This is a genomic window from Rhodoferax sp. LB1P47 (assembly GCF_056521445.1).
The window spans coordinates 57,672-113,612 of the sequence record NZ_JBWMAU010000009.1 but is presented as its reverse complement, the minus strand read 5'-3'; the positions used below and the strand labels follow the sequence as shown (position 1 = coordinate 113,612).

Annotated in this window: 54 protein-coding genes (2 of these 54 running past the window's edge); 33 read left to right on the top strand and 21 right to left on the bottom strand. The window is 62.2% G+C overall.

Annotation, left to right across the window (positions count from 1 at the left end; all coding sequences use genetic code 11):
* Positions 1-1,475 carry the 5' portion of a transketolase gene (gene tkt, locus AC0969_RS12065; protein WP_479624435.1) on the bottom strand. The gene continues 532 nt to the left of window position 1, outside the view, so the window shows 1,475 of its 2,007 coding nt (coding positions 1-1,475); the start codon lies at positions 1,473-1,475; the stop codon falls past the left edge of the window.
* Between the two features lie 240 nt (positions 1,476-1,715).
* On the opposite strand from tkt, the gene AC0969_RS12060 reads away from it, so the two are divergent.
* From AC0969_RS12060 to AC0969_RS12020, 9 genes are all read left to right on the top strand, one after another.
* Entirely contained in the window at positions 1,716-2,102 is a 387-nt protein-coding gene (locus AC0969_RS12060; RefSeq protein ID WP_479624384.1) for a tautomerase family protein, read from the top strand.
* 95 nt (positions 2,103-2,197) lie between these two features.
* A complete protein-coding gene (gene murU / locus AC0969_RS12055; protein WP_479624383.1) occupies positions 2,198-2,908 on the top strand; it encodes an N-acetylmuramate alpha-1-phosphate uridylyltransferase MurU in 711 nt (236 codons plus the stop codon).
* Positions 2,905-4,290, top strand: a complete 1,386-nt coding sequence (locus AC0969_RS12050) for an aminopeptidase P N-terminal domain-containing protein (protein WP_479624382.1) — start codon at positions 2,905-2,907, stop codon at positions 4,288-4,290. Before murU ends, AC0969_RS12050 begins: the two co-directional genes overlap by 4 nt.
* 302 nt (positions 4,291-4,592) lie before the next feature.
* Complete coding sequence (locus AC0969_RS12045; RefSeq protein WP_479624381.1) at positions 4,593-4,829, top strand: hypothetical protein; 237 nt, start codon at positions 4,593-4,595, stop codon at positions 4,827-4,829.
* Between the two features lie 43 nt (positions 4,830-4,872).
* The gene (infA, locus tag AC0969_RS12040; protein ID WP_479624380.1) at positions 4,873-5,124 is read left to right on the top strand and encodes a translation initiation factor IF-1; all 252 of its coding nucleotides are present in this window, start codon (positions 4,873-4,875) and stop codon (positions 5,122-5,124) included.
* 122 nt (positions 5,125-5,246) lie between these two features.
* A complete protein-coding gene (locus AC0969_RS12035) occupies positions 5,247-7,580 on the top strand; it encodes an NADP-dependent malic enzyme (RefSeq protein ID WP_479624379.1) in 2,334 nt (777 codons plus the stop codon).
* Positions 7,581-7,788: 208 nt separating this feature from the next.
* Positions 7,789-8,142, top strand: coding sequence for a guanyl-specific ribonuclease (locus tag AC0969_RS12030; RefSeq protein ID WP_479624434.1), 354 nt, complete (start codon positions 7,789-7,791; stop codon positions 8,140-8,142).
* A 48-nt stretch (positions 8,143-8,190) separates the two neighbouring features.
* The gene (locus AC0969_RS12025; protein ID WP_479587595.1) at positions 8,191-8,613 is read left to right on the top strand and encodes a barstar family protein; all 423 of its coding nucleotides are present in this window, start codon (positions 8,191-8,193) and stop codon (positions 8,611-8,613) included.
* Positions 8,592-8,795 (top strand): hypothetical protein, encoded by a 204-nt coding sequence (locus AC0969_RS12020; RefSeq protein WP_315190412.1) that lies wholly within the window; start codon positions 8,592-8,594, stop codon positions 8,793-8,795. The genes AC0969_RS12025 and AC0969_RS12020 overlap by 22 nt, the downstream gene beginning before the upstream one ends.
* 159 nt (positions 8,796-8,954) lie before the next feature.
* On the opposite strand, the gene rsmA is transcribed toward AC0969_RS12020, so the two are convergent.
* From rsmA to AC0969_RS12005, 3 genes are read right to left on the bottom strand one after another with little or no spacing between them, the layout of a single operon-like run.
* Positions 8,955-9,749 carry a 16S rRNA (adenine(1518)-N(6)/adenine(1519)-N(6))-dimethyltransferase RsmA gene (rsmA, locus tag AC0969_RS12015; RefSeq protein WP_479624378.1) on the bottom strand — a complete coding sequence of 265 codons (795 nt, stop codon included), beginning with the start codon at positions 9,747-9,749 and terminating at the stop codon, positions 8,955-8,957.
* Positions 9,746-11,116 carry a peptidylprolyl isomerase gene (locus tag AC0969_RS12010; RefSeq protein WP_479624377.1) on the bottom strand — a complete coding sequence of 457 codons (1,371 nt, stop codon included), beginning with the start codon at positions 11,114-11,116 and terminating at the stop codon, positions 9,746-9,748. Before AC0969_RS12010 ends, rsmA begins: the two co-directional genes overlap by 4 nt.
* A gap of 32 nt (positions 11,117-11,148) precedes the next feature.
* Positions 11,149-13,536, bottom strand: a complete 2,388-nt coding sequence (locus AC0969_RS12005; RefSeq protein WP_479624376.1) for an LPS-assembly protein LptD — start codon at positions 13,534-13,536, stop codon at positions 11,149-11,151.
* Positions 13,537-13,600: 64 nt separating this feature from the next.
* Between AC0969_RS12005 and AC0969_RS12000 the strand changes: the two genes are divergently transcribed.
* The 9 genes from AC0969_RS12000 (at position 13,601) to AC0969_RS11960 (ending at position 22,485) form a co-directional block, all read left to right on the top strand.
* Positions 13,601-14,701, top strand: a complete 1,101-nt coding sequence (locus tag AC0969_RS12000; RefSeq protein ID WP_479624375.1) for an aminoglycoside phosphotransferase family protein — start codon at positions 13,601-13,603, stop codon at positions 14,699-14,701.
* A 57-nt stretch (positions 14,702-14,758) separates the two neighbouring features.
* Complete coding sequence (locus AC0969_RS11995; protein ID WP_479624374.1) at positions 14,759-15,460, top strand: 16S rRNA (uracil(1498)-N(3))-methyltransferase; 702 nt, start codon at positions 14,759-14,761, stop codon at positions 15,458-15,460.
* A 2-nt stretch (positions 15,461-15,462) separates the two neighbouring features.
* Positions 15,463-16,779 (top strand): hypothetical protein, encoded by a 1,317-nt coding sequence (locus AC0969_RS11990; RefSeq protein ID WP_479624373.1) that lies wholly within the window; start codon positions 15,463-15,465, stop codon positions 16,777-16,779.
* Positions 16,780-17,475: a hypothetical protein gene (locus AC0969_RS11985; RefSeq protein WP_479624372.1), complete on the top strand. Its 696-nt coding sequence runs from the start codon at positions 16,780-16,782 to the stop codon at positions 17,473-17,475. It abuts the gene before it with no gap.
* Positions 17,476-17,551: 76 nt separating this feature from the next.
* Positions 17,552-20,359, top strand: coding sequence for an ATP-binding protein (locus tag AC0969_RS11980; protein WP_479624371.1), 2,808 nt, complete (start codon positions 17,552-17,554; stop codon positions 20,357-20,359).
* Between the two features lie 11 nt (positions 20,360-20,370).
* The gene (locus tag AC0969_RS11975; protein WP_479624370.1) at positions 20,371-20,934 is read left to right on the top strand and encodes a sigma-70 family RNA polymerase sigma factor; all 564 of its coding nucleotides are present in this window, start codon (positions 20,371-20,373) and stop codon (positions 20,932-20,934) included.
* An 8-nt stretch (positions 20,935-20,942) separates the two neighbouring features.
* Positions 20,943-21,134, top strand: coding sequence for an anti-sigma factor family protein (locus AC0969_RS11970; protein WP_479624369.1), 192 nt, complete (start codon positions 20,943-20,945; stop codon positions 21,132-21,134).
* A gap of 187 nt (positions 21,135-21,321) precedes the next feature.
* Positions 21,322-21,690 carry an RNA recognition motif domain-containing protein gene (locus tag AC0969_RS11965; RefSeq protein ID WP_479624368.1) on the top strand — a complete coding sequence of 123 codons (369 nt, stop codon included), beginning with the start codon at positions 21,322-21,324 and terminating at the stop codon, positions 21,688-21,690.
* Between the two features lie 258 nt (positions 21,691-21,948).
* Positions 21,949-22,485: an RNA recognition motif domain-containing protein gene (locus AC0969_RS11960; protein WP_479624367.1), complete on the top strand. Its 537-nt coding sequence runs from the start codon at positions 21,949-21,951 to the stop codon at positions 22,483-22,485.
* Positions 22,486-22,566: 81 nt separating this feature from the next.
* Here AC0969_RS11960 and AC0969_RS11955 read toward each other — a convergent pair whose 3' ends face one another.
* Genes AC0969_RS11955 through AC0969_RS11940 form a run of 4 tightly spaced genes read right to left on the bottom strand, consistent with a single transcriptional unit; the run spans position 22,567 to position 25,508 of the window.
* Complete coding sequence (locus tag AC0969_RS11955) at positions 22,567-23,340, bottom strand: SDR family oxidoreductase (RefSeq protein ID WP_479624366.1); 774 nt, start codon at positions 23,338-23,340, stop codon at positions 22,567-22,569.
* A 19-nt stretch (positions 23,341-23,359) separates the two neighbouring features.
* Positions 23,360-23,977 carry an LPS export ABC transporter periplasmic protein LptC gene (gene lptC / locus AC0969_RS11950; RefSeq protein ID WP_479624365.1) on the bottom strand — a complete coding sequence of 206 codons (618 nt, stop codon included), beginning with the start codon at positions 23,975-23,977 and terminating at the stop codon, positions 23,360-23,362.
* Positions 23,974-24,522: a KdsC family phosphatase gene (locus AC0969_RS11945; RefSeq protein ID WP_479624364.1), complete on the bottom strand. Its 549-nt coding sequence runs from the start codon at positions 24,520-24,522 to the stop codon at positions 23,974-23,976. The genes lptC and AC0969_RS11945 overlap by 4 nt, the downstream gene beginning before the upstream one ends.
* Positions 24,522-25,508 (bottom strand): KpsF/GutQ family sugar-phosphate isomerase, encoded by a 987-nt coding sequence (locus AC0969_RS11940; RefSeq protein ID WP_479624363.1) that lies wholly within the window; start codon positions 25,506-25,508, stop codon positions 24,522-24,524. Before AC0969_RS11940 ends, AC0969_RS11945 begins: the two co-directional genes overlap by 1 nt.
* A gap of 39 nt (positions 25,509-25,547) precedes the next feature.
* Here AC0969_RS11940 and AC0969_RS11935 point away from each other — a divergent pair, with 39 nt between their 5' ends.
* Both AC0969_RS11935 and AC0969_RS11930 read left to right on the top strand, forming a co-directional pair.
* Complete coding sequence (locus AC0969_RS11935; RefSeq protein ID WP_479624362.1) at positions 25,548-27,533, top strand: monovalent cation:proton antiporter-2 (CPA2) family protein; 1,986 nt, start codon at positions 25,548-25,550, stop codon at positions 27,531-27,533.
* Positions 27,534-27,586: 53 nt separating this feature from the next.
* Positions 27,587-28,141, top strand: a complete 555-nt coding sequence (locus AC0969_RS11930; protein ID WP_479624361.1) for an adenine phosphoribosyltransferase — start codon at positions 27,587-27,589, stop codon at positions 28,139-28,141.
* Here AC0969_RS11930 and AC0969_RS11925 read toward each other — a convergent pair.
* From AC0969_RS11925 to rpmH, 7 genes are all read right to left on the bottom strand, one after another.
* Complete coding sequence (locus AC0969_RS11925; protein ID WP_479624360.1) at positions 28,118-28,654, bottom strand: hypothetical protein; 537 nt, start codon at positions 28,652-28,654, stop codon at positions 28,118-28,120. The genes AC0969_RS11930 and AC0969_RS11925 overlap by 24 nt on opposite strands.
* A 43-nt stretch (positions 28,655-28,697) precedes the next feature.
* Positions 28,698-29,174, bottom strand: a complete 477-nt coding sequence (locus tag AC0969_RS11920; protein WP_479624359.1) for a Crp/Fnr family transcriptional regulator — start codon at positions 29,172-29,174, stop codon at positions 28,698-28,700.
* An 18-nt stretch (positions 29,175-29,192) separates the two neighbouring features.
* A complete protein-coding gene (gene mnmE, locus AC0969_RS11915; protein ID WP_479624358.1) occupies positions 29,193-30,563 on the bottom strand; it encodes a tRNA uridine-5-carboxymethylaminomethyl(34) synthesis GTPase MnmE in 1,371 nt (456 codons plus the stop codon).
* A 73-nt stretch (positions 30,564-30,636) separates the two neighbouring features.
* Positions 30,637-32,334, bottom strand: coding sequence for a membrane protein insertase YidC (gene yidC, locus AC0969_RS11910; RefSeq protein WP_479624357.1), 1,698 nt, complete (start codon positions 32,332-32,334; stop codon positions 30,637-30,639).
* A complete protein-coding gene (yidD, locus tag AC0969_RS11905; RefSeq protein WP_479624356.1) occupies positions 32,331-32,603 on the bottom strand; it encodes a membrane protein insertion efficiency factor YidD in 273 nt (90 codons plus the stop codon). Before yidD ends, yidC begins: the two co-directional genes overlap by 4 nt.
* Positions 32,600-33,049 (bottom strand): ribonuclease P protein component, encoded by a 450-nt coding sequence (locus AC0969_RS11900; protein ID WP_479624355.1) that lies wholly within the window; start codon positions 33,047-33,049, stop codon positions 32,600-32,602. Before AC0969_RS11900 ends, yidD begins: the two co-directional genes overlap by 4 nt.
* Before the next feature lie 32 nt (positions 33,050-33,081).
* A complete protein-coding gene (gene rpmH, locus AC0969_RS11895; protein ID WP_092757190.1) occupies positions 33,082-33,216 on the bottom strand; it encodes a 50S ribosomal protein L34 in 135 nt (44 codons plus the stop codon).
* 383 nt (positions 33,217-33,599) lie between these two features.
* Between rpmH and dnaA the strand changes: the two genes are divergently transcribed.
* From dnaA to gyrB, 3 genes are all read left to right on the top strand, one after another.
* A complete protein-coding gene (dnaA, locus tag AC0969_RS11890; protein WP_479624354.1) occupies positions 33,600-34,997 on the top strand; it encodes a chromosomal replication initiator protein DnaA in 1,398 nt (465 codons plus the stop codon).
* Positions 34,998-35,133: 136 nt separating this feature from the next.
* Entirely contained in the window at positions 35,134-36,240 is a 1,107-nt protein-coding gene (gene dnaN / locus AC0969_RS11885) for a DNA polymerase III subunit beta (RefSeq protein WP_479624353.1), read from the top strand.
* Positions 36,241-36,348: 108 nt separating this feature from the next.
* A complete protein-coding gene (gyrB, locus tag AC0969_RS11880) occupies positions 36,349-38,967 on the top strand; it encodes a DNA topoisomerase (ATP-hydrolyzing) subunit B (RefSeq protein ID WP_479624352.1) in 2,619 nt (872 codons plus the stop codon).
* Positions 38,968-38,997: 30 nt separating this feature from the next.
* Here gyrB and AC0969_RS11875 read toward each other — a convergent pair whose 3' ends face one another.
* The 3 genes from AC0969_RS11875 to AC0969_RS11865 form a co-directional block, all read right to left on the bottom strand.
* Positions 38,998-41,451, bottom strand: a complete 2,454-nt coding sequence (locus tag AC0969_RS11875) for a glycoside hydrolase family 3 C-terminal domain-containing protein (protein ID WP_479624351.1) — start codon at positions 41,449-41,451, stop codon at positions 38,998-39,000.
* Between the two features lie 21 nt (positions 41,452-41,472).
* Positions 41,473-42,495, bottom strand: coding sequence for a LacI family DNA-binding transcriptional regulator (locus tag AC0969_RS11870; protein WP_479624350.1), 1,023 nt, complete (start codon positions 42,493-42,495; stop codon positions 41,473-41,475).
* Positions 42,496-42,734: 239 nt separating this feature from the next.
* Positions 42,735-43,625 carry an AraC family transcriptional regulator gene (locus AC0969_RS11865; protein ID WP_479624349.1) on the bottom strand — a complete coding sequence of 297 codons (891 nt, stop codon included), beginning with the start codon at positions 43,623-43,625 and terminating at the stop codon, positions 42,735-42,737.
* Positions 43,626-43,757: 132 nt separating this feature from the next.
* Between AC0969_RS11865 and AC0969_RS11860 the strand changes: the two genes are divergently transcribed.
* The 5 genes from AC0969_RS11860 (at position 43,758) to AC0969_RS11840 (ending at position 46,994) form a co-directional block, all read left to right on the top strand.
* Positions 43,758-44,513: an SDR family oxidoreductase gene (locus AC0969_RS11860; RefSeq protein ID WP_479624348.1), complete on the top strand. Its 756-nt coding sequence runs from the start codon at positions 43,758-43,760 to the stop codon at positions 44,511-44,513.
* A 268-nt stretch (positions 44,514-44,781) separates the two neighbouring features.
* Entirely contained in the window at positions 44,782-45,144 is a 363-nt protein-coding gene (locus AC0969_RS11855) for an HPF/RaiA family ribosome-associated protein (RefSeq protein ID WP_479624347.1), read from the top strand.
* A gap of 34 nt (positions 45,145-45,178) precedes the next feature.
* Positions 45,179-46,141: a TerC family protein gene (locus AC0969_RS11850; RefSeq protein WP_479624346.1), complete on the top strand. Its 963-nt coding sequence runs from the start codon at positions 45,179-45,181 to the stop codon at positions 46,139-46,141.
* Positions 46,141-46,695, top strand: coding sequence for a DUF2062 domain-containing protein (locus AC0969_RS11845; protein WP_479624345.1), 555 nt, complete (start codon positions 46,141-46,143; stop codon positions 46,693-46,695). Before AC0969_RS11850 ends, AC0969_RS11845 begins: the two co-directional genes overlap by 1 nt.
* Positions 46,696-46,787: 92 nt before the next feature.
* Positions 46,788-46,994 carry a hypothetical protein gene (locus AC0969_RS11840; protein WP_479624344.1) on the top strand — a complete coding sequence of 69 codons (207 nt, stop codon included), beginning with the start codon at positions 46,788-46,790 and terminating at the stop codon, positions 46,992-46,994.
* Between the two features lie 110 nt (positions 46,995-47,104).
* Here AC0969_RS11840 and recQ read toward each other — a convergent pair whose 3' ends face one another.
* Positions 47,105-48,982 carry a DNA helicase RecQ gene (gene recQ / locus AC0969_RS11835; RefSeq protein WP_479624343.1) on the bottom strand — a complete coding sequence of 626 codons (1,878 nt, stop codon included), beginning with the start codon at positions 48,980-48,982 and terminating at the stop codon, positions 47,105-47,107.
* A 336-nt stretch (positions 48,983-49,318) separates the two neighbouring features.
* Here recQ and AC0969_RS11830 point away from each other — a divergent pair, with 336 nt between their 5' ends.
* The 3 genes from AC0969_RS11830 to AC0969_RS11820 all read left to right on the top strand — a co-directional run bounded on the left by AC0969_RS11830 (position 49,319) and on the right by AC0969_RS11820 (position 51,470).
* Complete coding sequence (locus AC0969_RS11830) at positions 49,319-49,483, top strand: hypothetical protein (protein ID WP_479624342.1); 165 nt, start codon at positions 49,319-49,321, stop codon at positions 49,481-49,483.
* Between the two features lie 192 nt (positions 49,484-49,675).
* Complete coding sequence (locus AC0969_RS11825) at positions 49,676-50,524, top strand: hypothetical protein (RefSeq protein WP_479624341.1); 849 nt, start codon at positions 49,676-49,678, stop codon at positions 50,522-50,524.
* Positions 50,525-50,573: 49 nt separating this feature from the next.
* Complete coding sequence (locus AC0969_RS11820; RefSeq protein WP_479624340.1) at positions 50,574-51,470, top strand: helix-turn-helix transcriptional regulator; 897 nt, start codon at positions 50,574-50,576, stop codon at positions 51,468-51,470.
* Between the two features lie 252 nt (positions 51,471-51,722).
* On the opposite strand, the gene AC0969_RS11815 is transcribed toward AC0969_RS11820, so the two are convergent.
* Together AC0969_RS11815 and AC0969_RS11810 are read right to left on the bottom strand one after the other, a co-directional pair.
* The gene (locus AC0969_RS11815) at positions 51,723-53,117 is read right to left on the bottom strand and encodes a Fic family protein (protein ID WP_479624339.1); all 1,395 of its coding nucleotides are present in this window, start codon (positions 53,115-53,117) and stop codon (positions 51,723-51,725) included.
* A gap of 248 nt (positions 53,118-53,365) precedes the next feature.
* On the bottom strand, positions 53,366-54,199 hold the full coding sequence (locus AC0969_RS11810; protein WP_479624338.1) for an SDR family NAD(P)-dependent oxidoreductase: 834 nt from the start codon (positions 54,197-54,199) through the stop codon (positions 53,366-53,368).
* Positions 54,200-54,290: 91 nt separating this feature from the next.
* Here AC0969_RS11810 and AC0969_RS11805 point away from each other — a divergent pair, with 91 nt between their 5' ends.
* On the top strand, positions 54,291-55,199 hold the full coding sequence (locus AC0969_RS11805; protein WP_479624337.1) for an AraC family transcriptional regulator: 909 nt from the start codon (positions 54,291-54,293) through the stop codon (positions 55,197-55,199).
* Between the two features lie 35 nt (positions 55,200-55,234).
* Positions 55,235-55,941 carry the 5' portion of a homocysteine S-methyltransferase family protein gene (locus AC0969_RS11800; protein ID WP_479624336.1) on the top strand. It continues 355 nt past the right edge of the window, so the window shows 707 of its 1,062 coding nt (coding positions 1-707); its start codon is at positions 55,235-55,237; its stop codon lies beyond the right edge, outside the window.

The following is a 55,941-nucleotide window of genomic DNA, read 5'->3' as shown; positions in this document are numbered from 1 at the left end:
CGCCACACGTCCAGGTTCGGGATCAAACGCAGGCTGGCGGCGTGCTCGACCGATTGGTGGGTCGGGCCGTCTTCGCCCAGGCCGATGGAGTCGTGGGTAAACACATGCACCACGCGCAGCTTCATCAGCGCGGCCATGCGGATGGCGTTGCGGCTGTAGTCGCTAAAGGTCAGGAACGTGCCACCGTAAGGGATGAAACCACCGTGCAGGGCCACGCCGTTCATGATGGCGGCCATGCCGAACTCGCGCACGCCGTAGTTGATGTGGCGGCCACCGTTGCCCACGCCGGTCACGCCGTCAAAGCGCAGGTTGGGGGTGCATTTGGTGTTGGTCAGGTTGGAGCCGGTCAGGTCGGCCGAGCCACCCAGCATTTCGGGCAGGGCGGCGGTGAAGGCTTCCAGCGCCAGCTGCGAGGCTTTGCGCGAGGCCACGGTTTCGCCCTTGGTGTGGGCGGCAATCACGGTGTCCACGGCGGTCTGGGCGAAGTTCTTTGGCAGCTCGCCCTTCATGCGGCGCAACAGCTCTTTGGCCTCGGCCGGGTAGGCGGCCTTGTAGGCGGCGAACTGGGTGTTCCAGGCGGCTTCGCGGGCGGCACCGGCGGACTTGGCATCCCAGGCGGCAGCGATGTCCTTGGGAATAGTGAACGGGGCGTAAGGCCAGTTCAGGGCTTCGCGGGTCAGCGCGATTTCGGCATCGCCCAGGGGTTCGCCGTGGGCCTTGGAGGTGTTGGCGCGGTTGGGCGAGCCCTTGCCGATGTGGGTTTTGCAGATGATCAGCGTGGGCTTTTCGGTCTGGGCTTTGGCTAGCGCAATGGCTTCCGATACGGCGGCGGTATCGTGGCCGTCGATCGGGCCGATGACGTTCCAACCGTAGGCCACAAAGCGCAGGGCGGTGTTGTCGATAAACCAGGGCGCCACCTGGCCGTCGATGGAAATGCCGTTGTCGTCGTACAGGCCGATCAGCTTGTTCAGCTTCCAGGCACCGGCCAGGGCTGCGGCTTCGTGGCTGATGCCTTCCATCAGGCAACCGTCGCCCATGAAGGTGTAAGTGTGGTGGTCCACGATGTCATGGCCGTCGCGGTTGAACTCTTGCGCCAGCAGCTTTTCAGCCAGTGCAAAGCCAACGGCGTTGGTCAGGCCTTGGCCCAAGGGGCCGGTGGTGGTTTCCACGCCGGGGGTGTAGCCGAATTCGGGGTGGCCGGGGGTTTTGCTGTGCAGTTGGCGGAAGTTCTTCAACTCGGCCATTGGCAGTTTGTAGCCGGTGAGGTGCAACAGCGCGTACAGCAGCATGGAGCCGTGGCCGTTGGACAGGATGAAGCGGTCGCGGTTCATCCAGTTCGGGTTCTTGGGGTTGTGCTGCAGGTGCTGGTCCCACAGGGCCACAGCCATGTCGGCCATGCCCATGGGCGCGCCGGGGTGGCCGGAGTTGGCGGCTTGCACCGCATCCATGGCGAGCGCGCGGATGGCGTTGGCCATCGCGGTGGTGGGTTTGCCGGTGGCCGAGGCCGCATCGGAAAGAACTGCGGTGTCTGGGGTGTTTGCGTTCAAAGGGGTGTCGGCCATCGAGGTCAGCTCCGGGGAAAGTTCGGGGTGGATATTCTGGTAAGCCCATTATTTTACGGGGCTGGCATTTTGCGAGGTGTACCCGCCCGGTAACGCCGAGGGAGAGTCAAGCCATCACAATCGGTGGCATCTCCTTTGCACACCTCTCATTCCATGCCGCTTGCCAAAATTGAAGTCCGCCGCAGCCGCTCTGCCGCCGAAGTCTCCGCGCTGATGGAGGCCGTGTACCTGTCCCTGCGCGAAGCCCTGAAAGTACCCGAAGACGACCGCCAGATCCGCTACATCGAACACCGCCCCGAGCATTTCTGGGTGACCCCCGGCAAGTCTGAAAACTACACGCTGGTCGAGGTGCTGATGTTCCCCGGCCGCCCCCTGGATGCCAAGCGCGCGCTGTACCGGGGCATCGTGCAGCGCCTGGGCGCTTTGGGCATTGCGCCTGTGGACGTGATGGTGGTGCTGACCGAGCCGCCGATGGAAAGCTGGGGGCTGCGCGGTGTACCCGCCAACGAGCTGGATGTGGGCGTCCACCCCAAGGTTTAAGCCTTTTAGGCCTCTAGCGCATATAAAACCTGCGCAAGAAGCTATTTATTTGATAGCAAATGCGCGACGCACATTCCCATTCAATAATCTCGTCCATGCCCGCTGTAACGCCTATTGACCACGCCCTGATCCTCGCCGCCGGACGCGGCGAACGCATGCGCCCGCTGACCGACCACACGCCCAAACCGTTGCTGCCCGTGCACGGCAAACCGATGATCGTGTGGCATCTGGAGGCGCTGGCCGCTGCCGGGGTACGCCACGTCGTCATCAACACCGCCTGGCTGGAGGAAAAAATCCCCGCTGCCCTGGGCGACGGCTCCCGCTGGGGTCTGCACATCACCTATTCCATGGAAGGCCGCGACCACGGCGGCGCACTGGAAACGGCGGGGGGCATCAAAAAGGCCCTGCCACTGCTGGGCGACTGTTTTTGGCTGGTGGCGGGCGACATTTACGCGCCCACTTTCCGCTTCGATGCCAGTGCGGCCCGCGACTTTGCCCGCAGCGATGCGCTGGCCCACCTGTGGATGGTGCCGAATCCACCCTACCACCCGCAAGGCGACTTCGGAATTGCTGCCAACGGCCTAGGACTGGAGGGCACCAGCCCCGACGGCCAGCGCTGGACTTACAGCAGCCTAGCCCTGGTACGCGCCGATCTGTGCCGCAGCCTGCCCGTGGGCCAGAAGGCGGCGCTGGGCCCGTTATTGTTGGATGGCATCCGACAGCAACGCATCACCGCATCCCGTTTTGACGGCCCTTGGCACAACGTCGGTACCCCCGCACAACTCGCTGAACTGAATACACAATGACTACTTCTATCTACGCCCAACGCCGCGCCCAACTCGCCCAAAAGATCGGCCCCGGTGGCATCGCCATCATCCCCACCGCGCCCGAGCAGCAGCGCAACCGCGACAGCGACTTTCTGTTTCGCGCCGACAGCTATTTTTACTACCTGACCGGCTTCACCGAGCCGAACGCATGGCTGGTGGTGACCGGAGAAGGCCAATCCACCCTGTTTTGTGCACCCAAAGATCTGGAGCGCGAAATCTGGGACGGTTTTAGGCTAGGGCCCGACGCAGCGCCCGCCGCACTTGCACTGGATGCTGCGTATTCTGTAGCAGACCTGGACACCCAACTGCCCCGCCTGCTGGAAAACCGCAGCGCCGTCTGGACCCCGTTCGCCACCCACAAAGGGCTGGAAGGGCGGGTAGACAGCTGGTTGAACAAGGTGCGTGCCCGCGTGCGCTTCGGCGCGCAGTGCCCCGACACCCAGCGCGACCTGTGCAGCGTGCTGGACGAAATGCGCTTGTTTAAAGATGCCGGCGAGCAAGCCACCATGCGCCGCGCCGCGCAAATCAGCGCCGGGGCCCACATCCGCGCCATGCAGCTCTCCGCCCGCATGCTGCGCAACGGTGAAGAGGTGCGTGAATACCACCTGGATGCCGAACTGCTGCACGAATTCCGCCGCCACGGCTCCCAATACCCGGCCTACAGCAGCATCGTCGCCGCCGGGGCCAACGCCTGCGTGCTGCACTACCGCGCCGACGCCGCCCCGGTGCGCGATGGCGAGCTGGTGCTGATCGACGCGGGCTGTGAGCTGGACGGTTATGCCAGCGACATCACCCGCACCTTCCCCGCCAACGGCACATTCACCGGCCCGCAGCGCACCCTGTATGAGCTGGTGCTGGCCAGCCAGGTGGCTGCCATCGCTGCCACCAAGCCGGGCGCGCGCTTCACCGACCCGCACGAGGCCACGGTCAAGGTGCTGGCGCAGGGCATGCTGGACGTGGGCCTGCTGGACAAAAACAAGGTCGGCACGGTGGACGACGTGATCGCCAGCCGCGCCTACTTTGCCTACTACATGCACCGCACCGGCCACTGGCTGGGCATGGACGTGCACGACTGCGGTAGCTACGTGGAGGCCAGTGAAATGGGCAACAGCAGCCAGCGCAAAGACCCGCTTTCAGGCGAGGTCATCACCAACCGCCCCAGCCGCATCCTGCAAGCTGGCATGGTGTTGACCATCGAGCCCGGCATCTACGTGCGCCCCGGCCCGGACGTGCCCGAAGCCTTCCACAACATCGGCATCCGCATCGAAGACGATGCCATCGTGACCGCCAGCGGCTGCGAACTGATCAGCCGGGGCGTGCCCGTCGATCCCGATGAAATCGAGGCGCTGATGCGGGCCTGAGCGGGTTTTTTGGGCTTGGGCTATAATCGATGGCTTGCTCAGATCAGTTTCGCCATGAAGCTTGTGCGGTGTATCCCAACACACCGCAATACTGACCACACCAAGTACCCCGAGTTTGCCCGCACTTTTGTCACGCTGTGCGGGCCAGAGATTCAAAGTACTTGCCCCGCAGTCCCCACTCCACCGGAGTGCTGCGCAAGACCTGCCTCCTGTGCAATTTCATCGGAAGTGCGTCATTAAAAACGCAGTGTGACAACACGCATTTCTGGCACCCTATAAGTAAGGGAGCCTAGTTTCCCATCATGAACAAAAACAACAATTCGATTGCCGCTGGCAAATATCTCCTGTCTCCGCTCACCCGTGAATGTGCCGATGGCCGCTTTGGTGCCTCTGTTTCTATCCAAAATGGCTCGCATGACCGCGTGATGCGTTTCATCGGTCTGTTCGACGATGCCGCAACCGCGACACAATACGCGGTTGAGCAAGGTTTGCAGTGGGTGCGTGCACGCGACTCCAACCCTAGCGCCGCACACGCTTAAAAGTTATTTAGTTTCATACCGTCTACCCTCAAGGAATTTACGAATGGCAAAAGAAGAACTGATCGAAATGAAGGGCCTTGTGTCCGAAGTGTTGCCCGACTCGCGCTTTCGCGTGACGTTGGAAAATGGCCACGTCCTGATCGCTTACACCGCAGGCAAGATGCGCAAGAACCACATCCGCATTTTGGCGGGTGACCATGTGTCGCTGGAACTGTCGCCCTACGACCTGACCAAGGGACGCATCACCTTCCGCCACATCGCCGGTCGCGCGCCCACATCGACCCGCTTCGCGTAATCCACCCGTAAGCAATACCCCGTACGGGAACCGCTTTGTAACGGCCCGTACAATCGCAGTCCCTTTGACACAGTGACTGCCCGGCGCATTTTGGTCGGCGGCCATGGCAGGAGACACGCCAGATGAGCAACCCCACGGCTAACGCCGAAGAAAAACGCGCCGAGCTGCGCCGCGCTGCCCTCGAATACCACGAGTTCCCGACGCCCGGCAAAGTAGCCATTGCGGCGACCAAGCAGTTGGTCAACCAGCACGACCTGGCCCTGGCGTATTCGCCCGGTGTCGCTGCGCCGTGCGAGGAAATCGTCAAAGACCCGAACAACGCCTTCAAATACACCAGCCGGGGCAACCTGGTTGCAGTGATCACCAACGGCACCGCCGTGCTGGGCCTGGGTGACATCGGTCCGCTGGCCTCCAAGCCGGTGATGGAGGGCAAGGGTGTGCTGTTCAAGAAGTTCGCTGGTATTGATGTGTTCGATCTGGAAATCGACGAAAAGCACGATCTCGACAAGCTGGTGGACATCATCGCCTCGCTAGAGCCCACCTTTGGTGGTATCAACTTGGAAGACATCAAAGCTCCGGATTGCTTCTATGTCGAGCGCAAGCTGCGCGAACGCATGAAGATCCCGGTCTTCCACGACGACCAGCACGGTACGGCAATTTGCGTCGGGGCGGCGATTCTCAACGCGCTCAAGGTCGCAGACAAAGACCCAAAAACCATCAAGCTCGTCACCTCAGGCGCGGGCGCAGCGGCCCTGGCCTGCCTGGGTCTGCTGGTTAAGCTGGGCATCCCGCGCGAAAACATTTATGTTACCGACTTGGCCGGTGTGGTCTATGAAGGTCGTACCGAGCTGATGGACGAAGACAAGATCGTCTACGCCCAGAAAACGTCGGCCCGCACTCTGGGTGAAATCATCGAAGGTGCGGACGTGTTTTTGGGCTTGTCGGCAGGCGGTGTGTTGAAGAAAGACATGGTAGCCAAGATGGCCGCCAAGCCCGTGATTTTTGCCCTGGCAAACCCCAATCCAGAAATCAACCCCGAGGATGTCAAGTCCGTGCGCAGCGATGCCATCATCGCCACCGGCCGTACCGACTACCCGAACCAGGTCAACAACGTCCTGTGCTTCCCCTACATCTTCCGGGGTGCGCTGGATGCAGGTGCCTCCACCATCACATTGGAGATGGAGATTGCAGCGGTCCACGCGATTGCCGAGTTGGCCCAGGCCGAGCAAAGCGAAGTGGTGGCCGCCGCCTATGCGGGTGAGCAATTGGCGTTTGGCCCGGAATACATCATCCCCAAGCCGTTTGACCCCCGCCTGATGATGAAAATCGCCCCGGCGGTCGCCCAGGCTGCCGCCGACAGCGGTGTGGCCCTGCGTCCAATCCAGGATATGGATGCCTATCGCACCCGCCTGCAAAACTTCGTCTACGCCTCTGGCACAACGATGAAGCCGATTTACGATGCAGCCAAAAAAGCCACGAAGAAACGTGTCTGCTACGCTGAAGGCGAAGAAGAGCGCGTGCTGCGCGCCATCCAAATCGTGGTGGACGAAGGCCTGGCACGCCCCACTCTGATCGGCCGTCCGACCATCATTGCCGAGCGCATTAAAAAGTTTGGCCTGCGCCTGCGCGAAGAACTGGACTACGACGTGGTGAACGTCGAGCAAGACCACCGCTACCGCGATTTCTGGCAAACCTACCACCGCATGACCGAGCGCAAGGGGGTCACCGCCCAGATGGCCAAGATCGAAATGCGCCGCCGCTTGACCCTGATTGGTAGCATGTTGCTGCACAAAGGCGAAGTGGACGGCATGATCTGCGGCACCTGGGGCCATACGGCCATCCACCTGCACTACATCGATCAGGTCATTGGCAAGCGCGCAGGCGGCTGTCCCAGCACCCCGCAAGACGTGCCAATTTACGCCTGCATGAATGGCCTGATGCTGCCGGGCCGCCAGGTCTTCCTGGTAGATACCCATGTTAATTACGACCCAACGGCCGAAGAGTTGACCGAGATCACCGTGATGGCGGCGGAAGAAATGATGCGTTTTGGCATTAAACCTAAGGCGGCGCTGCTATCGCACAGCAACTACGGCCAAAGCAACCAACCTAGCGCCGTCAAGATGCGCCGCGTGCTGGAATTGCTGCAAACCGAAGCCCCGTGGCTTGAAGTCGATGGTGAAATGCATGGTGATATGGCGCTGGACGGCGCAGCCCGTGCGGCCACCATGCCCAATAGCCCGTTGATCGGTGATGCCAACTTGCTGGTGTTCCCCAACATCGATGCCGCCAACATTGCCTACAACCTGTTGAAGACCGCTGCGGGCGGCAATATTGCGATTGGCCCCGTGCTCTTGGGTGCTGCAAAACCTGTACACATACTGACGGCCAGCGCAACCGTACGAAGAATTGTAAACATGACAGCTTTGACGGTAGCCGACGCCAACGTGGTGCGATAAAGCCTAATTCGTGAGCAAGTGCCCACATAGGATGGGCCAATTCCCCAAGAGGCTGCCCAAATTTTGTGCAGCCTCTTGCTTTTTTGGGGCACATACGGCACACTAGCGCCTTGAAATTTCCGGGTTAACCCGAGGTTCTCCAAAGGCGTACTTCTCCATGTTCCAAGCAATAAAAAACCAGGCCAGCAAGCATATATGCCTGTTGGCCATGTTGGTTGGGATAGTTGTATGCACTCCATTGGGGTATGCAAGGGCACCTCATACACCAAGTGGCTTGGAGACTATCCAGCTCACCCAGCTTCCCCCGCAAGGCCGTGCCACCTACCAGCTGATCCAGCAAGGTGGGCCATTTCCTTTTGACAAGGATGGCTCGGTGTTTGGGAACCGTGAACGAATTTTGCCATCACAACAGCGCGGCTATTACCGCGAATACACCGTGAAAACGGCGGGTGCTGGCAACCGAGGGGCCAAGCGCATTGTGTGCGGTGGCCCGCCTAGAGCACCAGATGCTTGTTTTTATACCAGTGACCACTACGCCAGTTTTCGCTATATCGCGGAATAACAGTGTTGGGTCGGGTTCCACAGAATTTTGAAGTCGGGGTAAATGAAGATGAATGAAAAGAAAGCGGAGATGGATATGCCTCTTCGCAACGTTAGAACCAATATCGTGCAGTCGATACGCGCCTTCCGGGTGCAAGACTTGCAAGACGCGGCAGTCGGCCTAGGCCAGCACTTTCTGTATGCCAATCTGGCAAATGCACAGAGCAAGCAGGACGTACTGGACATGATTGCCCAGCAGTTCACCTTCCCGACCCATTTCGGTAAGAACTTTGACGCGCTGTACGATTGCATGACCGATCCGTTGCATAAATCAGGCCCGCAGCCTGGTTTTGTGGTGGTGCTGGAGCAAATCCCCGCGCACGCCAAGTTCGACAAAGAAGCCCGTGAGCAGCTGCTGGACATCTTCCGGGAAGCCGCCGATTACTGGGGAGACCGGAAGATTCCGTTCCGATGCTTCTATTCTTTTCTGTAGCCCGTTCTGCACACACCAGCCAAGCAGAACGGGCGAATGAGGCAGGCAGCGATGCCGTCTCAGGCATCGAATTGACCGAATCCGGCGAAAAAATGCCCACCGACAAATTGGTGGACGTTTCTCCCTTCGCGCTGCGTATGAGCAGCCCGTTTAACGCCGGTTACTGGCTCGCAGCTGCGTAACTGGACACACCCCCAGGCTACAGCGCAAGCGCTTTTCGCCAACCCCTCTCGTATTAATTTGAAAAATTAATACGACATGCAGGGGGCAACACCAGTAGTCCGGCGGAGCCGGTTCTACGGTGTTCTGGAACAAAAAAGCCCGTCCTTAGACGGGCTTTTTTACGTCTGAGCGGCGACCGCCAAGGCCAGCGCCACGTACTCGGCTACCGGCACCTCCTCGGCACGGCGCTGGGTATCGAATACGCCGGCATAGGCTTTCTCGGTCAGCCATTTGCCCAGCGTGTGGCGCATGATTTTGCGGCGCTGGCTGAAGGCCACCTGGACAATTTCGCTCAGTAACTGCACTGGCACAGCCGCCGGATCGGCGTGGGGCACCATGCGCACCACGGCACTGTCTACGCGCGGCGGTGGGTCAAATGACTCGGGTGGTACGAAGAGCACATTTTCCATGGCGTAGCGCCATTGCAGCATGACGCTCAGGCGGCCATAGGCGGCGGTGGAGGGGCGTGCCACCATGCGGTCGATGACTTCTTTTTGCAGCATGAAGTGCTGGTCTTGCACCACCGCCACGGCATCTAGCAGGTGGAACAGGATGGGTGTGGATATGTTGTACGGCAGGTTGCCGACAACGCGCAATTTTGGGGGAGTAGCCACTCCTGAATCCATAGCTGCTTGCGCAGAGGGGAACTGCGTGAAGTCCACTTTTAATACATCAGACTCCACCACCGTGAGCTGTGGATGCTGGCGCAAGCGCACGGCCAAATCGCGGTCCAGCTCAATCACGGTGAGGTGGCCTAGGCGCTCGACCAGCGGCTGCGTCAATGCGGCCAGGCCGGGGCCGATTTCGACCATGTGGTCGCCGGGCTGGGGGTTGATGGCATCGACGATGGCTTCGATGATGCTGCGGTCGGCCAGAAAGTGCTGGCCAAAGCGTTTACGGGGGATGTGCTTCACTGGGGGGCTTCGCGTAATTCAACATAGGCCCGCGAGCGCACCTGCTCTAACCAGCGGCTATAGGCTTCGTCGAGTTTTTTCTCGCGCACGATGCCACGGGCGATTTCGCGCTGTTCTTTGGGGGTGACGGCGGCCTCGCGGCGCTCCAGCAACTGCACCAGGTGCACGCCAAAGCGCGATACCAGCGGGTCTGCCATCTGGCCGGGTGCCAGTTTGTCTAGCGTTTCTTCAAATTCGGGCACGAACTGGCCGGGGCTGGACCAGCCCAGATCACCGCCTTGGGCTGCGCTGCCATCGACCGAGCTTTCTTTGGCCAATTGGGCAAAGTCGGCCTGGCCGCTCTGGATGCGGCGCTTGAAGTCGTTCAGGCGTTCGACGGCGGCGGCCTCGGTGAGGCGCGGGCCTGTGCGCAGCAGGATGTGGCGCGCGTGCTGCTGGGTGACGGTGGTGGCTACGCCGCCCTGGCGCTTGTCCAGTACTTTCAAAATGTGGAAACCGGCGCCAGAGCGGACCACGGCGCTGATGCCGCCAGTATCCAGGCTGCGGGTGGCATCCACAAACAGGTCCGGATAGCGGTCGGCAGAGCGCATGCCCAAGGCACCGCCGCCGCTTTTGTCGGGTGCATCCGACGCGGTACGGGCCAGCGAGGCAAAGTCTGCACCGGTGGCGGCTTGGGCGCGCAGGCTGTCGGCCTTGGCTTGCAGGGTGGCAACTTGCGCCGGGCTGGCGTTTTCTGGCACGGCTACCAGCAACATGGCCAGGTTGAGTTCCAGTGCGCTGGGGTCGGTGTTGGCGCGCTGGTCACGCAGGTACTGGTCTACCTCGGCATCGCTGATGCGCTGGCGGGCATCGATTTCGCGGTCGCGCAGGCGGTTCAGGGTGAGCTGGTTGCGCAGTTCTTCGCGGAACTGGGTGGGCACCATGCCATCTTGCAGCATGCGGCGGCGTAGCTCGGGGACATCTAGCTGGTTTTGTCGGGCCACATTCAGCTCGGCGGCATCGACGGCGGAGTCGTCTACTTTTAAGCCGCTTTCCGCCGCGAGCTGCAACTGGGCTTTTTCCAGGATCAGGCGTTCGAGCACTTGGCGGGCGACCAGGGTTGGGTCGGCGTCGGCGGTGGACCCGCCCTGCTGGGCCATTTGCTGCAAAGTACGGATGACGCGGGTACGGACTTCGTTATTGGTGATGGGTTCGGAATTGACCACGGCGACGATGAAGTCGGCTTGGCGCTGGGTGTCGGTGGTGCGGGTGGGCGTGTTGGCTCCCAGCCCGGCACCAGACGAGGGGCGCAAGCCTTGGGCGGATGCGGTTACGGCCGTGAGTGCCGCCAAGCCCAGCAGCGTCATGCGAAAGAAGCGATTGCTCATGGTTCAGATAGAAGAAAGAGGGGTCGGGTGGGCTAGTCGTATTGGCTGAAACGGCTAGGGGTGGTGGTCTGCTCCCGCAGGTACTGGTAGCGGGGGATATTTTCTTTCAGCACCGACAAGGGGTTGTTGCCCACACCCAGGCGGGTGAAGCCGACAAACTCTAGCTGGAACGATATTTTTTGGTTCGTGGTGGCGGTGGCGAGGGTGGTGCCGGTTTGCGTGCGGTCCAGCACGACGCGGCCCAGCCAGCAGCCCGCATCGTATTCAAAGCCCACCACGCCATCGACCAGCTTGCCGTCGGACATGCTGTAGTTCAGGCGGCCCACGCTGTACCAGCGGCCAGCACTCTGGTTCTGGCCGCTGTCGCCCCACAAGGCGCTCAGGGGCCATTGCCAGCCGATGTCGATGGTCTCGCTGCCGTCGGTGGCGGTGGCGCTGGAGTTGCGCTGGTAGCGGTAGGCGGCGTTGATGACGCGGTAGTTGCCGGGGTTCCAGCGGCCCCCCACGCTGGCACGCTGGGAGCGGCCGGTGTCGGGGTTGTATTGCACCGTGGTGTCAAAGGCCCAGCGCGGGTCCCAGTTGAGTTGGGCACCTACCAAGAAGTCGCTCAGCCGGTCGGTGGCGACGGTGCCGCCGGGCAAGACAACCTGTTGGTCCTTGAAGCGCAGGCGCTGGGCCACGCCAAACTGGGCCAACTGGGCTCCGGTGGCGGGCTCCAGAAAGCGGGTCGTCAGCCCCAGGGTCAAGAGGTTGTTGTCGGCGATGCGGTCATTGCCGCTGAAGGCGTTTTCGGTGAAAACGGTGGCAAAGTTGAAGTCGTTCAGCGCCGAATCGTAGTTCGGCAGCAGGCTTTGGTTGCGGTACGGCGTATTGACGTAGAAGGCACGCGGCTCCAGGGTTTGGCGCAGGGCTTTGCCCCAGAAGCTGGCATCGCGCTCAAAGACCAGCCCGGTGTCCAGGCTGAAGGTCGGCACGGTGCGGTCGGCGGTGGTGGCGCCGTTGCCCAAGGCTGCGTCAAATTCGTAGCGGGTGGCATGCAGCTGCATCTTGGGCGTGATGAACCAACCCGGCGCAATCCACGGGCGGCTGACCTGGCCCAGCACAAAGCTGCGCTTGGCGTTGGGCTGCTTGGTCAAGGTCCGGTCGGCCGAGAACTGGGTGGTGTCACCGTCCAGCGACGCATCCAAACCGCCGGGCAGGTCGTAGCGGGCATAGCGTGCGGTGAGCTGCGGCAGGCGGTCGTACGGCGGCACGATGGGCGCGGTGGTGTTTTGCAGCGTTTGCCACTTCAGGGTGCGCAGGCTGGTGGAGAAGTTGCCCCGGGCCCACGACAGCGTCGCGTCGTTGGCCAGCAGCCGCTGGGTCAGCGAGGTGGTGGCGCGGCCAAAATCGCTCCAGTAGTTGTCGTCGCTGACGCGGTTCAGATTCAGGTTCAGGCCCAGCCCGCCCACGCCCGACAGGCCGGTCTGGATGGTGCCGGTATGCAGCAGCGCATAGCCCCAGCGCGAGCGCTCGCGCAGCGAGTCGTTGGGCATGTAGTTGGTGCGTAACGTGCCCTTGTACCCGGGCTCCAGGTAGCGGAATTCGCCCCCTAAGTCCACGCCACGCTTGCTCATGGCGGTGGGGTAGAAGGTGGCATCGCGGTTGGGGGCGATGTTCCAGTAATACGGTACGGTCAGCTCCGCACCGTTGGTGCTGTCCAGCCCGATGGTAGGCGGCAGGTAGCCCGATTTGCGCTTGTCGGAGAGCGGAAAGTCCATCGTCGGGAAAGCCAGGATCGGCACATCCTGGAAGCGCAGCACCGCGCCCTCGGCGGTGCCGATTTCTTCTTCGGTGTCGATGCTGATGGTGCTGGCGCGCAGCATCCAGGCGGGCAGCCAGCTGGGGCCGCCTTCACGGCGGCAGGTGCTATAGGTGGCGTTGTGCAGCACCACGCGGCTATCGTCAATAAAGTCGGCCCGGTCGGCCTGGCCGAAGGCGCCGTTTTTCAAAAACTGGTAGCGGGGTTCGTTGAAGAAGCCTTCAAACGCGTCCACCTTCAGCTCCAGTGCCGGGCCTTCGTAGATGTTGCCTGCGCGGTTGATGTGGACATTGCCACGGGCCTTGACCAGGTCGTCTGGCTGGTAGTACTCCACCCGGTCGGCCTGCAACACCATGTCGCCCTTGCGCATCATGGCGTTGCCGTCGATCACGGTGTCCAGATCGGGGCGGCCCAGGGTGTGGTCGCCGGAGAAAAAGGTCGGCATCTGCGCACGCATGACCGGCGGAATTTGCTCTTGCAGCATGGCGCTGGGTTTCAGGACCAGTGGCGCGTCGGCTTCCTCGGCGTGCAAAGCCAGCGGCAGCAGGGCCATAGCGACAAAAGCCACGGGCGTGAGAGTGAAGCGGCGGCTGCGGGTACGGCGCTGGATTTCAGGCATCAAAGGGGGCTCGGTCAGGCGAAGGGCTTATCCAGACAACCCGGATTTGTAGAATGGATTATCCATGAGCCCCACCCCTACCTCCTCCACGCCCTCCCCCATCCCCGTGTCTTTACCCGATTCCCCTGCCATCGTGTGGGCCGATGCCCCGCGCGCTGCCACCTTCCAGCGCTGGCTGGAACAGACCGCCCCCACCCACCAACTGCGCGTAGACAGCCTGCAACTGGCCGCCGCCGATGCCGGTTTTCGCCGCTACTTCCGGCTGGAATCCGAGCGCGGCAGCCGCATCGTGATGGATGCCCCGCCCGACAAAGAAAACTGCGAAGCCTTCGCCCGCATTGCCGCGCTGATGGCCCAAGCCGGTCTGCGCGTGCCCGAAGTGCTGGCCTGGGACACCGCCAACGGCTTCATGCTGCTGAGCGACCTGGGCACGCAAACGATGCTGGACGTGCTGCAAGCCGAACCCTCGCAGGCCGACACCGCCCTGTTCCACCAGGCGGTGGACACGCTGATCACCCTGCAAAAGGCCTCTCAGCCCGGTGTGCTGCCCGCTTATGACGCCGCCGTGCTGCACCGCGAACTGGCCCTGTTCCCCGACTGGTACATCGCCCAGCACCGGGGCATCACGCTGGACGACAAGCAGCGCGCCACACTGGACAGCGTGTTTGGCCAGATCGTGGCCAACAATTTGGAAGCCGCCAGCGTCTACGTACACCGCGACTTCATGCCGCGCAACCTGATGGTCGGCTCTGAACAATTAGGTGTGCTCGACTTCCAGGATGCGTTGTACGGCCCCATCACCTACGACATCGCCAGCCTGCTGCGCGACGCGTTCCACAGCTGGGAAGAAGACTTTGTGCTCGACATCACCATCCGCTACTGGGAGCGCGCCCGCAAAGCCGGGCTGCCGGTGGGCGACGACTTTGGCGCGTTCTACCGCAGCGTGGAATGGATGGGCCTGCAACGCCACCTGAAAGTGGCCGGCATCTTCGCCCGCCTGACCCTGCGCGACGGCAAACCCAAATACCTGGCCGACACGCCGCGCTTCATCCGCTACATCCGCGCCACGGCGGGCCGCTACCGCGAGCTGAAGCCGCTGCTGCGCCTGATCGACCAGATCGAAGGCACCACCGCTGCCACCGGTTTTGCCTACGGAAGAATGTAAACAAAATAAGCCTCTGGCGCACATTCCATATGCGCCGGTAGCTATCAAAATAATAGTATGCCCCGTTTCTACTGCCCCGCCCCCTTGACCACTGGGGCCTCGCTGGACCTGCCCGCCGGGCCCGCCCGCCACGTACAGGTGCTGCGCATGCAGCCCGGCCAAACGATCACCTTGTTCAACGGCCAAGGCGGCGAGTTTGAAGCCACCATCGAGCGCATGGGCCGCAGCGACGTGGCCGTGGTGGTGGCCGCACACGACCCGGTAGAGCGCGAAGCCGCCCGCGCCGTGCATTTGGTGCTGGGCATGCCCGCCAACGACCGCATGGACTGGCTGGTCGAAAAAGCCGCCGAGCTGGGCGTAGCCAGTATCCAGCCCCTGGTCACCGAGCGCAGCGTGCTGCGCCTGAACGGCGAACGGGCCGACAAAAAACGTGCCCACTGGCATGCCGTGGGCGTGGCCGCCTGCGAGCAATCGGGGCGCAACCGCGTACCCGAGGTGCATGCGGTGCGCAGCTTTGCCGACTGGGTCGCCAGCGCCGAAGCGGGGTTTTTGTTGTCGCTCAGAACCGGCAGCCAGCCGATGCTGAACGCCGTGCCCGCCAGCGGTGCGATCCACTTCCTCAGTGGCCCCGAAGGCGGCCTGAGCCCATCCGAAGAAGACGCGGCCATCGCACGGGGTTACCGCCCGGTGACCCTGGCCAACCGCGTGCTGCGGTCTGAGACAGCGCCCCTTGCCGCACTGGCCCAACTCCAGTTTTAAGCATGGAAGAAATCATTCAACCTGACGGCGACACCACGCTGTCGGATTACTTCCGCGAGGCTGACTTTTTCAGCGAATCCCCCCTGGCCTGGCGCATCGACCAGCACGGCGGCCTGGTGGATGCCCTGCGTGGCCTGTTCGTTGGCCCGGCCGGGCTGGTGCGGTTGCGGCTGTTCGTCTTCATGGGCCTGCTGGGCCAGAGCGAAGCCAACCTGAACCGCGACCAGATCAACGAACTCTTCCACGCCGTGCGCCCCGAAGCGCTGGACACGGTGTTCAAACGCTTTCGCGACACCGGCCTGCTGCTGTGGGACGAAACCCAGCGCCGCACCAGCCTCACGCCGCTGGCGCAGCAACTCGCGGGCGTGCTGGGCGTGTTCAACACCGCGCCGCAAACAGGGGAGGGGGATGATTTGGCCAGCCTGCTCAGCCAGGTGGTGGGTGCCGAGCAGCTGGGTACGCTGGATGCCGCCCAGGTCGAAATGCTGCAAGCCCAGCTGGGCCGCCTGCATGCCGAATTTGAAGATGCCATCGCCAGCGGCTCCGAATTCCGCCTGCGCGAGGCCCGCACCCGCTACGACCGGGCGGCCCGCCTGATCGACAAGGCCAGCAGCGCCATCGCCACCCTCATCGGCAACGCCCACGGCCACGCCACGATGGAGCGCGCCGCCCGTGCCTTGGGCCAGGCCCAGGGCCGCCTGCTGGCGATGGCCAGCCAGTTCAACCGCGCCCTGCAACAGGTGGACCGCCAGCGCGTGACGTTGGGCACCACCGGCATCACCAGCACCGACGTAAAACGCTGGCTGCAAACCCTGGCCGCACCCGAACATTTGCTGGACAACGCCCTGGCCCACCCCGTCGCCCCGGTAATGCTCTCTCCCCATGAATTGCTCGATGTGACCGAAGCCGAATTTGAACGCGACCGCCCCACGCTGGGCCTGCCCGATGCACTGCCCGCATCCCAAGCCGCCCCGGTGGGCGAACTCAGCGCCGTGGCCCTGCCGCAGGCGCTGGCCGATTTGTCGGATTTGCTGGCCAGTTGGGATGCCAACCCGCGCCGCGCCGTCGATGGGCTGCTGGGCGACATCCCGCTGGATGCCGCTTGTGTCACTTATGCCGAGGTGGCCTACAAAGCCCAGCTCCTGCCCCTGCTGGGCGATGCCCAGGCCTGCCAGCTCCCCGGCGCGACCGGCGATTTGGCCCGCCAGCCCTGGCGCGTCGAATGGAGCACCGACTTTTTGACGCTCGACCACCCCACGCTGGCCGGGGTCAGCGCAGGCCAACTTATCCCTGTCGAAACAACCGAAAAGAGCACCTGAATGGACGAAGCCGCCCTGTTGGTCGCCGAGCTGCTGGCCCGCCGCAGCCTGCCGCGCACCCACCCGCGCATCAAACGCGCCCTCATCCATGCCGAGTTGTTCGCCCAGGTGGAGCAGCGCTTGGCCGCCATCGGCCTGCGCTGGATGGACAACATCTACGCCGACCACGTCAGCCTGGCCCTGCTACCCGCTGCCCAGGCCCAGGTGATGGGCGAGGCCGGTGTCAACGCCAACAACAACCTGGACTTACCGCGTGACGGTGTGGCCCTGCTGGTGGTGCTGTGGGCGCTGATCATCCTGCCCAAGCGCGAGCGCCAGACCAGCCGCGCCCCGGTGGCCGAGCCGCAAAACGAGATGTTCGCCAGCAGCAAACCCCTGCCCGCCGTGCGCGACGTGAGCCCGGTGCTGTCGTACAAAGCCCTGCTGGAAGACTACGGCCCGCAGCTCGGCAAAAAGACCCGTCTTGACGGCAACCTGAAGCTGCTGGAACGCCACGGCTTCATCCTGCGCCGCCAAGACGATATCGCCGAAGGCCCGCTGCTCGACGTACTGCTGGACTACGACATCTTGGCCCCGCGCATCCTCGACGGAGCCTTAGCCGACGTGCTGGCCCGTGAACAAGCAACCCGCTTGGCAGAGCAAGCCGATGCCCCTGACTTGCCCCCTCTCCCGCTAGGCGGGAGAGGGCTGGGGTGAGGGTGGTTTCTATGCAAAATAAGCCTCTAGCGCATATTCCACCTGCGCAAGCAGCTATCATTTTTAAAGTAAACCCATGTTCCACCTGCAAAGCCTAGAGCTGGTCCACTGGGACTACTGCCAACGCGTCAGCCTGCCGCTGGACGCATCCATCATCACCATCGCTGGCCCCAACGGCTCGGGCAAAACCACCCTGCTGGACGCACTGCGCACCCTGCTGGGGCTGAAATGCGCCCAGCCGCGCGACTTCAAAACCTACGCCCGCCACGCCGGGGCCAATATCGCCTGGCTGCGCGCCGTGGTGGACAACAAAGCCCAAACCCGCCAAACCAGCAGCCGCCCCTTCGCCAAGCGCCTGCTCTACAGCGACCAGGTCACGCTGGCCTGCCGCATCGAGCGCAACGGCGGCGACTGGCAGCGCCGCTACCTGGTGCTAGAGGGCGATGTCAGCATCGAACAACTGACCGACATGCCCGACAAAGACCTGGGCCTGATGGGCATCGAAGCCTGGGGCCGCGTGCTGTCTGCCGCCGGGCTGTCTCCGGCCATCGCCAAAGTGCTGTCGCTGGAGCAAGGCCAAACCGACCGCCTGTGCGAATTCAGCCCGCGCGAGCTGCTGCGCCTGGTGTTCGACGTGTTTGGCGACCAGGAAGTGCTGGGCCACTACGACACCGCCCGCGAGCACCAGCAGCAACTGACCCGCGAAATGGAGCAGGCCAGCCACGAACTGGACCACAGCAAATCCCAGCTGGCCGAGCTGCAAAACCGCGTCAGCAACTACCAGACCTGGCAGCACAAGGTGCAAGAGCAAGAGCGCCTGGCGACAGAAGTGCTGCCCGTCCTCGAATGGCACGGCCTGCGCCACAAACTCACCGAGCGCAGCCGCGACCAGCGCCGCCAGCGCCAGCACAGCCACCAGGCCGTGGCCGAGCGTGCCCGGCAAAACGCCCAGTTGCTCGATCTGCTGGAAGCCCGCGCCCAGGCCGACACCCAGGCCACCCAGCTGCTGCAAGAGCGCGATGCCGCCGCCGTCCAGCGCGACAGCACCCGCGATCTGGAGCGCCCGCTGGAAGCCCTGGCCAAGCGCGAAGCCGAGCTGCTGGCCCTGGTCGATAAAGAAAGCGATGTCGAGGCCCTGACCACCCACCTGGAGGGCCTGCGCACGTCTGAGGCCGCACTGCAAAGCAAGCACAGCGCCCTACTACAAAAAAGAGAGCTGGCTGCGCAGGTGCAATCTGCGCTAGAGGGCCAAAACACCCCACCTTTCCCCGACGATGCCCGGCGCCTGCGCCAGCGCTTGCAAGCGCAAAAAATCGGCCACCGCTTCCTGGCCGAAGTGGTCGAGGTGCGCGATGAACACTGGCGTGCCGCCATCGAGGGCGTGCTGCGGGCCTCGCGCTGGGTGGTGCTGCTGGACAAAGCCGAAGACGTGGATGCCGCAGATGCCATCGCCAGCGCCGACCGCTACCGCCACTACCTCACCACGCCCGGCGACACGGCGCCCGCAGGCGATGCCGACACCCTGCTGGCCCACATCCGCCTGGATGCCAAAGTACCCCGCTGGCTCATCCAGCAGCTGCAACACCTGCGCTGCGTGGACAGCCCCGCTGCGGGCCGCAAAACTGCGGGTAGCTGGATCACACCCCAGGCCTACAGCTTCGACGGGCGCGGAGCCCGCTCCCTGTGGGTCGAGCCGCGCGACCACCAGTTTGGCGCGGCGGCACTCACCGCACGGCGCGACGCGGTAGAGCGCGACCTGCGCAGCCTGGATGCCGCCCTGGGCCCGCTGGGGCAAGAGCTGCGCGACATCCGCCTGCAAATCAAAGACTGCCAAAAATCTCTGGCCGGCCACAGTGCAGCCCAAGAGCTGGGCCAGCGCAACGACGAGTTTTCTGCCGCCAAGCAGGCCCTGCCCGCCGCCAAACAGGCCCGCATTGCCGCCAGCCTGCACTGGCAAACGCTGGACAAGGGCTATGCCGAGGCCCACACCCGGCATTTGCAAACCGACACCCAGTACCGCCAGCTGGAACACAGCCTGCGGCAAAAAAACCAGGAGGCCGACCGCCTGGCCGCCGAGCTGCTGACCAGCCGCAAACAGCACACCGCGAACATCGACACCTCGAACCACCGCCGCCGCCAGATCCCCGCCGCCTGGCGTGCCCCGCACGTGGTGCAGGCCCTGGTGCGCACCTACCAAAACGACACCCAGGCCCGGCTGCGGCTGCAATCGGTACACGAGGAATTGCAGCTCGACACCTGGGAAAAAGATGCCACCGTGGAAGAGCGCTTTCGCCGCATGGAGGTGCTGGTGCGCGAGCAGGGCTACAGCCTGGGCGACCACCAGGCCAAGAATGCGCAGGCAGGCATCGCCGTGCACAACGCCCGCGAGAGCTACATCGAGGTGCTGCGCAGCACCGTGCGCCGCTACCGCAAAAACATCCAGGAGCTGGGCGAACTGGCCGGGGTGGTGGTCCACGCCGACCTGCCGGTGCTGGAAAACAGCGACACCGTGCTGGCCCAGGCCGGGCTCAAGGTGCACTTTAACTTCGACGGCAAGGGCAGCATCGGCCTGAACGACGGCGAGGCCTCGGGCGGCCAGCAGGTCATCAAGTCGCTGATCTTGCTGGTGGGCCTGCTGAAGGACGAGGAAAGTGCCTCCGGCGGCTTCGTCTTTATCGACGAACCCTTCGCCCATCTGGATGTGCGCAACATCCAGCTGGTGGGCCACTTTTTGCGCTCCACCCAGGCCCAGTACGTGCTGACCACGCCCATCACCCACAACTTGGAAGTCTTCGAACCCGCCGAGATCACCCTGATCACCAGCAAGAAACCGAAGAACGCCCGTTGGGCCCCGCCGATTGCGGTGGCCAAGCGGCGCGGGTGATACTTGCCAGCATGGACTTCACCGATGAATTGGCCGGACACCGCACGTATCTGCTGCGCTTCGCACGCCTGCAATTGCGCAACGATGCCTGGGCGGAGGACGCGGTGTCCGAAACCTTGCTCGCCGCATTGAGCAAACCGCAGTCGTTCGGCAGCCGCTCGCAGCTCAAAACCTGGCTGGTCGGCATCCTCAAGCACAAGGTATTGGATATGTTTCGGCACAACGCCCGCGAGGTGTGTTTGGACACCGATAGCGAATCGACCGACGAGTTGGACAACCTGGTCTTCAAAACCGACGGCCACTTTGCACAGACCCCAGCGGACTGGGGCAACCCCGAGCAAGATTTGAACTCCCGCCAGTTCTTCCAGATCATGGAAGCCTGCACCGAAAAACTCCCCGCCATGCTGGGCCGGGTGTTCCTGATGCGCGAATGGCTAGAGCTGTCCAGCGACGACATTTGTAAGGAACTGGGCCTTACGCCGACCAACCTGTATGTCCAACTGCACCGTGCCCGCCTGAGGCTGCGTGAATGCCTGGAACTCAACTGGTTTGGCAACGCAAAGGAGGCTGTGTGATCCCGCTAATGCGTACCTGCAAACAAGCTGCGGCCCTGCTGCTGGCCCGCGAAGACCGCCGTATCGGGCTCGCTGACACGGTCGCCCTGCGTTTGCATCTGCTGGCCTGCAAAGCCTGCCCGAAGTTCGAACGCCAGCTACTCACCATGCGCAACGCCATGCGGCAATGGCGCAATTACGACGCAGGCGACGGGCTGTAAAGCAACAAGATCACAATTTTTTGTGGCTTCTTGGCAAGATGCAGGCATAATCACGAAGTTCTGTCACCCAGTGGCAGTACGAGTTTGCGGTGATTGGTCAGTTTCGCGTCTGCTTTAGTCTTCAATGGTTTGTTGATTGCGGTTATCGGACTCCATCGCGTTTTGCGTTTTTTAGAGGAGTCCTTTCATGGGCAACAAACTTTACGTAGGCAACCTGCCTTATTCTTTCCGCGATGAAGACATGCAACAGGCTTTCAGCCAGTTCGGCTCCATCTCCAGCGCCAAGGTCATGATGGAACGTGACACCGGCCGCTCTAAGGGTTTCGGCTTCGTCGAAATGGGTAGCGATGCCGAAGCACAAGCTGCTATCAAGGGCATGAACGGTCAAGCTATGGGCGGCCGTAACCTGGTTGTCAACGAAGCACGTCCAATGGAGGCACGTCCTCCCCGCTCCGGTGGCGGCGGCGGTGGCTACGGTGGTGGCAATGGCGGCGGCGGCGGCTACGGCGGCGGCAATGGTGGCGGCGGTTACGGCGGTGGCCGCAACAGCTACTAAAATTTGTTCGCTTGGGACTCGCGTCCCAGCCACAAAATATAAAAGGGCCCTCGCGGCCCTTTTTTGTTGCCCAAAATTTATAGCCAAGAAAGTGGCCTCATTTTTTGTTTGAATTCCATCGAAGTCGCCGCATAATATAAAAGTGTGGATTGCTTTTCCATGCAAGTTTGCGGTGTCGATCGGTTTCGCGTCCTAAATTTTCAGATTGCGTTTTCGGGATTCCATCGCTTTATTAATGTGTTTTTGAGGAGTCCCTTGATGGGCAACAAACTGTACGTCGGCAATCTGCCTTACTCCGTGCGCGACAGCGATCTGGAACAGTCTTTCGGCCAGTTCGGTAGCGTCACTAGTGCCAAAGTCATGATGGAGCGCGATACCGGTCGCTCTAAAGGCTTCGGTTTTGTCGAAATGGGTAGCGATGCCGAAGCACAAGCTGCTATCAACGGCATGAACGGCCAGCCTTTGGGTGGCCGCGCTTGCGTTGTCAACGAAGCACGCCCCATGGAAGCACGCCCCCCTCGCACAGGTGGCGGTGGATACGGCGGTGGTGGCGGTGGCCGTAGCGGTGGTGGCGAAGGTGGCGGCGGTTACGGCGGCGGCGGTGGTGGTCGCAGTGGCGGCGGTGGATACGGCGGTGGTGGCGGCGGCCGTGGTGAAGGCGGCGGCGGCTATGGCGGCGGCGGTGGTCGCAGTGGCGGCGGTGGTGGCGACGGTGGTTTCCGTAGCCCCTACGGTTCCGGCCCCCGTGGTGGTGGCGGTGGTAATGGCGGCGGCGGTGGCCGTGGCGGTTACTAATTCGCTAACTGTTGCACTCCACTAAAAAAGGCTCCTCGGAGCCTTTTTTGTTTTCATCCATCCTATTTAATAGAACTCAGATTACATAGATTGCCGGGGTTTGCGGGCACGTCCAACCAATAACTTGTCGAACACCGCATTGGGTAATAAACGCATTAACTTGGCCACTACGCCCATCTGCCACGGAATCACGCGGTAGCTGGCGCCTGCCTCAATGGTTGTGAAGGCTTTCTCGGCAAAAGCTTCGGGTTGCATCAAAAATGGCATGCCATAACGGTTCTTCTGCGTCAGTGGCGTGTCGATATAGCCGGGGCAAATGGTGACCACTTGGATGCCACTGGCGCGCAACTCGCCACGCAAGCTTTCGCAATACGCAATGACCGCGGCTTTGCTGGCGCAGTACGCGCCATGGCCGGGGAGGCCACGGATACCGGCTACGCTGCCAATGCCGACCAAGGTGCCACTGCCCCGCTGCGCCATCGCCTGGATGAAGGGGTGAAAAGTCGCCGCTGTGCCGATGTTGTTGGTGGCAAAGGTTTGCGCCATTACGGCGATGTCTTCCACCATAGCGGTGTCCATGCCGATGCTGATGCCTGCGCTGGCGACGACCACGTCGGGGGTGCCTTGGCTGGCAATGCAGGCCAGTCCCGCCGCCACGATGCTCTCGGGAATGGCGACATCTGCACTATATATTTGATAGCTACTCGTGCTTATTCCATTTGCACTAGCCCATGATTCGACTGCTGAAATACGGCGGGCTACCAAAGCCAGTTGGTATCCGGCCTGAAAAAACCGCAAGGCCAGGGCCTGGCCAATACCGCTGGAGGCGCCTGTGATGAAAACCAGTTTGGACATACCGTTTTTGGTGTCAGGCTTAGGGGGTAGGCTGGGGGATCAAAATACCTTTGACGCGCCCTTCGAGCTGCATCAGTCGGTCCAGGTTGTTGTATTCCATAGCGTCGGCGGTGAAGATGTCCGCACCCCGGAGCAGGGTGACGGGTTTGTTCGAGCGCACTTGTTCGGTCTCTAGGTAGGCGTGCAAAAAGTCGCTGCGGAATTCCATTTTGGGCTGCACGACCACACCCTTGATGGTCACCGCCTGGCGCACCACCACGGCGTTGCCAAACAGTTGCACCTCGGAGCCATCGCCGTTGCTCAGGCCCCGGTCGGCGGTGGATACGGTGACCAGGCCTTGTGGGTTTACCGAGCGGATGCGCACTTGCGTAATTTCTACTGTATCGGTGTCGGGAAAGTGCCGGGCCTCGGAGCCAAAGACTTCGCTTTTCAGGTGGCCCAGGGCATCAAAATTTTTGACCGAGAAGCTGCGCATGAAGTAGTCGGCCTCGTGCGTGGCTGGGGTGACTGCGCCGGGTGCTGTAAACATCGGCGTGTTGCGCACCAGCCAGTAGCTGCCCAAGGCCAGTACGCCCATGAGTAGGATTGGTAGGTAGATCGAGAGGCGGTTCCACACCGATTGCAGCATGGCTTTCACGCTAGATAGGTTTGCAGTAGCGCGGCGTAGCGGCCACTGGCGACCAGCAACAGGTCACAGAACTCGCGCGCCGCGCCGTGGCCGCCTGTGCGCTGGGTGATATGGTGGGCGGCTGCCAACACTTCAGTCTGGGCGTTGGCAGGGGCGCAGGCCAGGGCGCAGCGGCGCATCACCGGCAGGTCGGGCCAGTCGTCGCCCATCGCCGCCGCCTGGGACCAGTCGAGGCCGAGTTCGGCCAGGATTTTTTCGGCAGCCGGGCGCTTGTCTTCGGTGCCGAACACGGCATGGGTGATACCCAGGGCTTGCAGCCGTACGCGCAGGGGTTGGGAGTCGCGGCCGGTGATGACGGCGGGGGTGATGCCGGCTTTTTGCAGCAACTTGAGGCCGTGGCCGTCCAGGGTGTTGAAGCGCTTGAGGGTTTCGCCGGACTCAGAGAAGTACAGGCCGCCGTCGGTCAGCACGCCATCCACATCGAAAAAAGCGACGCGTACATCCTGGGCTTGCAGCAGCAGCTCAGGAGGAAAATGGAGCGTGGGTGTGGACATCAAATGACTTTCGCCCGCATCAGGTCGCCAATGTGCACCACCCCGACCAGGGTGCCGCCGGGCTCCACCACCAGCACACTGGTGATGCGGTGGCGCTCCATCAGCTCGGCGGCATCGACTGCCAGTGCTTGGGGCTGGATGCTGCGCGGGTGTAGGTGCATGACATCACGCGCCCGTGTGGCCCGCAGATCGGTACCGTTTTCAATCAAGCGGCGCAAGTCGCCGTCGGTAAACACGCCCAGCACCTGCTGCTGCGCGTCCACGATGGCGGCCAGGCCGCCCTTGGCGCTCATTTCGCGCATCATGTCGCCGAACAGGGCGTCCGGGCTGACGCGCGGCACCTCGTCGCCGGAGCGCATGACGTCGCTGACGTGGGTCAGTAGTTTGCGGCCCAACGCGCCACCGGGGTGCGAGCGGGCAAAGTCTTCGGGCTGGAAGCCGCGTGCGTCCAGCAGGGCAACGGCCAGTGCGTCGCCCAGCGCCAATTGGGCGGTGGTGCTGGCAGTGGGAGCCAGGTTCAGCGGGCAGGCTTCTTTGTCTACCCCGCCGTCCAGCACTTCGGTGGCATGGCGGGCTAGGGTGGATTGCAGGCCGCCGGTGATGGCAATCAAGGGCACGCCCTGGCGCTTGAGCACCGGCAGCAGGAGGGTGATTTCGGAGGATTCGCCGCTGTTGGAAATGGCCAGCACGATGTCGCGGGGCTCGATCATGCCCAGGTCGCCATGGCTGGCTTCGCCGGGGTGGACAAACATGGCGGGGGTGCCGGTGGAGGCCAGGGTGGCGGCGATTTTGCGGCCAATGTGGCCGCTTTTGCCCATGCCCATGACCACCACGCGGCCCTGCACGGTCAACATCATGTGCACGGAGCGGGCGAAGGCGTCGGTCAGGCGGTTTTTCAGGCCGGTAACGGCGGCGGCTTCGAGATCAAAGGTGTCGGACGCTTGGCGCAGGGCGCGCGCTGCGTCAAAGGGAGGAGCAGATGTCATGGCTGCGATTCTATCGGCGGCCCTTGTTAGCATCGGAGCATGACTGGACTTGAATTAACGCTGATGTACCTGCTGGCCGCTGTGCTGGGGGTGGTCACGTTCCGCTCGCTGAAGCTGCCGCCGATGCTGGGTTATCTGGTGGTGGGGGTGGTGATTGGGCCGAATGCCTTAGCGCTTGCGCAGAACTCCGAGGGCATCAAGCATCTGGGGGAGTTTGGTGTGGTGTTCCTGATGTTTGTGATCGGGCTGGAATTCAATCTGCCCAAGCTGCGGGCCATGCGGCAGCATGTGTTCGGGCTGGGTTTGTTTCAGGTGACGGTGACGATGCTGTTGGCGACGTTTGCGTCCCTGGCTTTGGCCGCAGCGGCTCCCAAGCTATGGCATATGGAATGGCAGACGGCGCTGGCGCTGTCGGGGGCTTTGGCGATGAGCAGTACGGCCATCGTCGTCAAACTGATGTCTGAGCGCCTGGAGATGGAATCCGAGCATGGCAAGCGCGTCATGGGGGTGCTGCTGTTCCAGGATTTGGCAGTAGTGCCGCTGCTGGTCTTGATACCCGCGCTGGGCTCATCACCCGAGGATCTACTGACCGCGCTGGCGCTGGCATCGTTCAAGGCCACGGTGCTGATCACCGTGTTGCTGGTGGGTGGGCAGCGGGTGATGCGCTGGTGGCTGACGATTGTGGCGCGGCGCAAGAGCGAAGAGCTGTTTGTGTTGAACCTGCTGTTGATCACCCTGGGCCTGGCCTGGTTGACCGAGCTGGCGGGCCTGAGTCTGGCGCTGGGGGCCTTCATTGCGGGCATGCTCATATCTGAGACCGAATACAAGCACCAGGTGGAAACCGATATTCGCCCGTTCCACGATGTGCTACTGGGCTTGTTTTTCATCACTATCGGCATGCTGCTGGACTGGCGCTTGGTGCTGGAGAGTTGGCCGTTGGTGCTGCTGCTGGTGAGCTTGCCGGTGCTGTTCAAGTTGGTGATGGTGACGGCGCTGGCCAAGCTGCTGGGCGGCACGGCGGGGGTGTCGTTGCGCACCGGGCTGTATCTGGCGCAGGCGGGCGAATTCGGTTTTGTGCTTCTGACGCTGGCGCAGACTAACCGGCTGGTGCCTGCGTCGTTGCTGAACCCGATTCTGGCCAGCATGGTGCTGTCGATGCTGGCCACGCCCTTCATCATTATGTTCAGCAACAAGATCGTGATGAAGCTGGTCAGCAGCGAATGGCTTCAGCAATCCCTGCAAATGACCACCATTGCACGCAAGTCGATCAACGCCAACAAGCACGTGATCATCTGCGGCTACGGGCGCTGCGGGCAGAATCTGGCCCGCATGCTGGAGCGCGAGGGCATACCGTACATGGCGCTGGACCTGGACCCTGACCGCGTCCGCCAGGCGGCTGCCGCTGGCGACTCGGTGGTGTTTGGCGATGCCGCCCGCTTGCAGGCGCTGATGGCGGCAGGCTTGGCAAGGGCCAGCGCGGTAGTGATTACTTACCTGGACGTGGCGGGCGCACTCAAAGTGCTGGCCAACACCCGTGCCCACGCGCCGCAGGTGCCGGTGATTGTGCGCACCCAGGACGACCACGATTTGGAAAAACTGCGCCAGGCCGGTGCCACCGAAGTCGTGCCCGAGGCGATTGAGGGGTCGCTGATGCTGGCCAGCCACGCACTGGCGCTGGTGGGCGTACCGATGCGCCGGGTGATCCGGGTAGTGCAGGATCAGCGGGATGCGCGCTACAACCTGCTGCGCGGCTATTTCCACGGTGCCGACGATGACGGCGTGGACGAGCTGCACCACGAGCGCCTGACCACCCTGACTCTGACGCTGGCCGCCAAATGCCTGGGCAAGCCCTTGGGCCGACTGGCCTTGCACGCCGTGGGCGTGCGGGTGATCAGCCTGCGGCGCAAAAATGGCAAAACCGAGCTGCCCAGCGACAGCGTGTTGCTAGAAGACGGCGACACGTTGGTGCTGTCGGGCCAAGTCGCCACCCTGGCCCTGGCCGAAGAGAAGTTTTTAAAAGGCTGAGCGGATGGGGCAGGGCACAATAGCCCCCCCTCTCTCCTTTGATGACACCTCCCATGACAAGCTTCAACGTCAACGCGTACCTCAAGGCCCATATGCGCACGGTGCCCGACTGGCCCGCACCCGGCGTGCAGTTTCGGGACATCACCCCGCTGTTGCAAAACCCCCGCGTGTTCCGCGTCATGATCGATGCCTTTGTGCACCGCTATATGGACCCGGCCCTGCGCCCGGACGTGGTGGCCGGACTGGATGCACGCGGCTTCATTTTGGGCGCGGTGGTGGCGTATGAGTTGAACATTGGCTTTGTGCCGATCCGCAAAAAAGGCAAGCTGCCGTTCACTACGGTCGAAGAAACCTACGAGCTGGAATACGGCAGTGCCACCGTAGAGCTGCACACCGATGCCGTCAAGGCCGGAGACCGGGTGCTGCTGATCGACGACCTGATTGCTACTGGCGGCACCATGATGGCGGGTAAAAAACTACTCGAAAAATTGGGTGCTACGGTGGTGGAAGGCGCTGCGATTGTCGATTTGCCCGAGCTGGGGGGCTCCCACAAGCTGCGTGAAAGCGGCTTGTCGCTGTTTACGCTAGTGGATTTTTCTGGACACTGAAGGTAGGCGCGAGGCCGCTTCCAACGCCTGTTGGAAAGCGGCTACCTCGTCGTCTTGCAGCGGTTCATAACGGCCAACACCCCCTGTCAAGCTGACCCGGTCCGAAGGGCCTGCATCCGGGCTCGACAATGTCGCCGGAACGCTGGTCGCAGCGGCAGCCAATGCCTCGTTGGTACGCCAATACACCGACGTAATCACCAGCCCATGCTGGGTTTGTGCGGTCTGCACTATTTGCAGCTCGATGCGCGTTCGCCACCCGGCATCTCCACCCCATGGCGGGGCGGCATCCACCATCACCAAAAACTGCTCACCCTGGTCGTCCAGTGCCAACACTTTGAATTTGAAGCTGGCGGTTTGCACACCGGCCTGCACCAGCGCGGTACGGACAACCGCGTACAGGCGCTCGCGGCGGTCGATCCGGGCATCCCGCAGCGCGGTGGAGTCGGGCAGGTGGGAGGGGGCCGCATCTGCATCGGCTTGGGGTTTGCGTAAAAACCAATTTAAAAAGGACATGTTTTTGCCTTCTTTCATGTGAAAGTTGGGGGGATGTGCGGGCTCATGTCACGGCGACACGGTAGCGGCTGTGCTGTAAGCGCTTGGCGACCACGGCGCCTGCACCCATGGCCAGCGCCAGGGCCAGCTCGGGTTTGCGGTGGGTCATTTCGGTAAACCGCATGGGAGACAGGCTCCACAAGACACAGGTGCTGCCCGCCTGCACCGTGGCGCTGCGGGGTGTGCCCGTGAAAAAACTGCCTTCCCCGACCACACTGCCTGCGCCCACAATCGCCAGCCGAATGCGGCTTTCGGCATCTTCAAAATGCACGCTCAGGCTGCCACTGGCAATAAAGTAGAGCGTGCGGTCCATCGCCCCTTGCTTGAACAAAATATCACCTTGCACGACGGTCAAGGGTTGCAGATAGTGCGCCAAGGCCTCCCACTGGGCGGGCAGCAGGTTCAGGTTTAGGCCGTCCTGGGCTTTGTTCAGCACCAATGCGTCGATGAGGCCTTGGAGATCGGGCGCGGCATTAGTCATCGCGACAGTTTATGGCATTCACTTGCCAATGCAAAAGCTGGAAAAAATCACCCCCAGCAAATCGTCTGCGCTGAATGCGCCGGTAATCTCGTTCAAGGCGTTTTGGGCCAGCCGCAGCTCCTCCGCCAGCACGTCCAGCAGTTGCGCCTGCGCGGCCAAGTGGCTTTGCGCCGCGTTGACATGCACTTCCACCCGTTGCAAGGCCTGCACGTGGCGGGCACGGGCGATAAACACGCCCTCGGGCGAAGCCTGCCAACCGGCCACGTCCAGCAGTTTGCGGCGCAGGGTGTCCAGCCCGGCACCGGTTTTGGCCGAGAGGGCCAGCACACCGTGGGCTGCGGCGTGGGAATCCAGCTTGTTCCACACGTCGATCACCGGCACGCGGGGCGGTAGTTTCTGGGCCAGTTCGGCTGTGATGGCTGCATCGGCGGCCTGGTAGTCGGCCTGGTCGGCACGGGTCAGGTCGTGCAAAAACAGCACGGCATCGGCGGCCTCGATTTCGGCCCAGGCGCGCTCGATACCGATGGCCTCGATCGCATCCATGCTGTGGCGCAGACCGGCGGTGTCGATCACGTGGATGGGTACGCCTTCAATCTGGATGGTTTGGGCCACCTTGTCTCGCGTGGTGCCCGCAATCGGGGTGACGATGGCTAGCTCGGCCCCGGCCAAGGCGTTCAGCAATGACGACTTGCCCGCGTTCGGCTGGCCCGCAATCACCACCTTGATGCCTTCGCGCAGCAAAGCGCCCTGGCGGGTGCGTTGCATGACCGTTAGCAGCTTTTGCTGCAATTTTGATAGCTGTCCGTGCGCATCTGCCTTGCGCAGGAAGTCGATTTCTTCTTCAGGAAAATCCAAAGTGGCTTCGACCAGCATGCGCAGATGGACCAGGCCGTCGCGCAGGCTGTGGATTTCTTTCGAGAACTCGCCGGAGAGCGACCTCGCCGCGCTGCGGGCCGCCGCCTCGGTGCTGGCATCGATCAGGTCGGCAATAGCTTCGGCCTGGGCCAGGTCGATCTTGTCGTTCAAAAACGCGCGCTGGGTAAATTCGCCCGGCTGGGCCAGCCGCACGCCGATGACCGCCCCTGCCTCCAGGCAGCGCGCCAGCAGCAGTTGCAGTACCACCGGCCCGCCGTGGGCTTGCAGCTCCAGCACATCTTCGCCAGTGTAGGAATGCGGCGCGGGGAAATGCAGGGCCAGGCCGTGGTCGATGGCTGCGCCTGCCGCATCGCGGAAGGGCAGATATGTCGCCTCGCGGGCTTTGAGTGGGCGGCCACACAGGGCTTCGATCACCGGCCCAATCTGCTTACCGCTGACCCGGACGATACCAACGGCTCCCCGACCGGGGGCGGTGGCGATGGCGGCGATGGGGCTATCGTTAAGGCTGTGCATGGCAAGAAACTTTCCAGAAAAAAAGCCGCCCAACCCGGAGGTTCAGCGGCTTTGGTGCACCAAGGGGACGGTGTTATTTGAACGATGGCAAATGGAACTTCGGTGGCACGCCCATGCGGGTGTTGATGAGCCACTGCTGGGCAATCGACAAGATGTTATTGGTAATCCAGTACATCACCAGCCCGGCCGGAAAGAAGAAGAACATCACCGAGAACGCCAGTGGCATAAACCACATCATTTTGGCTTGCAGCGGATCCGGTGGCGCGGGATTCAGCGAGGTTTGCAGCATGGTGGTCATGGCCATCAGTACCGGTAAAACATAAAACGGATCGGGCGATGACAGGTCGTGGATCCACATGGCCCAAGGCGCATTGCGCATTTCCACGCTGGACAGCAGCACCCAGTACAGGGCCATGAACACCGGAATCTGAACCATGATGGGGAAGCAGCCACCCATTGGGTTGATCTTTTCTTCACGGTAGATCTTCATCATGGCCTGCTGCATTTCGGCGGGCTTGTCTTTCAGGCGCTCGCGCATTTCGGTGATGCGCGGGTTGACCGCCTTCATCTTGGCCATGCTGGAATAGGCCTTGGCATTGAGCCAGTAGAAAGCAATTTTCAACAGCAGCACTAGGGCCACGATGGACCAACCCCAGTTTTTCAAGACGCTGTGGATTTGGTCCAGCAGCCAGTACAGCGGTTCGGCCAAAATTTTGACCCAGCCGTAATCCTTCACCAGCTCCAGGCCGGGGGTCAGCGTCTCCAGTAGTTTTTCGAGCTGCGGGCCCACGAACATGCGGGCTTCCAGCGACTTGCTGGTACCGGGAGCGATGTCGTTCACCGGCGTGATCATGCCCGCCGCGTACAAGTTGGTATCAACCTTGCGCATGAACAGATCGCGATGGATGCCGTCACCCAGCAGCCAGGCGCTGGCAAAGTAGTGCTGCACCATCGCTACATAGCCGGTGGTGGCGGTCTTCTCGATATCTACCTTGTTTTCTTCGATGGCTTTGAATTCGACCTTTTGGTACTTCATGGCATCGGTGTAAACAGCTGGGCCGGTGAAGGTGGAATAGAACGACGACTCACCTGGCGGCTTGTTGCCGTCACGCACCAGCTGCAAGTACAACTGGGGGGATACAGCGGTTGTGCCGACGTTTTGCACTTCGTGTTTGACGTTGATCACATAGGCTCCACGGGCCAACGTATAGGTCTTGACCAGCTTCACACCGCCAACCGCTGGCGATTCAAAGCGGACCACTAATTCGTTCATACCGTCCTGCAAGCTGCGCTCGCCGGGCACCAAAGTCATCAGCGTCTTGTGGCTGGGCAGGGCCGCACCGCCGACCGAGCCGACACCGGCAATTAAACCGGTCTGGGCTTGGTAATAGCGGTCTTTGCTGTCGTCGAGCAAGACAAAGTTCTTCGCCGTGTCGAACATATCCACCTGGCCCAGCAACTCGGAGCGCACCAGGGAGCCGCCTTCGGTGTCAAAGGTCAGCTTCAACAGGTCAGAAGTTACTACCACTTGTTCTTTGGCGGCGGCAGGCGCAGCCAGATCCACCGGCACCTGGGCCACACCAGCGGCGGGGGCTGCTACGAGTGCGGGCACCGACGAGGCTCCGGCGACCGGTTTTCCCGCTGCGGCCTGCTCAACAGGCACGGGGAAGAAGGTTGCTTTATGGCCGTTGAAAACTTGCCATTTGTCCCACAGCAGCACCATAGAAAAACCAAAAATCACCCACAGGATGGTTCGGCGAATATCGTTCATGAAGACTTCTTATGTGAAGAGGAGGAAAGCAAGGGAGAGAAAAGCCGGGGTCGCTCATGCGGTGGCAGGTCGAGCCCACCATCGCACCAGGGGTGGCAGCGCGCCAGCCGCCGTAGTGTCAAATAAGAACCCGCTGCCGCACCATGCCGCTCTAACACCGCCAATGCGTACACCGAGCAAGTGGGCTCAAAACGGCACGCCGAACCCAGCCACGGGCTGAGCAGCAATCGGTAGCCGCGCACCACCCCCATCAACAGGGATTGCATCATGGAGCAGGCTCCACTTTAGTGACGGCCATGCCAAACAATTGCTCCAGCTCGGTGCGTACCGCCAGCTTGAGGGTTTCAGACGTAGCGCTGATAAACAGCTTGCGGTCAAACACACCCCGCAGACGCACCACGTGGGCCGCTTGCGGAAAGCGCGGCTCAAAAGCCTGAACCACTTGGTAGATCTGGCGCTTGATGGCATTGCGGGTCACCGCCCGTTTGGCCCAGCGTTTGGGTGCCATAGCACCTACCCACACGTCCTGAACGCCAAACAGAGCCTGCGGTCGCATGGACTCGGGCTCTGTAGGAGGAGTGGATTTAGCAGTGGTTTTGGGTGGCACGGGTAGTGCATCCAAAGCAGCACGGTGCAACGCGAAATGCGGTGTCCGGGCCACGGTCTTACCCGCTAAAACGGCCTGAAACTGCGCCCGCGTTTTAAGTCGCTGCACGGCAGGTTTCAGACCGAAGTCAGTGCGCCAGCTTAGACAGCCAGACGCTTGCGGCCTTTGGCGCGGCGTGCGTTGATGACAGCACGGCCGCCACGGGTTTTCATGCGGACCATGAAACCATGGGTACGGGCACGCTTGATTTTCGACGGTTGGTAAGTGCGTTTCATGATGACATCCTAGAAGAGTTCGGATTGGCGCCGCTTGTTGATGCGTTGCCAAAAATGGGGGGCGGTTGAATGCCCTTTTGATGGACCCTGAAGCTGGGGACTAAGCGTTACCTTCAGGTGGTCACACAAAGCCCGGTACACCCATCTGTTCGATACCCCAAAGCCCTCACTTACGCGAGGCCCGGAAACTGTCTAGATGAATTTAGTCAGGGAAACCCGGCATTATGGCAAATTTTTTGGCGCGTGGCAAGAGTTCTCTCGGCGGGGCGTATGCCAAGGCAGCGGGTTGGCCACTCACTGGAAATTGTGGATAAGGGCGGGACAAACTACAATGGCGGGTTCGCCGATCCCTCATTTATCCACAGAAGTAGACACCGCCCACAATGACAGAGGGAATCCCCACCAACACTGGCGCAGGCCACAGTTTATGGCAAGCCTGCGCAGAGCAGTTGGCCCAAGAACTGCCCGAGCAGCAGTTCAACACCTGGATCAAGCCCTTGGTGGCACAGGTCAATGACGACTTCTCTAAGGTCACTTTATTTGTTGCCAACCGCTTCAAGCTGGACTGGATCCGTGCGCAGTACGTCAGCCGTATCAGTGCCTTGCTGGAGAAACTTTACGGCCAAACTATTCCACTTGAGTTAGTCCTTACTCCTCGTGAGGCGCAAGTAAGGACACACGCTACGGTTTTGGTTCCGCAAGGTGTGGGCAGCACGCCAGACCCGGTTCCTGCCAGCGAAGACCCGGCCCAGGCGCAATTCAAAAACCGCCTGAACACCGCGCTGACCTTTGACACGCTGGTCGAGGGCACGGCTAACCGCATGGCCCGGGCCGCCGCCATGCATGTTTCCGGCACGCCTGGCCAGCTCTACAACCCGCTGTTTATCTACGGCGGCGTGGGCTTGGGCAAGACCCATTTGATGCACGCCGTGGGCAACCGTTTGCTGGCTGACCGGCCCGATGCCAAAGTTCTCTACATCCATGCAGAGCAGTTCGTCTCGGATGTGGTTAAAGCCTACCAGCGCAAGACTTTTGACGAATTCAAAGAGCGTTACCACTCGCTGGATCTGTTGCTGATTGACGACGTGCAGTTCTTCGCCAACAAGGACCGCACGCAAGAAGAGTTCTTCAACGCCTTCGAGGCGCTGCTGACCAAGAAGTCGCACATCGTGATGACCAGCGACACCTATCCCAAGGGCTTGGCCGACATCCACGAGCGGCTGGTGTCGCGCTTTGACTCCGGGCTGACGGTGGCCATAGAGCCGCCCGAGCTGGAGATGCGGGTGGCGATTTTGATCAACAAATCGCGCGCCGAGGGCACCGAAATGCCCGAAGAAGTGGCCTTTTTTGTGGCCAAAAACGTGCGCTCCAACGTACGCGAACTCGAAGGCGCGCTGCGCAAATGCCTGGCCTATTCGCGTTTCAACCAGAAAGAAATGTCGATCCAGCTGGCCCGCGAAGCCTTGCGTGACTTGTTGTCGATCCAGAATCGGCAGATTTCGGTGGAAAACATCCAGAAGACGGTGGCCGACTATTACAAGATAAAGGTCGCCGATATGTACTCCAAGAAGCGCCCGGCCAGCATTGCCCGGCCGCGCCAGATTGCGATGTACCTGGCCAAGGAGCTGACGCAAAAAAGCCTGCCCGAAATCGGCGAATTGTTCGGCGGCCGCGACCACACCACGGTGCTGCACGCCGTGCGCAAAATTGGCGGCGAACGCCAGCAGCTCACCGAGCTGAACCAGCAACTGCACGTGCTGGAGCAAACCTTGAAGGGTTAACGTGAAACAACTTTCATGGCTCGGGGTGCTCTGCACCCGAGTCCATGAAAGTTAATAAACCGGGTTGTAAAAACAGGGAAAATCAGGCCTGCCGGTATTTTCCAAAAAGCTTGTTTCTAAAAAGTATGGGGTTGACATGATCGTTTTGAAGGCTACTCAAAGCAAGGTTCTCGCGGTGCTCCAGTCGGTCGCCGGAATTGTGGAGCGCAAGCACACCCTGCCGATTCTGGCCAATGTGATGTTGCGCAAAACCGGCAGTACGGTGCAGCTCACCACCAGCGACCTGGAAATCCAGATCCGCACCAGCGCCGAGCTGGATGGCGACGCAGGCGACTTCAGCACCACCGTCGGTGCCCGCAAGCTGATCGACATTCTGCGCACCATGCCGGCCGACCAGACCGTGTCGCTCGAATCCAGCCAAAACAAGCTGATCCTCAAAGGCGGCAAGAGCAAATTCACGCTGCAAACCCTGCCCGCCGAAGACTTTCCGCTGGTGCAAGAGGCGGCCAACTTTGGCCCGGTGTTTAGCGTGCCGCAAAAGACGTTGAAAGCCCTGCTGGGTCAGGTGTCGTTTGCGATGGCGGTGCACGACATCCGCTACTACCTGAACGGCATTTTGTTTGTGGCCGAAGGCAACCAGCTCAGCCTGGTGTCTACCGACGGCCACCGCCTGGCCTTTGCCTCGGCCGCGCTGGATGTGGAAGTGCCCAAGCAAGAGGTGATCTTGCCGCGCAAAACCGTGCTGGAAATGCAGCGTCTGCTGAGCGACGCCGAAGGCGCGATCGAGATGCAATTCGCCAGCAACCAGGCCAAGTTCAGCTTTGACGGCATGGAGTTCGTCACCAAGCTGGTCGAGGGCAAGTTCCCCGACTACAACCGCGTGATCCCCAAGACCCACCAGAACCACATCACCCTGGGCCGCCAGGCCTTCTTGTCCAGCCTGCAACGCACCGCGATTTTGACCAGCGACAAGTTCAAGGGCGTGCGCTTGAACGTCGATCCGGGCACCCTGCGCGTCGCGTCCAACAACGCCGAACAGGAAGAAGCTGTGGACGAGCTGGATGTGGACTACGGCGGCGACAGCATCGAGATTGGCTTCAATGTCACCTACCTGATCGACGCGCTGGCCAATATGCAGCAAGACATGGTCACCATCTCGCTGGGCGACAGCAACAGCTCGGCACTGCTGACCATTCCTGAGAACGAAAGCTTCAAATACGTCGTGATGCCGATGCGTATTTGATTGCTATAAAAATAATAGCTGCCTGCGCTTAATATATAAGCGCTAGAGGCATATTTCCTTTGTAAATTCAGTTTCGGGGGCACTGTCCCCCCACCTGCACCGCACGCCATGACCGAAGAAAACACGCCTGTCCCGACCCCTTCTGCCCCGACCGATGCCGAATCTATGGAAGCGGTGAACACGGGCGACAGCACGGCCGACAGCTCCAACTTCCAGCCCACCATCGACACCAACCAGGCCGGGGCTACCGAAGCCTATGGCGAAGGTTCGATCCAGATTCTGGAAGGCCTGGAGGCGGTACGCAAGCGCCCCGGCATGTACATCGGCGATACCTCGGACGGCACCGGCCTGCACCATTTGGTGTTTGAAGTGGTAGACAACTCCATCGACGAATCGCTGGCCGGCCACTGCGACGACATCTTGGTCACCATCCACTCCGACAACTCCATCAGCGTGGTGGACAACGGGCGCGGCATCCCCACCGGCATCAAGATGGACGACAAGCACGAGCCCAAACGCTCGGCCGCTGAAATCGCCCTGACCGAGCTGCACGCGGGCGGCAAGTTCAACCAGAACAGCTACAAGGTGTCGGGCGGCCTGCACGGCGTGGGCGTGAGCTGCGTGAATGCTTTGAGCAAAATGCTACGCCTGACCATCCGCCGCGACGGCAAAGTCCACGTGATGGAATTCAGCAAGGGCTTTGTGCAAAACCGCCTGCTGGAAACCGTGAACGGCGTGGAAGTCTCGCCCATGAAGGTTATCGGCGACACCGAAAAACGCGGCACCGAAGTGCACTTTGCGCCCGACCTGGAAATCTTCCAGACTAACTCCGACTTCCACTACGAAATCTTGAGCAAGCGCCTGCGCGAACTCAGCTTTTTGAACAACGGCGTGAAGATCCGCCTCAAAGACGAGCGCAGCGGCAAAGAAGACGACTTCTCGGGTGCGGGCGGTGTGAAGGGCTTTGTGAACTTCATCAACAAGGGCAAGACGGTGTTGAACCCCAACATCTTCCACGCCATGGGCGACCGCCAGAGCGACCAAAACACCAACATCGGCGTGGAAGTGGCGATGCAGTGGAACAGCGGCTACAACGAGCAAGTGCTGTGCTTCACCAACAACATTCCCCAGCGCGACGGCGGCACCCACCTGACCGGCCTGCGCGCCGCCATGACGCGGGTTATCAACAAGTACATCGACGACAGCGAACTGGCTAAAAAAGCCAAAGTCGAAGTCACCGGCGACGACATGCGTGAAGGCTTGACCTGCGTGCTCAGCGTAAAAGTGCCCGAGCCCAAATTCAGCAGCCAAACCAAAGACAAGCTCGTCAGCAGCGAAGTGCGCGGCCCGGTGGAAGACATCGTCAGCCGCCTGCTGCACGACTACCTGCAAGAGCGCCCGGCCGATGCCAAGATCATCGTCGGCAAAATCATCGAAGCCGCCCGCGCTAGAGAGGCCGCCCGCAAGGCCCGCGACATGACCCGCCGCAAAGGCGTGCTCGACGGCATGGGTCTGCCCGGAAAACTGGCCGACTGCCAGGAAAAAGACCCCGCCATGTGCGAGATCTACATCGTCGAGGGCGACTCCGCCGGTGGCTCCGCCAAGCAGGGCCGCGACCGTAAGTTCCAGGCCATCCTGCCGCTGCGCGGCAAGATTTTGAACGTGGAAAAAGCCCGCTACGAAAAGCTACTGACCAGCAACGAAATCTTGACGCTGATCACCGCCCTGGGCACCGGTATCGGCAAGGCCGGTGGCACCACCGGCAACGACGACTTCAACGTCGCCAAGCTGCGCTACCACCGCATCATCATCATGACCGACGCGGACGTGGACGGTGCGCACATCCGCACCCTGCTGCTCACCTTCTTCTACCGCCAAATGCCCGAACTGGTGGAGCGCGGCCACATCTACATCGCCCAGCCACCGCTGTACAAGGTCAAGGCCGGCAAGGAAGAGCTGTACCTGAAAGATGCCAGCGCCCTGGACGGCTTCCTGCTGCGCATCGCACTGGTGAATGCCTCGGTCTACACCGGTGGTGCCAACGGCACGACCCTGAGCGGCGACACCCTGGCCGAGCTGGCGCGCAAGCACCAACTGGCCCAGGCCGTCATCGCCCGCCTGCAAAACTTCATGGATGCCGAAGCCCTGCGCTCGGTGGCCGATGGCGTGGCGCTGAACCTGGACACCGTGGCCGATGCGGAAGTGTCCGCTGCCGCCTTGCAAGCTAGATTGCCCGATGCCGAAGTGGCGGGTGAGTTCGATGTGCGCACCGACAAGCCCATCCTGCGCATCAGCCGCCGCCACCACGGCAACATCAAGAGCAGTGTGCTTACGCAAGACTTCGTGCACGGCTCCGACTACGCCGCCCTGGCCGAAGCCGCCAACACCTTCAAAGATTTGCTCTCTGACGGTGCCAAGGTCATGCGCGGTGAAGGTGAGCGCCAGAAGGAAGAAAAGGTCAGCGACTTCCGCCAAGCGATGGCCTGGCTCATCGCCCAAGCCGAACATGCCACCAGCCGCCAGCGCTACAAGGGTCTGGGCGAAATGAACCCCGCCCAGCTCTGGGAAACCACGATGGACCCCACCGTGCGCCGCCTGCTGCGCGTGCAGATTGACGATGCGATCGAAGCCGACCGCGTGTTCACCATGCTGATGGGCGACGAGGTGGAGCCACGCCGCGAATTCATTGAAGCGAATGCGTTGCGGGCCGGAAATATCGACGTTTAACTAGCACGCAACCCCACACTGGGGTTGTGCCTACACCGCCTGCACCCAATCCCCGCCCAACGTCACCTCCGCCGAAGCAATCCGCGCCTCCACCGAGGTGCCCGCATGCACCTGGTAGTCCCCCGCCTCGGCTACCCAGGCGGCGCGGGCTACGTCATAGAACGCAAACGCCCGCATACCCAGCCGGAACCGGGCCGTGCCAGTCTCGCCTGCGGCCAAACTCAGCTTGGCAAAGCCTTTCAGCTCTTGCGCCGGGCGGGGCTGGCTGGCGCGGGTGTGGCCCACGTAGAGCTGCACCACGGTTTGCCCGGCGCGGCTGCCGACGTTGTGCACGTCCATCTCCACCAGCAGTTCGCCGCCGGGCTGTAACTCGGTGCTGGCCAGGCGCAGCGCGCCATAGCGAAATTGCGTGTACGACAGGCCGTGGCCGAAGGGGAATAGCGGGGCGATATTTTTCTGCTGGTAGTGCCGGTAGCCAATGAACACGCCTTCGTCGTACACCACGTGGCCGTCCACGCCGGGGTAGTGCAGGGGGTTGCCAAAACCCACCGTGTCCTCCAGCCCCACCGGCCAGGTTTGCGGCAGGCGGCCACCGGGTTCGGCCGCGCCCAGCAGCACGTCGGCGATGGCGTTGCCGCACTCTTGGCCGGGGTACCAGGCTTGCAGCACGGCGGGTATGTCGGCCAGCCATGGCAGGGCGACGGGGGAGCCGGTTTGCAACACCACCACGGTGCGCGGGTTGGCCGCCACCACCCGGGCGATCAGGGCGTTCTGGCTGTGCGGCAGGGTGATGCCGCTGCGGTCCAGGCCTTCGTTGTCCCACTCGGCGTTGAGCCCGGCAAACACCACGGCCACATCGGCTTGGGCGGCGGCTGCCACGGCGGCGGCAATGTCGGACTCGCCCAGCACGCGGTACGCGCCAAAGCGCAGGGCGTGGATGGGGGTGGACTCGGGCGTGCCGGTGCTGTACTCAATCACCACCTCGCACACCTCGCCCGGGGCCAGCATGCGGCTGTGGCGCACCTCGTTGCAGCCGAAGGTGAAGTAGGTGTCGCCCCGGCTCCAGCCGCTCCAGGCATCCACCGCCAGGTCGCCGTTGATGAAGGCCCGGCTCAGACCCGCGCTGGCCAGCGAGAACTGGTGCTCACCCGCCTCGGCGGCCACAAAGCGCAGCGTGGCGCGGGCCGAGAAGGCATCGGCCGTGACGGCTGCATCCACGGTGTCGATCCATAGCTGCTCGGTGTTGGGTACCGTTTGGCGGCAGACCACCGGGCCGCTGAAGTCCAGGCTGTTGAAAAATTCCAGCTGCATAGGCGCGTTCAGCACCGGCACGTAGCGGTGGATGTCGGCCCCGGCGTGGTGGGTGAAGGTGGTCCCCGGGCACTGCGCCTGCAAGGCCGCCAGCGGGGCGATGCGGTAGTGCGCGTTGACGGTGGCGCTGCCGCCGCCCATCGCCTGGGGCGTGACGGCGGCGATGCCGATCAGCGCCACGGTTTGGCCCGCTTTGGGAGCCAGCGGCAACAGGCCATCGTTCTTGAGCAGCACCGCGCCCTCAGCGCCCAGGCGGCGGATCAGCGCACGGTGGGCGGGCAGGTCGTCGGCACGTTCGGCGGGGATGCCGGGGTTGGCAAAGGCCCCCACGCGCTCAATGAGTTGCAGCACGCGGCGGGCGCAGGCGCGCACAGCATCGGCGGGCAGCAGGCCGTCTTTTACCGCCTGCACCAGCTTGGCACCGCGCTCCACCGCCGGGCCGGGCATTTCCAGGTCGCACCCGGCCAGCACGCCTTCTACCGTGCTGTGCAGGCCCATCCAGTCGGACATGACCAGGCCGGTAAAGCCCCATTCGTCGCGCAGTACCTGCTGCAGCAGACGCTGGTGGTCGGCAGCGTAAATGCCGTCCAGGCGGTTGTAGCCGGTCATCACGGCCATCACATGTGCCTCTTTGACGGCCCGCTCAAACGGCAGCAGGTACAGCTCGCGCAGGGCCCGCTCGGGGATGTCGGAGCTCATGGTCATGCGCTGGTATTCGCTGTCGTTGCCCACAAAGTGTTTGATGGTGGCGGCCACGCCGGTGCTTTGCACGCCGCGCACATAGGCCACGGCCAGCTCAGAGCTGAGCCAGGGGTCTTCGGAATGGCATTCGAAGTTGCGGCCATTCAGTACCGTGCGGTGCAGGTTGACGGTGGGGGCCAGCAGCACGCTGGCACCCTTTAACTTGGCCTCGGTGCCCAGGGCCGCGCCGGTTTGCTCGATCAGCGCCGGGTTCCAGGTGGAAGCCAGGGCGATGCCGACAGGGAAGCAGGCCGTCGTGGGGCCGTCTTTGAAGATCCCGCCGCGCGCGCCGTTGGGGCCATCGGTCACCTTGATGGCGGGCACGCCCAGGCGCGGCACGGGCACGGTGGTCCAGAAGTCGGCTCCGGCGAGCAGGCCCACCTGCTCCTCCAGCGTCATTTGGTCGAGCAGGGATTCGATGTGGGGGGTCATGGTGTGGTCTCTTGGGGTTGTTTAGATGCCGGGGTGCGGGCCGGGGCCCACCGATGCGCGCCACACCACCTGCGGTGCGAAGTCGCGCTGTACCGGTAGCGCCAGCCCGTAGCACTGGTTGAGCAGGTGGCGGCAGCTTTGCGCCCCCAACTGGGCGATAGGGATGTGCACGGTGGTCAGCGGCGGGGCGGTGTAGGTGGCCACATCGGTGTCGTCGTAGCCGATCACCGACACGTCCTGCGGCACCTGCAGCCCTGCCTGGGTGAAGCGCGAAATAGCCGCCATCGCCATCACGTCGTTGGCGCAAAACACGGCGGTGAAGCTGCGGTCCTTGCGTTTGAGCAGGCGGGTGGCGGCGGCGTGGCCGCTGGCAAAGGTGAAGCCGCCGTCCATGCGGTGGGCGGATGGGATGGTGATGCCGTGCTGCGCCAGCGCCGCATAAAAGCCCTGCATGCGTTGCGCGTTGTCGGGGGCGTCCAGCGCGCCCTGGATGGTGGCAATGGCACGGTGGCCTTGCGACAGCAGCGCCCGCGCCGCCAGCCGCCCGCCCAGGGCGTGGTCGGCATAAAACGCGCCCTCACCCAGGGCCGGGCTCTGGCGGTTGAGCAGCACCACGCGGGGAAAGCGCCGGTGCAGCGCCTGCAAATCGGCCTCTAGCAGGTGGTTGCTGAAGACCAGCATGCCGTCGCATTCGCGCTGCACCAAAAACTCCACGCCCTCCAGCGCCTGCTGGCGGGCATCGCCCTGGCCGCAGCCGCTGGCCACCACCATGTGGCGGCCCACGGCCCGCAATTCGGCATCGATGGCGTTCAGGATCGGGGAGATGAACGGTCCGCCGAATTCGGGTACGTACACGCCCACCATCCCCAGGGTTTTGAGCGACAGCGCCCGCGCCACGTTGGACGGCCGAAAGTCCAGCGCCTGCACCGCCGCCTGCACCTTGGCCACCGCATCGGCCGACACCGCACCCTTGCCCGATAGGGCCCGCGACGCCGTGCCCACGCCCACGCCCGCTAACTTTGCAACATCCTTGATGGTGGCCATTCGTCCTGCATTCTTATCTATGTGGAACCGGTTCCACAGTGGATGCGAAATTTACCACCCACCGCCGGGGACCGGGCACTGCGGAAAACCCTAGGGCGTGTGGATGGACCTGTCTGGCCCCTTCCCCCGCCGGGGGAAGGTTGGGATGGGGGCTGGAGCCCGGGGACAATAGTTCATATACGAAATAGGTCTCTAGCGCATATTAAATAAGCGCAAGTAGCTATAAAAAATAGAGCATTTCAAGCCGCTGCCCGCACCTGGCTCCGCGCCGCCTCGGTGTGCCGCACCGGTGGCAGGCCGAACAGGCGGCCGTACTCGCGGGTGAACTGGGGCACGCTCTCATAGCCCACCGCAAAGGCGGCGCTGCTGGCGCTCACGCCTTCAGACTGCATCAGCCGCCGCGCCTCGATCAGGCGGAGCTGCTTCTGGAATTGCAGCGGCGACAGCGAGGTGCTGCGGCGAAAGTGCTGGTGGAAAGACGACGGGCTCATCCCTGCCACCGCCGCCAGCCGCTCCACCGGCAGGGTCTGCGCAAAGTCGGCCCGCAGCACCGCCACCGCCCGTGCCACCCGGGGCGCGTGCCCGTCCGGCCAGCCCAGGCGGCGGATAGCGGCCCCGTGCCGCCCGGCCAGCAGCCAGTAGTGCAGCTCGCGCACCAACGGGGCTTGCAACACCGGCACGGCGGCCGGGCGCTCCAGCAGGCGCATCAGCCGCAGCGCTGCGTCGGCCACTTCCACTTCGGTGGCATCCACCCGCACCGGGGCATGGTCGGCCCCCGGCGCAGCGCCCATCTGCGCCGCCAGCTCGGCCACCACCGCCAAGTTCAGCGCCAGCACCAGCGACAGATAGGGCGCGGCGGCGCTGGCGCGGGTGATCTGGTTGACGGTGGGCACGTCGGCGGTGATCAGCAGCGAATCGCCCGCGCTGAACGCAAACGACTGCGCGCCCGTGGTCACCAGCTTGCTGCCCTGCACCACCAGGCACAGCATGGGCTGCGATACCGCGTGCATCAGCCCGCTGGGCTCGGTGGCGCGCGCCACGATCAGGCCGGGAATGGGCGTGGGGGCCAGCCCGCTGGGGTGGGGGTGGGCCTCGGCATAGCGGCCCACGGAGTGGAGGAGTGTGGTCATGCAGCAAGCGTATCCGGTTGCGCGGGTCTAAGGCCGGTTTTTGGAGGATCGGGCAAGCATCGCCGCGCAACAGGCAACCACGCCCCGCCCCCGCGCCAGACACTGAATGCCTCACACAACAGGAGCTTTCGTATGCAGAAAATCACCCTCATCACCGGGGCCAGCCGGGGCCTGGGCCGCAACACCGCCCTCAGCATTGCGCGGCGCGGTGGCGATGTCATCGTCACCTACCACAGCCGCAGTGCCGAGGCACAGGCCGTCGTCGCCGAAGTCCAGGCGCTGGGCCGCAAGGCGGTGGCTTTGCAGCTCGACACCGGCGTGGTCGGCACCTTCGCCGCCTTTGCCGATCAGTTGCGCACCGCCTTGCACACCACCTGGCAGCGCGACACGTTCGACCACCTGGTCAACAACGCGGGCCACGGCGAATTTGCGCCCTTCGCCAGCACCACCGAAGCGCAGTTCGACAGCCTGGTCAACGTGCACCTCAAGGGAGTGTTCTTCCTGACGCAAACCCTGCTGCCGCTGCTGGCCGATGGCGGGCGCATCGTCAACTTCTCTAGCGGGCTGACGCGCCTGAACTACCCCGGCTACGCCGCCTACGCCGCCATGAAGGGCGCGGTAGAGGTGCTTACCAACTACCTGGCCAAAGAGCTGGGCGCACGCGGCATTGCCGTCAACACCGTGGCCCCTGGCGCGATCGAAACCGACTTTGGCGGCGGCGCGGTGCGTGACACCCCGGCCATCAACCAGCACATCGCCCAGATCACCGCCCTGGGCCGCGTGGGCCTGCCCGACGACATTGGCCCCATGGTTGCCAGCCTGCTGGGCGAAGACAACCGCTGGGTCAACGCGCAGCGCATCGAGGTGTCGGGCGGGCAGGGGATCTGATCCGCACGGGGTATCTTGCTTTGTCTGCTTGATAAAAAGCATAGCTGCTTGCGCTTATAGCTGTAGCGCAAGCAGCCATTTTGGCTTCTTAATTTCCGCCAGGCCTAGGGAAAAATACATCGTAAATTACGAAGTGTCTTTATGGTTTAAGAATGTTTTTTACGAACGGTTGGGTTTTTAGAATTTCGCTTGTTCGCCGATCCTTTATCGGAAGGCAACACACCCTTGGTCTGAACGACCGCTTATCTATACCCATCCAGGAGCCAACATGCACATCATTGTGGAAACCCAAGGCGTAGACACCCAACAACTCAGCGCAGACAGCGACCAGCGGCTGCGTTTTGCCTTGCGCCGTATGGCCTGGCTCATCGACACCGTGCGGGTCAGCTTTCGCGATGCCAACGGCCCGCGCGGCGGTGTGGACAAGCAATGCCAGGTGCAACTGCACCTGCGCAACCGTGGCAGCATCGTGGTCAAAACCACGGCGAGCGACTGGGTTGCCGCGCTGCAAGCAGCCATTCGCCGCGCCGTCAGCCGCGTGGTCAAACATCTGCAGCAGTCTCGCCCGCAGCATGCCCAGCCCCTCAAGCGCCTGGCAATGGCCCGCACGGACCTAGGCACCAGCTCTTAAACATTTTTGCGTCAACGCAGCGGAGGACCAGCGTATGGAAACCATCGGAACCTGGTGGATGTGGGTCGGCTTTGCCGTCTTTGTGGTGGTAGCCATCGGTATCGATTTGTGGGTGATGGAGCGCCAGGGCGCGCACCAGGTCACCATGAAAGAGGCTGCCGGTTGGAGCCTGCTGTGGTTCTCGCTGGCCTTTGTGTTCGTGGCCCTGCTATGGGCTTACCTGGACTTTGACCAGGGGCGAGTGGTGGCCAACACCGTGTCGATGCAGTTCATCACCGGCTACCTGGTGGAGAAGAGCCTGTCGGTGGACAACATCTTTGTATTCCTGATGATCTTCAGCTACTTTGGCGTGCCTCCCCAGTACCAGAAGCGGGCGCTGATCACCGGCATCATCGGCGCCATCGTGCTGCGGGCCATCCTGATCCTGGCCGGTGCCTGGTTGCTGGCCACCTTCCACTGGCTGCTGTATGTGTTCGGCGCGTTCCTGGTGTTTACCGGTGCCAAGATGTGGCTGGCAGCGGGCAAGGAGCCCGATATTGCCCACAACCCGGTGCTGCGCTTTCTGCGTGGCCGCATGAAGATCGCCCCCCAGTTCGATGGCGAAAAACTGACCACGCTGGTCAACGGCGTAAAGCACTACACCCCGATGTTCGTGGTGCTGGTATTGATTGGCACTACCGACCTGATCTTTGCCGTAGACAGCATCCCGGCTATCTTCGCCATTACCAGCGACCCGTTCATCGTGCTCACCGCCAACATTTTTGCCATTCTGGGCCTGCGCGCGCTGTACTTTTTGCTGGCTGACCTGGCGGACCGCTTCCACCTGCTGGCCTACGGCCTGGCGCTGGTGCTGGTCTTCATTGGCGGCAAAATGCTGCTGATTGACCTGGTCAAAATTCCGATTGGCTATGCCTTGCTGGTCACGGCAGCGCTGATTGCGGCCTCCATCGTGGCCTCGCTGGTCACCTCACGCAAACCTGGACCCCCCGCACACTGATGCTCAGCTACTCCCAAAGACTACGCCACTGGCTACGCGGACTGGAGCCCAAGGTGCTGGCCCACCTGCACGGCCCCATGCTAGAGCGGGCCAAGCCCTGGCTGGACCGGCACGACGTGTTCGACTTCAACCGCCGTCCGCTGGCCCTGGGTGTCGCCATTGGGATGTTTTGCGGCCTGATCCCCGGGCCGCTACAGGTGCCTGCTACCTTTGTGCTGTGCGCCTGGCTGCGCGGCAACGCGATTGCGGGCGCGCTGGCCACCTGCTACACCAACCCGCTCACTATCGTGCCGCTGTACGTGCTGGCTTTCCAGCTTGGGCAGTGGGTGCTGCCCGGCACCTATACCTTGCCGCCGCTGCCCAGCATGGGCGCCGACTGGATGCAAGGCATGCTGGCTTGGGCGCAGGCTATGGGCTGGCCGCTGCTGGTCGGCCTGCCGCTGATGGGCGCAGGCTTCGCCGCCATCGCCTATGCCACCATGCAGACCCTGTGGCTGACCCCGGCCATCAAGCGCGCCTGGCAGCTGGCCATGCGGGCGCGCCGACGTAGATGATTTTGCTAAAAGTATCTATTCAATAAATAAGTTAAGTTATTGAATTAATTAAGAATATTGAATAATTTATCTATTCAATCATAGATGCTTTTATGGCATCGCTCACCCCCCAAATCCTGCAAACGCTGCGCCAGTACGGCAGCGTGGTGTCGGCAGCCGAGCTGCAAGCCGCCCAGGGCGTCAGCCAGCCCACGGGGTCGCGGGCGCTGGCCCCGCTGGCCAGTGGCGCGGTGCGGGCCACCTGGAGCGCGAAACCTTTGATGCGTTTTTGCAGCTACCGGCCCCGCAGCGCAAGCTGATCCGTGAGGTGATCTTGACCTTTGCCAAGGTGCATGCCGAAGACGCACCTTGATTTTTATATGCCAAATTGGCCTCTGGCGCATATATCACCTGCGCTAGCAGCTACGATTTAAGTAGCGCCCACGCACACCCGCAGCACTTCTTCCCCATAGGCTTCCAGCTTTTTGGCACCGATGCCGCTCACGCCCTCCAGGTCGCCCAGGCTGCGCGGTTGGATGGCGGCAATCGCGGCCAGGGTGGCGTCGTGGAAGATCACGTAGGCGGGCAGGTTGTGCTCGCGGGCGACTTCGGCGCGCCAGGCTTTCAGGGCGGTGAAGCGGGTTTGGGCGGTGTCGTCCAGGGAGGCCACCACGGCCGATTTGGCAGCGGACTTGGCGCTGGATTTCTCTCGCCGGGGTTTGCCCTGCGCCGGGCCGGATACCGAGGCCCGCAGCATCAGCGGCACCTCGCCCTTAAGCACCGCGCGCGAGCCTTCGGTGAGGCACAGCGTGTTGTAGGCCGCCGCGTCCACCGCCACCGCGCCAATGGCGATCAGCTGGCGCAGCACGCCGCGCAACTGCACTTCGCTGTACTCCGCGCCCAGGCCAAAGGTGCTGAGGGTGCTGTGGTTGAACTGGTTCACCTTGTCGGTGGTTTTACCGCGCAGGATGTCCATGATGTGGCCCGCGCCAAAGCCGATGCCGCTCATCTGCCCGATGCGGTACACGGTGGACAGCAGCTTGCGCGCCGCCTCGGTGCCATCCCACACCTGCGGCGGCTCTAAACAGTTGTCGCAGTTACCGCAGGGGGCGGACTTTTCACCGAAGTACGCCAGCAGCCGCACCCGGCGGCAATCGGTCGCCTCGGCCAGGCCCAGCAGCGCATCCAGCTTGCCGCGCATCACCTGCTTGAATTCTTCGCTGGCCGGGCTCTCGTCGATCATGCGGCGCTGGTTGACCACGTCTTGCAGGCCGTAGACCATCCACGCGGCAGCGGGCAGGCCGTCGCGCCCGCCACGGCCGGTTTCCTGGTAGTAGCCCTCGATGTTTTTAGGCATGTCCAGGTGCGCCACAAAGCGCACGTCGGGTTTGTCGATGCCCATGCCAAAGGCGATGGTGGCCACCATCACGATGCCCTCTTCGCGCAGAAAGCGGTCCTGGTGGGTTTGGCGCAGTTTGGTGTCCAGCCCGGCGTGGTACGGCAGGGCGTTGATGCCGTTTTCGCACAGCGTCTGGGCCACTTCTTCCACCCGCTTGCGCGACTGGCAGTACACCACCCCGGCGTCTTGGAAGTCGGCCCCGGCGTGCTCGCGCTGGATGAAGCGCAGCAGCTGCTGGGTGGCCTCTTTCTTCTCGACGATGGTGTAGCGGATGTTGGGCCGGTCAAAGCTGCTGACGAAGTGCTGGGCCTCTTCCAGTTGCAGCCGCTCCACGATGTCGGCCCGGGTCAGCGCGTCGGCCGTGGCGGTGAGCGCAATGCGCGGCACGCTGGCATAGCGCTGGTGCAGCACCGTCAGCGCCCGGTATTCGGGCCGGAAGTCGTGGCCCCACTGGCTCACGCAATGCACCTCGTCAATCGCAAACAGGCTCAGCTGGCCGCGCGCCAGCAGCTCGTCCAGCTGGTCCAGAAAGCGCGGCGTATTGATGCGCTCGGGCGCGGCGTAGAGCATGGTGATCTCGCCCCGCATCAGGCGGCGCTCCACGTCCAGCGCCTCGGCAAAACTCAGCGTGGAATTGAGGAACGCGGCCTTCACCCCCGCCTCATGCAGCGCCCCCACCTGGTCGTGCATCAGCGCAATCAGCGGCGAGATCACGATGGTGATGCCCTGCCCGTTCATCTGCCGCGCAATCGCCGGAATCTGGTAACACAGCGACTTGCCGCCGCCGGTCGGCATCAGCACCAGCGCATCGCCCCCGGCCACCACATGCTCGACGATGGCCTGTTGCGGACCACGAAACTGCTCGTAGCCAAAGGTTTTACGCAGGATTTCGAGGGGGGACGAGGACAATTGGGTGCTCTGTAATTTGTAGCTGCTTGCGCAGGTGCTATATGCGCTAGAGGCCTATTTGACGTGTAAACCAACGCAGGGCTGGTGGTAGGGGGCTATTGTGCCCGGGCTGGTGGGCGTTGCAGCCGGGCTATAGGGGCCCGTTGTTTTGGACTGCTGCTTTGCACATGAGGTCAACGCGCGACCTCAAGCTGCGGCGCAAGGGCGGTCTCAAAAAAGGCAATTCAATCGCTGCCGCGAGTTAATAAATACTGCGTTAAGAAAAAAACGACACACCCTGTCGTTGTCGCCCTCAATACTCCGCTTCGTCATTAACTTATGAAACAGGAACGGACTATGTTTTGGATCGCACTCACGGTATTTGGTCTAGCCTCGGCCTTGGTGAAATTTGGCGCGTATTCGGCTTCGCTCAGCATTCTGGTCGCAGCTTTCAAGCTTGCAATTTTCGTCGTGGCCGTGTTGCTCATCGTTCTCATCTGGAAAAAATGTGTGAAAAATTGAATTCGACGGCAATACAGAAGGCACCTGCAATATTGAAAGGGATGCCGGTCTTTCTGCAATTTGCACCTACCGGCAGATGGGGTGGATGGTTTACAGTGATCCGTTTCAAAAGCACGTCCTTTGGCGGATTCGCGGTATCCGTATGTGGCCAATCAATGGTCGAAGATTCAAAAATTTAGAAATTGGAGAAATATGCTGCTTGGACTTGCAACAGGGATGGCTGGTAGTGCCGCACTCAAGGGTATGACGAAGGTCATCTACGGTATCTATGGGGCAACCGGCCCCATCAATGCATTCTTTGATGGGCATATCGGGACATTGAAGGCCTCCGACAACGAGATGATCTCGCAGACGGGAAAAGTCATGGACGGTGCCAAGATGGGCTTCGGTATCGGGTACATGAGCTCCGTTATCGTCATCGCGCTGGGTCAACATTTGCTGGGAAATACCCTTTCCGCCGTTGTGACGCTCGGTACGGCGGCCACTTTCACGAATCCAGTTGCGATGACCTGCGCGGCAGTCGGCGCCATCTATTACGGATGGAATGCGTTAGGAGCAGCCCAGAAAGACGCGATTCTTGACAGCATCACGCGCGGCCTGGAGATCGGCGTCGAGCTCATCAAATCGGTCGTCCAGTTTTTGATTTCTAAAACCAAGGAGCTCATGAGTTCGCAGAGCTTGGCGGAATTCAAGGCACTCGTCCGCGAATATGCGGGCCGATTTGGAAAAACGCTGTATGACGTGACCGGAAAAATGTCGGACTACGTCACTGTCGCCGCCGAAAAGGCGGGCGAGCTCACCAAAATCGCGGGGGACACTGCGGCGACAGTCATTGGCAATACTTCCTCTGCGGTGAAGGTGGCCATGGACAAGACCAGTGCGGCTGCGGAAGCAGTGGCGGATACGACTTCGTTGGCGTTGAGAGGCGCGTACCGGACAACCGGTGATGCGGCATCGAACCTGGCCGACTCAGCAAAGCAGGCATTGGGTTGGAAGAAGACCCCGGACGCGGCCCCAGACAATATGACGTCACTGAAATAAGCCTTTTCCTAAAGTAGGCCCACTTCAGACCCGCGAACCAACGTTTTCTATGCCTGCTGCCAAACATGACACGCTGGGACGTCGCTTGGCGATGATGCTTACGAAGCTGAACCAGGGTGAATCCTTGGAACCCAAGGCGCTTGCGCAAGAGTTCAACGTCAATGTTCGGACCATTCAGCGCGACCTCCACGAGCGTTTTAGTTACCTGCCGATAGAACAATTACATGGCACATATCGGCTCAAACCGGCCTATTTAGGTAGGCTGAATCTGAAGGATGTGGAGCATTTTGCTGGCTTGGTCGGCGTCAAGGGACTGTTTCCCGTGCTGTCCGAGGACTTCTTGCGTGAACGGCTTGGCACTCGCGTGCAATCTGGGTTTTTGGTGAAGGGGCATCACTACGAAGACTTGCGGGGGAAAGAGCATGGCTTCAAGCTGTTGGAACAGGCCATCGTGGCACATCGGACGGTGGAGTTTGAATACCAAGTCGCAGAGGGCTTGAAATGCTATGCGGTTGAGCCGTACAAGCTCATCAACAATAAAGGGGTTTGGTATCTCGCAGCCAAGCACCGCGATAAATTGAAGACGTTTTCATTCTCGAAAATGGAACGGCTGGCGCTCAACGCTTCTGTATTCGTCCATAACCCAGCGGTGGACGCCCAATTAATGGCGGAAGACGGAGTCTGGGTCAGCGACACTTCTATAGAAATTGTGTTGCGGGTCAACAAAGCAGCAGCAGGCTATTTCAAACGTCGAAAGCTGGTGGCTAATCAAAAAATTGAACGAGAACTGGCCGATGGCAGTCTCATTTTGTCAGCCAAGGTGGGTCATGTGAACCAGGTTTTTCCGATAGTCCGTTATTGGATTCCAAACGTTCAGATTGTCTCCCCTGAAGGGTTGCAAGATGATCTGGAGAGCACTCTTCGCTCCTATCTGAATCTGACTTAATAGTCTGCGCGGCAGAAGTATTTCAAAATCCATCAAAATTTTTTGATCTCTCCGAATTGCCTACAAGCCGTGTTTGCACTCGGGGATGGTGCAGGCACCCGCTGGTTGACGCAATGCACCTCGTCAATCGCAAACAAGCATAGCGATGCTCTGCTATTCATAGCCACTGGCGCAGGTAGAACATGCGCTAGAGGCTATTTTTATATATAACCCAGTGCGGGGCTTGTGGCTGGGCTATGGTGACCGCGTCGGCTAGCCGCCCAGCGCATGCAGATCTCTCCAGGCGGCGAATTCCAATGGCCCGATGCCGAACCGCACCGCATTCCCCGGGTGCAGGGCTTTGAATTCGTCCAGAACCAAGGTGGTGAAATGCGCCGTGTCGCTGTCTGCCACGGTTGTGGGTGTTCTGGCGTGGACGGTGGCGGCCGTGGCGGCTTCACCACTGCGCACTATGGCCGCGACCACCGCGCCCAAAGTCTGCCGATGGCGCAGACGAAATATGTCCGGTGGCACCAGGTTTTGCTGCACGGCAACGTATTGCTGGCATGAGCGCTCGTAGGCCCAGATAAAAACGTCGCGCAGCAAGTCGATGCGGTTCAGTTCGTACACGCCCAGCATGGCATCCACATACGCGGATTGCGGTACGTCGATGAAGGACAAAGGGCACAGGTTGTGGCGGATGAACGGGATATTCGCCGCGAGCCGTGAAACGCGTTTGTTGACATCTTCAAACGGCTGCAGGTAGGGCAAATGCACCATCAAAAAGAAGGCTTGCTCGAAAGGGTCGCGTATCTCCGCTGCCGTGCTGATGACGATGCCGAACAGTTCTTCCAGGCGCTGCGGCAAGGCTACGGGCAAGTACACGCTGCCACCGATTTCCACCGCCCTGGTGCGGATGCGGCCACAGGCGCTAGGGTCGGCCATCAAACCGTCGGACAACAGGGCGTGCAAGGCGATGATGGTGCTGGGTGTTAGGCGGGCGTGGTCGGGGTCGCGCACCAGGTATTCAATAGCCTGCTTGTGGTTCAGGATCATCTGGGTTTCCAGTGCCCCCTTGCCCTCGGCAGCTTGGCCAAACTCGATCAGGCGCTCGGTATCCAGACGGCTGTAGGTATTGCCCTCCAGCTGCGACGATGCCCAAGACAGGTCGATCAACAAGCGGTTGAGGATGTCGCGTGCAAACGTGCCCGCCGGTGTCTGGTCTGCCGGCGAACGGCCCAATGCGTGCAGCTGGTCCCGCAAGCCTTGCGGCAGATACGCCGTGTGGTTAGGGTGGTACTGCTCCAGAAACGCCTGCTGGTAGCCAATAGGCTGGCGCAGTAGGCGGGGTTGGCGCACATGGGCCTTGATTTCCTGCCCGGCGAATGAGGTCGGCACGTAGACCTCGGGGGCGGTTTGGTCCTTGGCCGCAACGTCTTTGGACATGCCGCTGCTGCGCGGGGCGCAGATGTAGCGCACGGCACGCGCCTCGCCCAGCTTCTGCAGTCGCTCTTGCGCAACCAATAGGGCCAATCGGCGCTGCAGGCTACGGCGCAGCCAACGGTGGCCCAAGGCCTGCCCAAGGGCATCAATCCCGATGCCGCGAGGGTGCTCGGCGATCAGCGCGACCAGTTGGTCCAACTCGGCGGGAGGGGTGACGCGGGGCATAGGCCTGGCTTTGTGGCATGAAAACCCTAGTATCGCGACATTTAAAGTGTCTCGATAAATTTATTGCGACAAGTAATGTGGCGCGATAGTGGAATTGGGTAGCACCGTGACTTGCCGTCGCCCGTCGCCTGTAGGCATCGGCACCAGCGCACCGCCCTGGCGGCGTGCGCGATGGCCATTCTTTGCTCTGCTATAAATAGCTGCTTGCGCTGGTGGAATATGCGCTAGAGGCTTATTAGACGTGCAACTCAAAACCCCCCATCCGTCGTCACCGACACCCCCTGCCAAGCCGCCAACTCCGCCCGCAGCGCCTCAATCTTCGCCCCAATCACTGCCACCGCATCGCTCCCCGCCGCAAAGCGCAGCGGCGGCGCGGGGTGGGCGGCCAGTTGCAGCAGCACGGCGGCCAGCCGCGCCGGGTCGCCGGCCTGCTGGTGGTTGCGGGCCGCGTAGGCGGCGGCAATCTGGGCCGATGTGGCGGCGTAGTCGGCGATGGGTTGGCCGCCGTAGCGCACCGACTGGTTGTCCAGGAAATCGGTGCGGAAATAGCCCGGCTCGACGATCGTCAAGTGGATGCCAAACGGTGCAATCTCTTCGGCCAGCGACTCCGAAAAGCCTTCCACCGCGAACTTGGTAGCGCAGTACAGCGATGCACCCTGGGCCCCCCGCATCCCGCCGATGGACGACAGGTTGAACACCCGGCCCGCCCGCTGCTGGCGCATCACCGGCAGCACCGCCCGCGTCACGTGGAACAGGCCAAACACATTGGTGGCGAACTGCGTTTGCGCGTCCGCTGCCGTGTTTTCTTCAAACAGGCCCAACTGGCCGTAGCCCGCGTTGTTGACCAGCACGTCGATGCGGCCAAAGCGGGCCACGGCGCCCTGCACGGCGGCTTGGGCCTGGGCTGCGTTGGCCACGTCCAGGTCTAGCGCCAGCAGGCGGTCGTGGGCGGTGGGGATGCTGCGGTGGTTGCGCGCCGTGGCGACCACGTGGTGGCCTGCGGCCAAGGCGGCTTGCACGGTGTGCGCGCCGATGCCGCGTGCTGCGCCGGTGATAAACCAGGTTTGGGGGTGGAAAGTCATGGAAAGCTCCGGGTAGTAAAGGCTTTGACTATCCCCGCGCGGGCCTCTGCACCGGTAGCCTGATGCTGGGTTGCTCTTGCATAATCCTCGCATGCTGTCCGCCACGCCCACCAACTCCCTGCAATACCTGTGCGCCTTGATTGCACAACACTGCGTGCAAACCCGCACCACCACCGCGATTCCGCGCGTCTCGCTGGTGCGTGCCGACAGCCCCACCCTGCCCGTGGGCGTGGTCTACCAGCCCATGCTGTGCATCGTGGCGCAAGGTGCCAAGCGCACGCTGCTGGGCGACACCGTGGTGGACTACTACGCCGGGCAGTACCTGGTGGTGTCGGTGGACTTGCCCGTGACTGGCGCGGTGGTGCAGGCCCACCCGGATGCGCCGTATCTGGCCCTGTCGCTGGCGCTGGACCCGGCCGTGCTGGCCGAGATGCTGCTGGCTTTGCCGAGCCAGCCCACCGGAGCCCCATCGCCCGGCCTGGCCGTCAGCCCGGTCACGCCCGACCTGCTGGATGCCGCCCTGCGCTTGCTGCGGCTGCTGGACACCCCGGCCCACATCCCCATGCTGGCCCCGCTGATTGAGCGCGAAATTTTGTACCGCCTGCTGACCGGCGCGCAGGCGCCCATGCTGCGCCAGATCGCCTTGGCCCACAGCCACCTGGCGCATATCAGCCGCGCCATTGGCTGGATCCGCAGCCATTTCGCCGAGCCGCTGCGGATTGAGGCGGTGGCGCAGCAGGTGCACATGACGGCCTCTACCTTTTACCGCCATTTCAAGGCGGTGACCGCCATGAGCCCGCTGCAATACCAAAAGCAGATCCGCCTGCAAGAAGCCCGCCGCCTGCTGCTGGCGGGCCAAGCCGACGCGGCCAGTATTGGCTTTGCCGTGGGTTACGAGAGCCCGTCCCAGTTCAGCCGCGAATACGCCCGCATGTTCGGCCAGCCGCCGCTGCGCGATGCGGTGCGGCTGCGGACTTTGGGGCCGTTGCTGGAGGTGTGAATCCCGCACGGTCAGGTTTCCTACAATCGACTCTCATGAAAACGCCTACCTACACCCGCGCCCAGCAACTCCCCGCCATCCTGGCGCAACGCATCGCCATCCTCGACGGCGCGATGGGCACCATGATCCAGCGCTTCAAGCTCAGCGAGGCGCAGTACCGGGGCGAGCGCTTTAAAGACTTCCACAAGGACGTGAAGGGCAACAACGAGCTGCTCAGCCTGACGCGCCCGGACGTGATCCGCGATATCCACGAGGGCTACCTGGCCGCCGGGGCCGACCTGATCGAGACCAACACCTTCGGCGCGACCACCGTGGCCCAGGAGGACTACGACATGGCCGACCTGGCCATCGAGATGAATTTGCAGTCCGCCCGCATCGCCCGCGCCGCCTGCGACAAATACAGTACGCCCGACAAACCCCGCTTCGTCTGCGGTGCACTCGGCCCCACGCCCAAAACCGCCAGCATCAGCCCCGATGTGAACGACCCTGGCGCACGCAACGTCACGTTTGAGCAGCTGCGCAAAGCCTATTACGAGCAGACCCAGGCGCTGGTCGAAGGCGGTAGCGACGTGATTTTGGTGGAAACGATTTTTGACACCCTGAACGCTAAGGCTGCGCTGTTTGCGGTGGAGGAATACTTTGCCGACTCAGGGCAGCGCCTGCCGCTGATCATCAGCGGCACGGTGACCGATGCCTCGGGCCGCATCCTCAGCGGCCAGACCGTCACCGCCTTCTGGCACAG

Excerpts from the sequence above, each read along its gene's own strand:
- AC0969_RS12060 (WP_479624384.1), top strand. The coding sequence starts at position 1,716 with ATGCCGCTTGCCAAAATTGAAGTCCGCCGCAGCCGCTCTGCCGCCGAA.
- murU (WP_479624383.1), top strand. The coding sequence starts at position 2,198 with ATGCCCGCTGTAACGCCTATTGACCACGCCCTGATCCTCGCCGCCGGA.
- AC0969_RS12050 (WP_479624382.1), top strand. The coding sequence starts at position 2,905 with ATGACTACTTCTATCTACGCCCAACGCCGCGCCCAACTCGCCCAAAAG.
- AC0969_RS12045 (WP_479624381.1), top strand. The coding sequence starts at position 4,593 with ATGAACAAAAACAACAATTCGATTGCCGCTGGCAAATATCTCCTGTCT.
- infA (WP_479624380.1), top strand. The coding sequence starts at position 4,873 with ATGGCAAAAGAAGAACTGATCGAAATGAAGGGCCTTGTGTCCGAAGTG.
- AC0969_RS12035 (WP_479624379.1), top strand. The coding sequence starts at position 5,247 with ATGAGCAACCCCACGGCTAACGCCGAAGAAAAACGCGCCGAGCTGCGC.
- AC0969_RS12030 (WP_479624434.1), top strand. The coding sequence starts at position 7,789 with ATGTTGGTTGGGATAGTTGTATGCACTCCATTGGGGTATGCAAGGGCA.
- AC0969_RS12025 (WP_479587595.1), top strand. The coding sequence starts at position 8,191 with ATGAATGAAAAGAAAGCGGAGATGGATATGCCTCTTCGCAACGTTAGA.
- AC0969_RS12020 (WP_315190412.1), top strand. The coding sequence starts at position 8,592 with ATGCTTCTATTCTTTTCTGTAGCCCGTTCTGCACACACCAGCCAAGCA.
- AC0969_RS12010 (WP_479624377.1), bottom strand. The coding sequence starts at position 11,116 with ATGAGCAATCGCTTCTTTCGCATGACGCTGCTGGGCTTGGCGGCACTC.
- AC0969_RS12005 (WP_479624376.1), bottom strand. The coding sequence starts at position 13,536 with ATGCCTGAAATCCAGCGCCGTACCCGCAGCCGCCGCTTCACTCTCACG.
- AC0969_RS12000 (WP_479624375.1), top strand. The coding sequence starts at position 13,601 with ATGAGCCCCACCCCTACCTCCTCCACGCCCTCCCCCATCCCCGTGTCT.
- AC0969_RS11995 (WP_479624374.1), top strand. The coding sequence starts at position 14,759 with ATGCCCCGTTTCTACTGCCCCGCCCCCTTGACCACTGGGGCCTCGCTG.
- AC0969_RS11990 (WP_479624373.1), top strand. The coding sequence starts at position 15,463 with ATGGAAGAAATCATTCAACCTGACGGCGACACCACGCTGTCGGATTAC.
- AC0969_RS11985 (WP_479624372.1), top strand. The coding sequence starts at position 16,780 with ATGGACGAAGCCGCCCTGTTGGTCGCCGAGCTGCTGGCCCGCCGCAGC.
- AC0969_RS11980 (WP_479624371.1), top strand. The coding sequence starts at position 17,552 with ATGTTCCACCTGCAAAGCCTAGAGCTGGTCCACTGGGACTACTGCCAA.
- AC0969_RS11975 (WP_479624370.1), top strand. The coding sequence starts at position 20,371 with ATGGACTTCACCGATGAATTGGCCGGACACCGCACGTATCTGCTGCGC.
- AC0969_RS11970 (WP_479624369.1), top strand. The coding sequence starts at position 20,943 with ATGCGTACCTGCAAACAAGCTGCGGCCCTGCTGCTGGCCCGCGAAGAC.
- AC0969_RS11965 (WP_479624368.1), top strand. The coding sequence starts at position 21,322 with ATGGGCAACAAACTTTACGTAGGCAACCTGCCTTATTCTTTCCGCGAT.
- AC0969_RS11960 (WP_479624367.1), top strand. The coding sequence starts at position 21,949 with ATGGGCAACAAACTGTACGTCGGCAATCTGCCTTACTCCGTGCGCGAC.
- AC0969_RS11955 (WP_479624366.1), bottom strand. The coding sequence starts at position 23,340 with ATGTCCAAACTGGTTTTCATCACAGGCGCCTCCAGCGGTATTGGCCAG.
- AC0969_RS11945 (WP_479624364.1), bottom strand. The coding sequence starts at position 24,522 with ATGTCCACACCCACGCTCCATTTTCCTCCTGAGCTGCTGCTGCAAGCC.
- AC0969_RS11940 (WP_479624363.1), bottom strand. The coding sequence starts at position 25,508 with ATGACATCTGCTCCTCCCTTTGACGCAGCGCGCGCCCTGCGCCAAGCG.
- AC0969_RS11935 (WP_479624362.1), top strand. The coding sequence starts at position 25,548 with ATGACTGGACTTGAATTAACGCTGATGTACCTGCTGGCCGCTGTGCTG.
- AC0969_RS11930 (WP_479624361.1), top strand. The coding sequence starts at position 27,587 with ATGACAAGCTTCAACGTCAACGCGTACCTCAAGGCCCATATGCGCACG.
- AC0969_RS11925 (WP_479624360.1), bottom strand. The coding sequence starts at position 28,654 with ATGTCCTTTTTAAATTGGTTTTTACGCAAACCCCAAGCCGATGCAGAT.
- AC0969_RS11920 (WP_479624359.1), bottom strand. The coding sequence starts at position 29,174 with ATGACTAATGCCGCGCCCGATCTCCAAGGCCTCATCGACGCATTGGTG.
- mnmE (WP_479624358.1), bottom strand. The coding sequence starts at position 30,563 with ATGCACAGCCTTAACGATAGCCCCATCGCCGCCATCGCCACCGCCCCC.
- yidC (WP_479624357.1), bottom strand. The coding sequence starts at position 32,334 with ATGAACGATATTCGCCGAACCATCCTGTGGGTGATTTTTGGTTTTTCT.
- yidD (WP_479624356.1), bottom strand. The coding sequence starts at position 32,603 with ATGATGCAATCCCTGTTGATGGGGGTGGTGCGCGGCTACCGATTGCTG.
- rpmH (WP_092757190.1), bottom strand. The coding sequence starts at position 33,216 with ATGAAACGCACTTACCAACCGTCGAAAATCAAGCGTGCCCGTACCCAT.
- dnaA (WP_479624354.1), top strand. The coding sequence starts at position 33,600 with ATGACAGAGGGAATCCCCACCAACACTGGCGCAGGCCACAGTTTATGG.
- dnaN (WP_479624353.1), top strand. The coding sequence starts at position 35,134 with ATGATCGTTTTGAAGGCTACTCAAAGCAAGGTTCTCGCGGTGCTCCAG.
- gyrB (WP_479624352.1), top strand. The coding sequence starts at position 36,349 with ATGACCGAAGAAAACACGCCTGTCCCGACCCCTTCTGCCCCGACCGAT.
- AC0969_RS11875 (WP_479624351.1), bottom strand. The coding sequence starts at position 41,451 with ATGACCCCCCACATCGAATCCCTGCTCGACCAAATGACGCTGGAGGAG.
- AC0969_RS11870 (WP_479624350.1), bottom strand. The coding sequence starts at position 42,495 with ATGGCCACCATCAAGGATGTTGCAAAGTTAGCGGGCGTGGGCGTGGGC.
- AC0969_RS11865 (WP_479624349.1), bottom strand. The coding sequence starts at position 43,625 with ATGACCACACTCCTCCACTCCGTGGGCCGCTATGCCGAGGCCCACCCC.
- AC0969_RS11860 (WP_479624348.1), top strand. The coding sequence starts at position 43,758 with ATGCAGAAAATCACCCTCATCACCGGGGCCAGCCGGGGCCTGGGCCGC.
- AC0969_RS11855 (WP_479624347.1), top strand. The coding sequence starts at position 44,782 with ATGCACATCATTGTGGAAACCCAAGGCGTAGACACCCAACAACTCAGC.
- AC0969_RS11850 (WP_479624346.1), top strand. The coding sequence starts at position 45,179 with ATGGAAACCATCGGAACCTGGTGGATGTGGGTCGGCTTTGCCGTCTTT.
- AC0969_RS11845 (WP_479624345.1), top strand. The coding sequence starts at position 46,141 with ATGCTCAGCTACTCCCAAAGACTACGCCACTGGCTACGCGGACTGGAG.
- AC0969_RS11840 (WP_479624344.1), top strand. The coding sequence starts at position 46,788 with ATGGCATCGCTCACCCCCCAAATCCTGCAAACGCTGCGCCAGTACGGC.
- AC0969_RS11830 (WP_479624342.1), top strand. The coding sequence starts at position 49,319 with ATGTTTTGGATCGCACTCACGGTATTTGGTCTAGCCTCGGCCTTGGTG.
- AC0969_RS11825 (WP_479624341.1), top strand. The coding sequence starts at position 49,676 with ATGCTGCTTGGACTTGCAACAGGGATGGCTGGTAGTGCCGCACTCAAG.
- AC0969_RS11820 (WP_479624340.1), top strand. The coding sequence starts at position 50,574 with ATGCCTGCTGCCAAACATGACACGCTGGGACGTCGCTTGGCGATGATG.
- AC0969_RS11815 (WP_479624339.1), bottom strand. The coding sequence starts at position 53,117 with ATGCCCCGCGTCACCCCTCCCGCCGAGTTGGACCAACTGGTCGCGCTG.
- AC0969_RS11810 (WP_479624338.1), bottom strand. The coding sequence starts at position 54,199 with ATGACTTTCCACCCCCAAACCTGGTTTATCACCGGCGCAGCACGCGGC.
- AC0969_RS11805 (WP_479624337.1), top strand. The coding sequence starts at position 54,291 with ATGCTGTCCGCCACGCCCACCAACTCCCTGCAATACCTGTGCGCCTTG.